Origin of the sequence: uncultured Streptococcus sp. (assembly GCF_963528215.1) — a bacterium.
Lineage (GTDB): Bacteria > Bacillota > Bacilli > Lactobacillales > Streptococcaceae > Streptococcus.
On sequence record NZ_CAURVL010000009.1, the window covers coordinates 1 to 57,671 of the forward strand.

The 57,671-nt window shown below is 40.7% G+C and carries 57 protein-coding genes, 1 tRNA gene and 4 pseudogenes (1 of these 62 running past the window's edge); 53 read left to right on the forward strand and 9 right to left on the reverse strand.

The window, feature by feature from the left end:
- Positions 1-310 (reverse strand): annotated as a pseudogene (locus RWS24_RS05255) (peptidase T); the annotation flags it as partial.
- A gap of 138 nt (positions 311-448) precedes the next feature.
- Between RWS24_RS05255 and RWS24_RS05260 the strand changes: the two are divergent.
- The 6 genes from RWS24_RS05260 to RWS24_RS05285 all read left to right on the forward strand — a co-directional run bounded on the left by RWS24_RS05260 (position 449) and on the right by RWS24_RS05285 (position 5,963).
- Entirely contained in the window at positions 449-1,219 is a 771-nt protein-coding gene (locus RWS24_RS05260; RefSeq protein WP_314366006.1) for an SDR family NAD(P)-dependent oxidoreductase, read from the forward strand.
- 2 nt (positions 1,220-1,221) lie between these two features.
- Positions 1,222-2,364 (forward strand): glycosyltransferase, encoded by a 1,143-nt coding sequence (locus tag RWS24_RS05265; RefSeq protein WP_314366007.1) that lies wholly within the window; start codon positions 1,222-1,224, stop codon positions 2,362-2,364.
- Entirely contained in the window at positions 2,357-3,004 is a 648-nt protein-coding gene (locus tag RWS24_RS05270; protein ID WP_314366008.1) for a hypothetical protein, read from the forward strand. Before RWS24_RS05265 ends, RWS24_RS05270 begins: the two co-directional genes overlap by 8 nt.
- Entirely contained in the window at positions 2,973-4,256 is a 1,284-nt protein-coding gene (locus tag RWS24_RS05275) for a glycosyltransferase (RefSeq protein WP_314366009.1), read from the forward strand. The genes RWS24_RS05270 and RWS24_RS05275 overlap by 32 nt, the downstream gene beginning before the upstream one ends.
- 195 nt (positions 4,257-4,451) lie before the next feature.
- The gene (gene hemH / locus RWS24_RS05280) at positions 4,452-5,546 is read left to right on the forward strand and encodes a ferrochelatase (RefSeq protein ID WP_314366069.1); all 1,095 of its coding nucleotides are present in this window, start codon (positions 4,452-4,454) and stop codon (positions 5,544-5,546) included.
- Positions 5,547-5,597: 51 nt separating this feature from the next.
- On the forward strand, positions 5,598-5,963 hold the full coding sequence (locus RWS24_RS05285) for a TIGR02328 family protein (RefSeq protein WP_314366010.1): 366 nt from the start codon (positions 5,598-5,600) through the stop codon (positions 5,961-5,963).
- A 77-nt stretch (positions 5,964-6,040) separates the two neighbouring features.
- On the opposite strand, the gene RWS24_RS05290 is transcribed toward RWS24_RS05285, so the two are convergent.
- The gene (locus RWS24_RS05290; RefSeq protein ID WP_314366011.1) at positions 6,041-6,856 is read right to left on the reverse strand and encodes a Cof-type HAD-IIB family hydrolase; all 816 of its coding nucleotides are present in this window, start codon (positions 6,854-6,856) and stop codon (positions 6,041-6,043) included.
- A 122-nt stretch (positions 6,857-6,978) separates the two neighbouring features.
- Between RWS24_RS05290 and lepA the strand changes: the two genes are divergently transcribed.
- From lepA to RWS24_RS05380, 18 genes and pseudogenes are all read left to right on the forward strand, one after another.
- Entirely contained in the window at positions 6,979-8,802 is a 1,824-nt protein-coding gene (gene lepA / locus RWS24_RS05295) for a translation elongation factor 4 (RefSeq protein ID WP_032912442.1), read from the forward strand.
- A gap of 42 nt (positions 8,803-8,844) precedes the next feature.
- Positions 8,845-9,477 (forward strand): hypothetical protein, encoded by a 633-nt coding sequence (locus RWS24_RS05300; protein ID WP_002903031.1) that lies wholly within the window; start codon positions 8,845-8,847, stop codon positions 9,475-9,477.
- Positions 9,478-9,807: 330 nt separating this feature from the next.
- The gene (pnuC, locus tag RWS24_RS05305) at positions 9,808-10,599 is read left to right on the forward strand and encodes a nicotinamide riboside transporter PnuC (RefSeq protein ID WP_002895303.1); all 792 of its coding nucleotides are present in this window, start codon (positions 9,808-9,810) and stop codon (positions 10,597-10,599) included.
- Positions 10,600-10,709: 110 nt separating this feature from the next.
- Positions 10,710-11,345: a hypothetical protein gene (locus tag RWS24_RS05310; RefSeq protein ID WP_314366012.1), complete on the forward strand. Its 636-nt coding sequence runs from the start codon at positions 10,710-10,712 to the stop codon at positions 11,343-11,345.
- A gap of 167 nt (positions 11,346-11,512) precedes the next feature.
- Positions 11,513-12,007, forward strand: coding sequence for a YkgJ family cysteine cluster protein (locus RWS24_RS05315; RefSeq protein ID WP_125337189.1), 495 nt, complete (start codon positions 11,513-11,515; stop codon positions 12,005-12,007).
- Between the two features lie 197 nt (positions 12,008-12,204).
- Complete coding sequence (locus tag RWS24_RS05320) at positions 12,205-13,038, forward strand: AraC family transcriptional regulator (protein WP_314366013.1); 834 nt, start codon at positions 12,205-12,207, stop codon at positions 13,036-13,038.
- 52 nt (positions 13,039-13,090) lie between these two features.
- Positions 13,091-14,005, forward strand: a complete 915-nt coding sequence (locus RWS24_RS05325; RefSeq protein WP_314366070.1) for a DNA repair protein RadC — start codon at positions 13,091-13,093, stop codon at positions 14,003-14,005.
- Between the two features lie 94 nt (positions 14,006-14,099).
- Positions 14,100-14,312 (forward strand): annotated as a pseudogene (locus tag RWS24_RS05330) (ClbS/DfsB family four-helix bundle protein); the annotation flags it as partial.
- Positions 14,313-14,616: 304 nt separating this feature from the next.
- Positions 14,617-14,969: pseudogene (locus tag RWS24_RS05335) on the forward strand (hypothetical protein); the annotation flags it as partial.
- A 62-nt stretch (positions 14,970-15,031) separates the two neighbouring features.
- Positions 15,032-15,646, forward strand: a complete 615-nt coding sequence (locus RWS24_RS05340; protein WP_314366014.1) for a hypothetical protein — start codon at positions 15,032-15,034, stop codon at positions 15,644-15,646.
- A 30-nt stretch (positions 15,647-15,676) separates the two neighbouring features.
- Positions 15,677-16,381 (forward strand): YjjG family noncanonical pyrimidine nucleotidase, encoded by a 705-nt coding sequence (locus RWS24_RS05345; protein WP_314366015.1) that lies wholly within the window; start codon positions 15,677-15,679, stop codon positions 16,379-16,381.
- Positions 16,378-17,205 carry a hypothetical protein gene (locus RWS24_RS05350; protein WP_314366016.1) on the forward strand — a complete coding sequence of 276 codons (828 nt, stop codon included), beginning with the start codon at positions 16,378-16,380 and terminating at the stop codon, positions 17,203-17,205. Before RWS24_RS05345 ends, RWS24_RS05350 begins: the two co-directional genes overlap by 4 nt.
- 128 nt (positions 17,206-17,333) lie before the next feature.
- Positions 17,334-17,606 (forward strand): 30S ribosomal protein S16, encoded by a 273-nt coding sequence (gene rpsP / locus RWS24_RS05355; protein WP_062199236.1) that lies wholly within the window; start codon positions 17,334-17,336, stop codon positions 17,604-17,606.
- A 19-nt stretch (positions 17,607-17,625) separates the two neighbouring features.
- The gene (gene kphA / locus RWS24_RS05360; RefSeq protein ID WP_002895313.1) at positions 17,626-17,865 is read left to right on the forward strand and encodes an RNA-binding protein KphA; all 240 of its coding nucleotides are present in this window, start codon (positions 17,626-17,628) and stop codon (positions 17,863-17,865) included.
- Positions 17,866-18,040: 175 nt separating this feature from the next.
- Positions 18,041-18,592, forward strand: coding sequence for a putative immunity protein (locus RWS24_RS05365; protein WP_314366017.1), 552 nt, complete (start codon positions 18,041-18,043; stop codon positions 18,590-18,592).
- Positions 18,589-19,938: a potassium transporter TrkG gene (locus tag RWS24_RS05370; protein WP_314366018.1), complete on the forward strand. Its 1,350-nt coding sequence runs from the start codon at positions 18,589-18,591 to the stop codon at positions 19,936-19,938. Before RWS24_RS05365 ends, RWS24_RS05370 begins: the two co-directional genes overlap by 4 nt.
- A 10-nt stretch (positions 19,939-19,948) precedes the next feature.
- Positions 19,949-20,614, forward strand: a complete 666-nt coding sequence (locus RWS24_RS05375; RefSeq protein ID WP_314366019.1) for a TrkA family potassium uptake protein — start codon at positions 19,949-19,951, stop codon at positions 20,612-20,614.
- A 160-nt stretch (positions 20,615-20,774) separates the two neighbouring features.
- Complete coding sequence (locus RWS24_RS05380; RefSeq protein ID WP_314366020.1) at positions 20,775-21,296, forward strand: GNAT family N-acetyltransferase; 522 nt, start codon at positions 20,775-20,777, stop codon at positions 21,294-21,296.
- On the opposite strand, the pseudogene RWS24_RS05385 reads toward RWS24_RS05380, so the two are convergent.
- A pseudogene (locus RWS24_RS05385) lies at positions 21,275-21,529 on the reverse strand (VOC family protein); the annotation flags it as partial. The gene RWS24_RS05380 and the pseudogene RWS24_RS05385 overlap by 22 nt on opposite strands.
- Positions 21,530-21,762: 233 nt before the next feature.
- Here RWS24_RS05385 and RWS24_RS05390 point away from each other — a divergent pair.
- On the forward strand, positions 21,763-22,572 hold the full coding sequence (locus RWS24_RS05390; protein ID WP_314366021.1) for an alpha/beta hydrolase: 810 nt from the start codon (positions 21,763-21,765) through the stop codon (positions 22,570-22,572).
- 87 nt (positions 22,573-22,659) lie between these two features.
- On the opposite strand, the gene RWS24_RS05395 is transcribed toward RWS24_RS05390, so the two are convergent.
- Positions 22,660-23,118 (reverse strand): hypothetical protein, encoded by a 459-nt coding sequence (locus RWS24_RS05395; protein ID WP_314366022.1) that lies wholly within the window; start codon positions 23,116-23,118, stop codon positions 22,660-22,662.
- A gap of 198 nt (positions 23,119-23,316) precedes the next feature.
- Here RWS24_RS05395 and rimM point away from each other — a divergent pair, with 198 nt between their 5' ends.
- The 3 genes from rimM to RWS24_RS05410 all read left to right on the forward strand — a co-directional run bounded on the left by rimM (position 23,317) and on the right by RWS24_RS05410 (position 27,299).
- Positions 23,317-23,835, forward strand: a complete 519-nt coding sequence (gene rimM / locus RWS24_RS05400) for a ribosome maturation factor RimM (RefSeq protein ID WP_002915023.1) — start codon at positions 23,317-23,319, stop codon at positions 23,833-23,835.
- Positions 23,825-24,547, forward strand: coding sequence for a tRNA (guanosine(37)-N1)-methyltransferase TrmD (gene trmD / locus RWS24_RS05405; RefSeq protein WP_223322597.1), 723 nt, complete (start codon positions 23,825-23,827; stop codon positions 24,545-24,547). Before rimM ends, trmD begins: the two co-directional genes overlap by 11 nt.
- Before the next feature lie 190 nt (positions 24,548-24,737).
- Positions 24,738-27,299 (forward strand): CAP domain-containing protein, encoded by a 2,562-nt coding sequence (locus RWS24_RS05410; RefSeq protein ID WP_314366023.1) that lies wholly within the window; start codon positions 24,738-24,740, stop codon positions 27,297-27,299.
- Positions 27,300-27,460: 161 nt separating this feature from the next.
- Here RWS24_RS05410 and RWS24_RS05415 read toward each other — a convergent pair whose 3' ends face one another.
- From RWS24_RS05415 to RWS24_RS05425, 3 genes are all read right to left on the reverse strand, one after another.
- Positions 27,461-28,297, reverse strand: coding sequence for a sugar ABC transporter permease (locus tag RWS24_RS05415; RefSeq protein ID WP_268683860.1), 837 nt, complete (start codon positions 28,295-28,297; stop codon positions 27,461-27,463).
- On the reverse strand, positions 28,297-29,655 hold the full coding sequence (locus RWS24_RS05420; RefSeq protein ID WP_314366024.1) for a sugar ABC transporter permease: 1,359 nt from the start codon (positions 29,653-29,655) through the stop codon (positions 28,297-28,299). Before RWS24_RS05420 ends, RWS24_RS05415 begins: the two co-directional genes overlap by 1 nt.
- A gap of 81 nt (positions 29,656-29,736) precedes the next feature.
- Positions 29,737-30,993: an extracellular solute-binding protein gene (locus tag RWS24_RS05425; protein WP_314366025.1), complete on the reverse strand. Its 1,257-nt coding sequence runs from the start codon at positions 30,991-30,993 to the stop codon at positions 29,737-29,739.
- Positions 30,994-31,357: 364 nt separating this feature from the next.
- Here RWS24_RS05425 and uvrC point away from each other — a divergent pair, with 364 nt between their 5' ends.
- From uvrC to RWS24_RS05490, 13 genes are all read left to right on the forward strand, one after another.
- The gene (uvrC, locus tag RWS24_RS05430) at positions 31,358-33,187 is read left to right on the forward strand and encodes an excinuclease ABC subunit UvrC (protein ID WP_314366026.1); all 1,830 of its coding nucleotides are present in this window, start codon (positions 31,358-31,360) and stop codon (positions 33,185-33,187) included.
- A 153-nt stretch (positions 33,188-33,340) separates the two neighbouring features.
- Complete coding sequence (locus RWS24_RS05435; protein WP_125444980.1) at positions 33,341-33,886, forward strand: hypothetical protein; 546 nt, start codon at positions 33,341-33,343, stop codon at positions 33,884-33,886.
- Positions 33,887-34,083: 197 nt separating this feature from the next.
- Complete coding sequence (locus RWS24_RS05440; RefSeq protein WP_268681447.1) at positions 34,084-34,689, forward strand: nitroreductase family protein; 606 nt, start codon at positions 34,084-34,086, stop codon at positions 34,687-34,689.
- 69 nt (positions 34,690-34,758) lie between these two features.
- Positions 34,759-36,165, forward strand: a complete 1,407-nt coding sequence (pepV, locus tag RWS24_RS05445) for a dipeptidase PepV (RefSeq protein ID WP_314366027.1) — start codon at positions 34,759-34,761, stop codon at positions 36,163-36,165.
- A 53-nt stretch (positions 36,166-36,218) separates the two neighbouring features.
- Positions 36,219-36,803 carry a uracil-DNA glycosylase family protein gene (locus RWS24_RS05450; RefSeq protein ID WP_002897466.1) on the forward strand — a complete coding sequence of 195 codons (585 nt, stop codon included), beginning with the start codon at positions 36,219-36,221 and terminating at the stop codon, positions 36,801-36,803.
- A gap of 12 nt (positions 36,804-36,815) precedes the next feature.
- On the forward strand, positions 36,816-37,304 hold the full coding sequence (locus tag RWS24_RS05455; RefSeq protein WP_314366028.1) for a prolyl-tRNA synthetase associated domain-containing protein: 489 nt from the start codon (positions 36,816-36,818) through the stop codon (positions 37,302-37,304).
- Between the two features lie 273 nt (positions 37,305-37,577).
- Positions 37,578-38,540, forward strand: coding sequence for a zinc-binding alcohol dehydrogenase family protein (locus RWS24_RS05460; RefSeq protein WP_314366029.1), 963 nt, complete (start codon positions 37,578-37,580; stop codon positions 38,538-38,540).
- On the forward strand, positions 38,533-38,847 hold the full coding sequence (locus RWS24_RS05465) for a rhodanese-like domain-containing protein (RefSeq protein WP_314366030.1): 315 nt from the start codon (positions 38,533-38,535) through the stop codon (positions 38,845-38,847). The genes RWS24_RS05460 and RWS24_RS05465 overlap by 8 nt, the downstream gene beginning before the upstream one ends.
- Before the next feature lie 98 nt (positions 38,848-38,945).
- Positions 38,946-39,983 (forward strand): DUF6574 domain-containing protein, encoded by a 1,038-nt coding sequence (locus RWS24_RS05470; protein WP_314366031.1) that lies wholly within the window; start codon positions 38,946-38,948, stop codon positions 39,981-39,983.
- A gap of 16 nt (positions 39,984-39,999) precedes the next feature.
- Positions 40,000-41,730, forward strand: coding sequence for a TcaA second domain-containing protein (locus RWS24_RS05475; RefSeq protein ID WP_314366032.1), 1,731 nt, complete (start codon positions 40,000-40,002; stop codon positions 41,728-41,730).
- Positions 41,731-41,734: 4 nt separating this feature from the next.
- Complete coding sequence (ldcB, locus tag RWS24_RS05480; RefSeq protein WP_399553767.1) at positions 41,735-42,529, forward strand: LD-carboxypeptidase LdcB/DacB; 795 nt, start codon at positions 41,735-41,737, stop codon at positions 42,527-42,529.
- A gap of 29 nt (positions 42,530-42,558) precedes the next feature.
- Complete coding sequence (locus RWS24_RS05485; protein WP_002895366.1) at positions 42,559-42,849, forward strand: cupin domain-containing protein; 291 nt, start codon at positions 42,559-42,561, stop codon at positions 42,847-42,849.
- A gap of 702 nt (positions 42,850-43,551) precedes the next feature.
- Positions 43,552-45,480: a CAP domain-containing protein gene (locus tag RWS24_RS05490; protein ID WP_314366033.1), complete on the forward strand. Its 1,929-nt coding sequence runs from the start codon at positions 43,552-43,554 to the stop codon at positions 45,478-45,480.
- Positions 45,481-45,689: 209 nt separating this feature from the next.
- On the opposite strand, the gene RWS24_RS05495 is transcribed toward RWS24_RS05490, so the two are convergent.
- Positions 45,690-45,932 (reverse strand): type B 50S ribosomal protein L31, encoded by a 243-nt coding sequence (locus tag RWS24_RS05495; RefSeq protein ID WP_002895374.1) that lies wholly within the window; start codon positions 45,930-45,932, stop codon positions 45,690-45,692.
- Positions 45,933-46,039: 107 nt separating this feature from the next.
- Positions 46,040-46,975 (reverse strand): bifunctional oligoribonuclease/PAP phosphatase NrnA, encoded by a 936-nt coding sequence (locus RWS24_RS05500; RefSeq protein WP_268687819.1) that lies wholly within the window; start codon positions 46,973-46,975, stop codon positions 46,040-46,042.
- Between the two features lie 105 nt (positions 46,976-47,080).
- Between RWS24_RS05500 and RWS24_RS05505 the strand changes: the two genes are divergently transcribed.
- From RWS24_RS05505 to cas4, 12 genes are all read left to right on the forward strand, one after another.
- Positions 47,081-47,521: a flavodoxin gene (locus RWS24_RS05505; RefSeq protein WP_060976016.1), complete on the forward strand. Its 441-nt coding sequence runs from the start codon at positions 47,081-47,083 to the stop codon at positions 47,519-47,521.
- A 124-nt stretch (positions 47,522-47,645) separates the two neighbouring features.
- Complete coding sequence (sufB, locus tag RWS24_RS05510) at positions 47,646-49,028, forward strand: Fe-S cluster assembly protein SufB (protein WP_314366034.1); 1,383 nt, start codon at positions 47,646-47,648, stop codon at positions 49,026-49,028.
- 397 nt (positions 49,029-49,425) lie between these two features.
- The gene (locus RWS24_RS05515) at positions 49,426-49,689 is read left to right on the forward strand and encodes a chorismate mutase (protein ID WP_002902979.1); all 264 of its coding nucleotides are present in this window, start codon (positions 49,426-49,428) and stop codon (positions 49,687-49,689) included.
- Entirely contained in the window at positions 49,689-50,063 is a 375-nt protein-coding gene (gene crcB, locus RWS24_RS05520) for a fluoride efflux transporter CrcB (RefSeq protein WP_314366035.1), read from the forward strand. Before RWS24_RS05515 ends, crcB (RWS24_RS05520) begins: the two co-directional genes overlap by 1 nt.
- On the forward strand, positions 50,060-50,386 hold the full coding sequence (crcB, locus tag RWS24_RS05525) for a fluoride efflux transporter CrcB (RefSeq protein WP_314366036.1): 327 nt from the start codon (positions 50,060-50,062) through the stop codon (positions 50,384-50,386). The genes crcB (RWS24_RS05520) and crcB (RWS24_RS05525) overlap by 4 nt, the downstream gene beginning before the upstream one ends.
- Positions 50,387-50,504: 118 nt before the next feature.
- On the forward strand, positions 50,505-50,852 hold the full coding sequence (rplS, locus tag RWS24_RS05530; RefSeq protein ID WP_314366037.1) for a 50S ribosomal protein L19: 348 nt from the start codon (positions 50,505-50,507) through the stop codon (positions 50,850-50,852).
- Between the two features lie 43 nt (positions 50,853-50,895).
- A tRNA-Arg gene (locus tag RWS24_RS05535) sits at positions 50,896-50,967 on the forward strand.
- A 347-nt stretch (positions 50,968-51,314) separates the two neighbouring features.
- The gene (gene cas3 / locus RWS24_RS05540) at positions 51,315-53,714 is read left to right on the forward strand and encodes a CRISPR-associated helicase Cas3' (RefSeq protein WP_314366038.1); all 2,400 of its coding nucleotides are present in this window, start codon (positions 51,315-51,317) and stop codon (positions 53,712-53,714) included.
- Between the two features lie 245 nt (positions 53,715-53,959).
- Positions 53,960-54,688 carry a type I-C CRISPR-associated protein Cas5c gene (gene cas5c / locus RWS24_RS05545; RefSeq protein WP_314366039.1) on the forward strand — a complete coding sequence of 243 codons (729 nt, stop codon included), beginning with the start codon at positions 53,960-53,962 and terminating at the stop codon, positions 54,686-54,688.
- Positions 54,688-56,574: a type I-C CRISPR-associated protein Cas8c/Csd1 gene (gene cas8c / locus RWS24_RS05550; protein ID WP_314366040.1), complete on the forward strand. Its 1,887-nt coding sequence runs from the start codon at positions 54,688-54,690 to the stop codon at positions 56,572-56,574. The genes cas5c and cas8c overlap by 1 nt, the downstream gene beginning before the upstream one ends.
- 3 nt (positions 56,575-56,577) lie before the next feature.
- Positions 56,578-57,426 (forward strand): type I-C CRISPR-associated protein Cas7/Csd2, encoded by an 849-nt coding sequence (gene cas7c, locus RWS24_RS05555; protein WP_314366041.1) that lies wholly within the window; start codon positions 56,578-56,580, stop codon positions 57,424-57,426.
- Position 57,427: 1 nt separating this feature from the next.
- On the forward strand, positions 57,428-57,671 hold the start of the coding sequence (gene cas4, locus RWS24_RS05560) for a CRISPR-associated protein Cas4 (RefSeq protein ID WP_314366042.1). Its footprint extends 428 nt past the window's final position; 244 of the gene's 672 nt are visible here — the first part of the coding sequence; its start codon is at positions 57,428-57,430; the stop codon falls past the right edge of the window.

A 57,671-nucleotide genomic window follows, 5' to 3' on the forward strand; every position in this document is an offset into this window, starting at 1 on the left:
CACCGCCGTCATAATTCTCAATGACCTGTGGCTGGATGTTTTCTGCGTTGAAGTCCGCCGTATCCATGTGGGAAATAAAGCCAATTTTGCGAGTAAAGCTAGGGTCGTTGGCTGGCAGAGTCCCAATCGCAAAGCCGTTGGGCAGGTAGTAGACATTTTCCAAGCCGACTCGCTTCATTTCAGGGATGAGAACCTTGTTGGCAAAGTCTACCTGACTCTGGGTGCTGGGTGTAGTAGTAGATGTCTCGTCTGAGCGCGTGTTAACCTTGACATAGGTCAGGAAACGCTCTAAAAGATTAGGATATTTCATAAATGCTCCTTTTTCATTTCATTTAAGTCTATTTTAGCATATTCAGGAGAGAGTGAGAAATGTTTTTCGTTTCTTGAGCGCAAAGGTAAAATCTAGCAATTAGTTTTATATCTTGTCAAAATCTGGTAAACTATATCTATGCAAATGGAAAAAACAATCAGCAAAGCTGTGATTTTGGGAGCTACGGGAGGTATAGGCCGTCAGTTGGCTAGAGAACTGGCTCAAAGGACAGAACAGCTAGTTTTGGTCGGCAGAGATGAAGCTAAGCTCACTCAGCTGCAAGAGGACTTGTCAGGAGCTAGGGCTCAGTTGTCCTGTAGGTTTTTGGATTTGCTGGATGCGGCTGCTGTGGACGATTTTGCTCAGCAGCTAGATGCGGATCTACTGATTAATTGCTGCGGTCTGGCTAATTTTGGTCCAGCTCTATCTCTTTCAGAAACAGATGAAAAGGCCCTCTGGCAGGTCAATTACCAAGCGCCGATTCGACTGATCAAGCAAGTTGCGGAGCGTAATTGCAAGGTAAGGCTTGTCCAGCTTTCATCACTAGCGGCACTTTTTCCCCATCCTTATCTGGCAGCTTACAGCGCCAGTAAGGCCGCTTTGCAGACTTACTGTCTAGCCTTGCAAGAAGAGCTGCGCCTCAAAGGCTCTGAAGTGAAAGTTTGTCTCTACATTTTAGGACCAGTTCTGACTGCTATCTTTCCTCCAGAGCTACAGGATGCTTTGGGTGGTGGTCAGTTACAGATGAGCCCGCAGATAGCAGCACGACACATTATCAGATTGCTTCATCAAGGCCGTTCCTATGCTATAGTGGGCAAGAGATATCGACTACTGGTTTGGCTCATGAAGCTACTTCCGCAAAGATGGATTATCCGTTTGATTGGCGCATATCTAAGAAAGGGGCTTTGATCATGAAACTTATTTTTTTCCTGCTGACTGTTGCTTACCTGCTTCTCTTTATCTTGCGTTGGCTCTTGTCTTTGACTTATTTGAAAAAAGGGCAGAGCTCTTCATCAGACTTTCAAGAGGAGCTTTATACAGTGGTCCAGCCCATCCTATCTGGTGATCCTCGTTTGGAAAATGATTTATTAGCCAATCTCCAGCAGACAGAAGCAGTTGAGTTTTACTGGCTGATTGATCAGTCTGATCCAGAGGCTCAGCGAGTTGCTGACAAAATTTGTCAAAATCCCTCTTATGCCCAGCGCATTCGCGTTTTTCTCATGGAGGATGTCCCTCAGGGGATTAATCCTAAGAGTTATAAGATTGAGCAGATTATAGATGAGCTGACCCGGCCTTATCTGATTGTTCTCGACGACGACAGCGTCATTGATTTTTCAAAAATGGGGGAGTTGACAGATTATCTAGGTGAGAATGTTATTTTGACCGGCATTCCCTATAATCAGGAGCGAAGCAATTTCTGGTCCAAGCTAGTAGCAGCTTTTGTCAATAGCAATTCTTTTATTACCTATTTTACCATGGCAGAAGTCAAAGCCAACCACTCGATTAATGGAATGTTCTACATCCTGCCACTTGAACTGGCTAGGGAGCAGAAGCTCTTCAGTGCTATTAAAGACTATCTATGTGATGATTTGGCTGTAGCGGATTTTCTGCGCAGCAAGGGAGTTGAGATTATCCAGACGCGGGTGACCTGTAATGTTCGGACTACTATCAAGGATGCCAAGCAATATTTGCTGCAGATGAAGCGTTGGCTGCTTTTTAGCTCTATCTATCTGAAAGAGCACTTGGACTGGAAGGTTATTATTTTAATTGCTCTGCCTAGTTTCCTGCCCCTTCCTGCCTTGCTCATTGCTTTCTTTCTTAGCTGGCCTTTTGTACTGCTGGCTTTGCTTTTGTTCTTGGTCAAGGCGGTTTGGATGCTGGCTTATCGTCGCCTTATCCTAACTACTCAACCGCATCCTGATGAGGTGTTTTACGAGGAGCTGAACGACCTAGTCTTGCCTTGGCTTTTCCTCTATGTCTTGCTCAGTCCGCGAGTGATTAACTGGCGGGGAAGGAAGATTCGAGTGACGGATGGGAAAATCCGTTATGAGTAAGATGAAGCAGTACTTGGCTAAGTTGGATGCTCTGTCGCCAGACCAAACCATGTTGAAATCTAGCAAGGTCTTGCTTTTTCTCAGTGGTAGCAGTCATTTGGAGAGTTCTAGTCTGACTGCAGGACAGCTTGAGTTTCTTGAGCAGATTTGTCCACCAGATTTCTCAGTAGTGCCCAGTAATTTTCCATTTAATCAGGGATTTGAGCACGGGAGACAAACCCAAGTTGCCTTGCTGAATGCTTCCATTTCCAATATCCGTTACTATTGGCATACTCTCTACAATTCTTGCTTTCAGGAGGCTTTGCAGCGGCATTTATCTCCTTTACTGGATGCTGAGGATGCTATCATTATCTGCAAGAGCTCGGGACTCAATATGCTGACCCAGTGGCTGGAGGGTTTGGGTGAGGAAAATCTACCGATTAGACTGAGAGTGATTGCGCTAGGGCCTGTTTCACGGAGACTCCTAAATCGCAAGGATATTGACTTGCTGGTCATCAAGGGCAGGAAGGATATTTACAGCAGATTTTTAGATGGCCATCCAGCCGATGTGATGGTGGATAGCAACCATTTTGATTATGAATACAGGGAAGATGTGAAAGGATTAGTTCATGACTGGATTAGAAAAAGTGATAAAGATTGATGTGATTAGTGTGCCATTTAGTGGGCATTTGCTGCCCACTTTGACCTTAGTCAAGCCCTTGCTGACGGATCCGCGTTTTCGCGTTCGTGTCATCACTGGCTGCCAAAAGAAAGAGTTAGTGGAGGAAATCGGTTTTGACTGTCTAGCACTCTTTCCAGAAAGACCGACGGTGATGGAGGATATCGCCAATACCCCACAGCAAAGTAACCCTTTGATTACCTATCAGCAGTTTCGGGCCAATTCTAGACTCATTCCAGAAGTTATAGACGAGTTAAATCGAATTTGGCAAGAGGGCGGTAAACCGGATTTGGTCATAGCGGATTTTGTTGCTTCGCCAGCAGGCCTGATTTCTGATAGCTTTGGCATTCCCTGGATAACCACGATTCCAAGTCCGGTTGCTATTGAGTGCCAGACGACAACTCCGACCTATTTGGGAGGCTGGAAACCTCATCAGGGCGTTTTGTACAAATTCAGAGATGCCTTAGGCAGGCGAGCTATTCGTTGTGGAAAGAAAATGGCCTTTGCTTTAGTCCGGAAGAGTTTGGGAGATTATCAAGATTTTAAACTCTATCGGGAAGACGGTACAGAAGCCATTTATTCGCCATACTCTATCTTAGCTTTGGGCATGAAAGAGCTAGAGTTTCGAGACGATTTTCCTAAGCAGCTTCGCTGGGTTGGTTACAAATGCCTGTCCTTTGATCGTCTGCCTGCAGCTCATGAGTCTTATTTTGAGACCGATAAGAAGCGGGTTTTAGTGACTTGCGGCACTCATTTGAAATGGGAGAAGGAGCGCATGGTGGAGCGAGCGAAAAAGCTGAGTCAGCTCTACCCAGATTACCTCTTTTACGTCACCTTGGGAGAAGCTAGTGGCTTGGGTAATGCTCCGCGCGAACTGGCGGAAAACTTGCTACTCTTTGATTATCTGCCCTATACCGACATTCTGGATAAGATAGATTTTGCTATTCACCACGCAGGAACGGGTATCATGATGGCCTGTATTGAGCATGAGATTCCCAGTCTCATTTTGCCACAGGATTATGACCAGTTTGACAATGCCGTTCGTGCTGAGCTGGCCCAGGTGGGGTTGGTTGCTCGCAGAAAGAATAATGCAGAAGTGCTGCGCCTTTTTAAGGAATTGACGGATCGCACGGACTGGTCTCAGTTGAAAAACCTTGCCCAGCAAAGCAAAGAATATCAGCCTACAGAAATTCTCTATCAAGAGCTGGGGCGCCTACTCAAGCTTGATTTATAACTGGAAAACTCAACAAACTATTAAAGCATACTTCCAATATTAAAGTGTCTGAATTATTAAATTTCCCTATTCTTTTCAAGGAATAGGTTTTTTGGTCTATTCAAGTCTTTTTTAAGATGTTAAAATGAAAGTGATTACAAGAAAGTCGTTGGAAAGTCAACTTGGCTTTTTCTGAGTGACTGAAGAGGAAAGATGATGAAGAAAGCAATTCTAATGATGACTTTTGGCTCGCCAGAGGAGATTAGCTTTGAGGGAGTGGCTGAATTTTTTACCAATATTCGCCGCGGTGTCAGGCCGCAAGACCATGAAATTCAGACCCTCTATGATAACTATGTCCTAATTGGTGGAACGCCTCTGCAGCGTATCAGTCTAGAAGAGGTGGAAAAGGTCCGTCAGCGTTTATCTGGTGAGTATGCGGTTTATTTTGCTAATAAATTCTCACGTCCTTTTATCCCTGATGTGATTAAGCAGATGGAAGAGGATGGTATTGAGGAATGTATCTGTTTGATCCTAGAGCCTCATTTTTCTTACTATTCTGTCATGGGTTATGAGAAGTTCATCCAGAGTGATTCCATCCGCTTTAATATCATTAAGGAATGGTATCAGGAAGAAGCTATCCTTGATTATTGGGCAGAGGAGCTGAGAAAGATTCTTACAGAAGAGGTTAGAGAAGAGACCTTCAAGATTTTCTTTTCAGCCCACAGTGTGCCTATTCTGGCCTTGGATTTCGGAGATCCTTACATTGATCAGATCTATGACAATGCCCGTTTGATTGCTGACAGGTTGGGTTTGACAGAAGAGGATTATCTCAATGTTTGGCAAAGTGAGAGTGACATCGGACTCCCTTGGATCAAACCTGACGTGCTGGACTACATGCGCCAGCAAGAAACACTTCCGCAGCATTATATTTTTGTGCCGATTAGCTTTATCAGTGAGCATATAGAGGTCCTTTTTGACAATGACGTGGAGTGTAAGGAACTTTGCGATGAACTGGGTGTTGCTTATCATAGACCGCCTATGCCCAATGCAGACGACCGTTTAATTGATGCCCTGATTCAAACTATCCGCCGCCATGAGCATGAACCCTTCAAAGAATGCTTTCCAGAAGAAGAAACCTTCGATGAATTGCAGCCGTCGGAGGAGAGCTGCCAGATTCTTGCAGAGGATGCAGAGCTGAAAATGCCAGATTTCGTCAAGAAGCTGATTGAGAAAAAGGGGTGCGAGAATGTTAAGATGCCGTATTTTGTCAAGAAAATGCTGGAGAAAGCAGGAAAACTGCCCAAGAGCTGATTGTTCATATTCGTTGATGATTTTATAAGATTATTCTAGAAGGAGAAAACCGTGAGACTTTGGCACCAAGATTTAATTGAAAAACTTCCGCGCCAGCAGCTTTTAGGCCAGCATCGAGAGTGCGCAGCTTTACGTGGACGAGGTTGGGGCAAGCCGCATGCGACGGTCAACTATGTTTTTGAGCACAGCCCTTATTGCCTCTATGCTTATCATCTCTTGATTATGGAGGAGATGCAGAAGCGGGGCTATCAGCCGAATCCCGTTTGGCTGGATAAAGACTACCGTGGCAAGACTTGCCCTCCTTACCAGCAGTTGCCAGCTGAGGAGCTAGAACATCCTATTTATCCGGAGCATGACGCAGCCTATCTGCAAGAATGCTTGGAAAATCTGAAAGAAAAGGGAATAGAAATTTTTTGATTTCCAAGTGTCAAGACGGCATAGTATTAAGGTTATAGAACAAAAAAGGAAGAGACATTGCTCTTCTTTTTTGACTTTTACGAATTCAAAATAAACTTCTCAATAGCAGTTGCGATCCCATTTTCCTCGCAGCTGTCTGTGACGGCATCGGCTAGGCTTTTGACATGGTCTGAAGCATTGCCCATAGCTACACCGAGACCTGCATATTCCAGCATCTCGATGTCGTTGTTGGCATCACCGATTGCCATGATTTCCTGAGGATTGACGTCCAATTGTTTAGCCAATCGCTTTAGGGCAAAGGCTTTAGTCACACCAGATGGCATGGCCTCGTAAATGACTGGCTGAGAGCGAACGCCACTGAAACGCTGGCAGATTTCTTGGCCAAAGTCGGCTTCAAAAGCATCTACCTGCTCTTGGCTACCTAAAAACATAGCTTGGAACATTCTGTGTTGACCACTGCAAGCCTCTTCCAGGCTAATCTCGGTTGGAGTGGTGAAGACTAAGCTAGCATCATTCACGACATAGGAACTGGCTTTTTCTCCAACGACGAAATAATGCTCTTCATCAAAGAGAGTCAGCTGGACAGGGCTATTTTCAGACAGACTATAGAGATAGCGAATATCCTGGCCGCTCAGCTCTTGCCAGTCCACCAGACTCCAGTCGCTGGTCTGATGTGTAGCGCAGCCATTGTCCACGATGACATATTCGTTTTCTTGTGCAAGGCCTAGCTTGCCATAATAAGGCTTGACGCCGACCAAGGGACGACCTGTGCAAAGAACCAATTTGACCCCTTTCTCAATAGCTCGGTGCAGAGCTTCAATGTTAGCTTGGGGGATTTCTTTTTTGCTGTTGAGTAAGGTGCCGTCCATATCAAGTGCAAGAATTTTAATCATAAAGTGTCTCCAAAATTATTCTCTGACTAGTATAGCATAATTTACAGAGAAAGTCCGAGTCTATAGGAAAAATCACTGGTCTTGTGTTATAATAAATAGAATACCCTAAAAGGATGAGAAAAATGAATTTAGAAGATTTGAAAAAACGTCAGGAGAAGATTCGCAATTTCTCCATCATTGCCCACATTGACCACGGGAAATCAACCTTGGCTGACCGGATTTTGGAGGCAACCGAAACGGTTTCCAGCCGGGAAATGCAGGCCCAACTCTTGGACAGCATGGACTTGGAGCGGGAGCGCGGTATCACCATTAAGCTCAATGCTATCGAGCTCAATTATACTGCCAAGGACGGCGAAACCTATATCTTCCACTTGATTGACACGCCGGGACACGTGGACTTTACCTATGAGGTATCGCGGTCGCTAGCGGCCTGTGAAGGGGCGATTCTGGTCGTGGATGCGGCTCAGGGAATTGAAGCTCAGACCTTGGCGAATGTCTATCTAGCGCTGGACAATGACTTGGAAATCCTGCCAGTTATCAATAAAATTGACCTGCCAGCTGCGGATCCAGAGCGGGTGCGGGCAGAGATTGAGGACGTGATTGGTCTGGATGCTAGCGAAGCCGTATTGGCTTCTGCCAAGGCCGGCATCGGAATTGAGGAAATTTTAGAGCAGATTGTGGAAAAAGTTCCAGCTCCGACTGGAAATGTAGAAGCACCGCTCAAGGCATTGATTTTTGACTCGGTCTATGACGCCTATCGTGGGGTAATTCTGCAAGTGCGGGTGATGGATGGTGTGGTCAAGCCGGGAGATACCATTCAGCTCATGAGCAATGGCAAGACCTTTGATGTAACAGAGGTTGGCATATTTACTCCGAAAGCCATCGGTCGTGATTTCTTGGCTACTGGGGATGTTGGCTATATCGCGGCTTCTATCAAGACGGTACAGGATACTCGGGTCGGGGATACAGTGACCTTGGCGGACAATCCAGCTGCAGAGCCACTAGCTGGCTATAAGCAGATGAATCCTATGGTCTTCGCTGGTCTCTATCCGATTGAGTCCAATAAATACAATGACCTGCGCGAGGCGCTTGAAAAGCTCCAGCTAAACGATGCCAGTCTGCAGTTTGAGCCAGAAACATCGCAGGCATTGGGATTTGGATTCCGCTGTGGTTTCTTGGGCTTGCTGCACATGGATGTTATTCAGGAGCGTTTGGAGCGTGAGTTTAATATTGATTTGATTATGACGGCGCCGTCCGTTATCTATAAGGTCAATATGACGGATGGTGCTTCCCTTGATGTGTCCAATCCGAGCGAGTTTCCAGACCCAACCAAGATTGATTCCATTGAAGAGCCTTATGTCAAGGCGCAGATTATGGTGCCCCAGGAATTTGTCGGAGCGGTGATGGAGTTGGCTCAGCGCAAGCGCGGTGACTTTGTGACCATGGACTATATCGATGATAATCGGGTCAATGTCATCTATCAAATCCCGCTTGCTGAAATCGTCTTTGACTTCTTTGACAAGCTCAAGTCCTCTACTCGTGGCTATGCTAGCTTTGACTACGAAATTTCTGAGTATCGCTCGTCCAAGCTGGTTAAGATGGATATTCTCCTCAATGGCGATAAGGTTGATGCTCTTAGCTTTATCGTTCACAAGGAATTTGCCTATGAGCGTGGTAAGCTGATTGTAGACAAGCTTAAGAAAATCATTCCTCGTCAGCAGTTTGAAGTACCCATCCAGGCAGCCATCGGACAGAAAATCGTGGCTCGGACAGACATCAAGGCCCTGCGTAAAAATGTCTTGGCCAAGTGTTATGGTGGTGATGTTTCTCGGAAGCGCAAACTCCTAGAAAAACAAAAAGCCGGTAAAAAACGGATGAAAGCTATCGGTTCTGTCGAAGTCCCACAAGAAGCCTTCCTCAGTGTCCTGAGTATGGATGAGGAATAAAGTCTTATATCTCTAGGTAATATATCCCAAAAGGAGAAAATCATGAAACGATCGTATCTGCTTGGAGCAGTTCTGGTATTAACTTCACTTACTCTTGCATCGTGTGCCAATTCTGGACAAAAGCCTGATCAATCTAGTTCTTCGACTAGTTTCAGTGCACAAGTGAAAAAGAATTCTTCAAATTCTTCTTCTAAAAGAAGCAAGAACAAAACCAATCAAGAAACAAAACGTGTTGGTTCTCCAGAGTTTGGTTATATCGATATCCCAAGTAAATGGATTAAATTTTTTGATGCAGAAGTTGAAGGACTTATCCAATATACCGACGGTTCTGCTTATAATATCGTTACCATGAATGCTGTTTCTAAGGCAGAAGCTGAAGTAGCAGATGGTGAGACTTTCAATGCAGAAACAATTGCTCAACATGTAGCCTATAATTGGAGTCAAAAAGATAATATTGAGAAGATGTGGGGCTCTAAAAGTACTGTCTCAGGAATAGAAGCCTTTCAAATAAACATCATTCTGAAATCGGGACAACTTGCTAATACATTAGTTTTCCAAAAAGATGACAAAGTCTATATACTATCCTTTGAAGGCGACGAAGAAACTCTTGATGATTTCATTACAAACATGAAAGATACTTGGAGCCTTGATGGCAAGGGAGCAGTCAGCGAATAATAGTTTAAAAAACAAGAGGCCTATTTATTAAGTCTCTTGTTTTTTTCAGTGTAGAAGCCAATTATGTTTCACAAAAAGATAGTGATAAATCAGAAAAAACGTTCGACTACTATCAAATCCAAGCAAAAAGGCTTACAAAAATTTGTAGGCCTTTTCTTGAAATCCGAACGTTAGGAAATCTTTTTTAGATTTTACTTGACATTTTCTGAAATAGGAATATGATAAAATGTGAACACTGTATAAGACAGACCTTATGCGTGTTCGAAAATAATAGAGCGTTGCATCCGTAAGTCAATTTGACACGGCTCTTAAAAAACAAAAGGAGAAAGAATGAATACTTATATCCAAAAGAAAATCGCAAACATGAAGCTGACGCTTTCTGAAATGTCTGGTGGCTATAAACGCATGGTGACTAGTATGAAGAAGCTCGGCTTTTCTGGTACCTTGAAGCTTATTTGGGACGATTTGTTTGCTCATCGCAGTCTAGGTCAATGGGTTTATCTCTTGATTCTAGGGAGTTTTCCGCTCTGGCTGGAGCTGATATATGAACATCGCATCGTGGATTGGACAGGGATGATTTGCAGTCTGACTGGGATTATCTGTGTGATCTTCGTTTCTGAAGGACGTGCTAGCAATTACCTCTTTGGTTTGATCAATTCTGTGATTTACTTGATTTTGGCTTTGCAGAAAGGCTTCTATGGCGAGGTCCTGACGACTCTTTACTTTACCATCATGCAGCCAATTGGACTCTTGGTGTGGATTTACCAAGGCCAGTTCAAAAAAGAAAAGCAAGAGTTTGTTGCTCGTAAGCTAGATGCCAAAGGATGGACAAAATATCTATCGCTCAGTGTGCTTTGGTGGTTGGTCTTTGGCTTGATTTACCAATCTGTGGGGGCTAATCGTCCTTATCGTGATTCAATCACAGATGCGACAAATGGTGTAGGGCAAATCCTGATGACGGCTGTTTATCGTGAACAGTGGATTTTCTGGGCAGCGACCAATATTTTTTCTATCTACCTCTGGTGGGGTGAAAGTCTTCAAATTCAAGGGAAATATTTGATCTATTTAATCAACAGTTTGGTCGGATGGTACCAGTGGAATAAGGCTGCTAAAAAAGCATAGTCCTATAAACGGAACATTAATCGGACGTGACAATGTATCTCTTTCCTTTCGTACTAAAAATATGGTAAACTAGTATTAGTAAAATTTATTAGATTTAGGAAGGAACGACCATGAAAAAGAAGTACTTTCTGCTCTCCCTGACTATCTTAGCCGGTCTCTCCCTGTCTTCTTGTAGCCTTATTAAGAACTATAGCAGTCGGAAACCATCTGATTCTTCCAGTCGGGTTTCCCTGAGAGATGACAGCGATACAAGCAGCAGTCGTAGAGACAAAGATTCGTCAAAGACAACTGGTACTATGCGCGTCGGATCTGATGATTATGGCTATATCAGTATTCCTGATAATTGGATTAAGTTTACAGACGTAGATGGTGGCGATAGCGTCCAGTATACGGATGGAAGTGGCTATAATATTGTCACGATGAACGCTTATACAAAAGAAAAAGCCAACATTGGAGAAGGTGAAGAATTTAATGCTGAAACCATTGCCCAACGGATTGCCTACCACTGGAAGGATAATAAGGAAGTTGATGACTTTTGGGGTGCAAAGAGTACAGTAGCTGGAAATGAAGCCTTTCAGATTAATGTTATTTTAAAATCCACGCAAAACCTAACGGTTTGGGTCTTCAAACAAGGTGATAAGGTCTATATGATGTCCTTTGAGGGCGATGAAGATACTTTATATGAGTTTATACCTTATATCGAAGAAACTTGGAGCACCAGTAAGGACGGTGGAAAAAGCATTTAACGACGGTATTTGATGATAACTCTCTAAGTTTATAAAAAGCAAATCTGGGACTGGTTCTCAGATTTTTTTGTGAGGTGGAATATGTCATATTTTTGGGATTTGATAAGATTTAAGAGCGCTCATTTTATGATATAATAAAAACAATTTGAATACAGAAAGAAAAATATATGACTCAAGAAATCGACCTTGAAAAGTACCATCAGTTAGCTCTGCAGAAGCAGAAAGAGCACCGAAAATTTTTAGCCAGTCTCAAGAAAAAGCCACCAAAAAACCTTGATAAACTAGCCCAGCAAATCCATGATGAGGTCTTTGAGGAGATTGACTGTACAGCCTGCGCCAATTGCTGTAAAACTCTGGGGCCAGACTTTAAGGAAGCTGACATTGTCCGCATTGCCAAGTATTTCAAGATGAAGCTGCCGGCTTTTGAAGAGGAATTTCTGCAGGTAGACGAAGACGGTGACAAGGTTTTCAAGGCTATGCCTTGTCCTTTTTTGGGTGGAGACAATCTCTGCTCGATCTACGATGTCCGGCCAAAGGCTTGCAGAGAATTTCCCCATACAGACCGTAAGAAGATTCATCAGATTAATCATCTGACAATCAAAAATACTCTGACCTGTCCTGCGGCTTATCTTTTTGTGGAGAAGCTGCGGGATAGGTTGTAAAATCCCCCTCTAAATCTTGTACAAAAATTCTAGGGCAGAAGTATCTTAGATCTGTTAGACTATAGTTAGAATTGAACTCGGCCTAAAAGCTATGTGAAAAAGATGAAATTTTCTCGGAGCAGGAGCCCTTCCGTCAATTTTCCTATTTTCACTTTGCTTTTAACGGCCTTAGTATCTTTTATGAGGTGAAAAAGAATATGATGCATCAATTCAATCGAACCATGGAATATCTAGAAAGTAAGTTGGACGAAGAAATGGATTTGCAGAAATTTCAGCAGCTATCGGGCTATTCTTATGCTCTTTTTAGCAGGCTCTTTTCAATCCTAGCAGATATGACCTTGGCAGAATATTTGCGCAATCGCAGGCTGTCAGAAGCTGTGACAGACTTGCGGGAAGGCTCTGAGAAAGTCATTGATATAGCACTGAAATACGGCTATGAGTCTGCGGATGCCTTCAGTGCAGCCTTCAAGAAATTCCATGGTGCGACCCCCTCAGAAGTTCGAAATGAAAAACCTTATCGGGTCTTTCCTAGACTTCAATTATCCTTAAAGATTACAGGAGGAAAGAACATGGATATCAAGATTCAAAAGAAACCTGCTTTTACCGTGGCAGGCGTCCTATTGGAAGCTATTGACAATAGCCAGTGCCCGTCTGCATGGGAGAAGCTCTATGCAAATCACAGCTTTGAAAGCCTAGAAAGTCTGGGCAGTGGCCATTCCTTTGGCGTCTGCTCGGATGTTAAAGAAGGCGAAATCATCAACTATATGGCTGCCTATGATGTGGCGGATAAAGCGAAAGCAGAAGAACTAGGTCTGTCAATCAAAGAAATCGCAGAAGCTGAATATGCTATCGTACCAGTCAAGGGGGCCATACCAGCCAGTATCCATCATGCTTGGAAATATGTCTTGGAAGTCTTTTTCCCAGAAACTGGCTATCGCCACTCAGGAGCACCAGATTTTGAAGTTTACTCCGAGGGAGATATGTCCTCTCCAGACTATCAAATGGAACTCTGGATACCAGTAGTGAAATAAAATGGTGATTGCAAGTCATTTTTTAGGGGTTGAATACAGAGGAGGAGATGCTATGCAGATGTATTTTGGGGACGTTTCTCTTTGTTATACATATTCACTTGCGATGGCCATGCATTCGTATGGTTATGATGTTCGCCCTGAGTTTTTGGAAGCCATAATGGCGATGGGAAATGGTGCTAGTATTATAAAGGAAGATGAAAAACACCCCTTAGTCTTCTTTGATAATGGGATGCCAGATAGTTCTATCAGCCATTCTTTAAACATTCTGGGTTTTACATATGATGAATACTATATAAAGGATTCAAATGCGGTGGATCTTCTCTCTATCAGAGAGATTTTCAGTAAGTTCTTGCTCAGCGGGCCAGTTGTTCTTGGCCCTTTGGACATGGGTTATCTCACTTATAATCCCAATCACATTCATTTGTATGGGGTGGACCATTTTGTTTCAGTTTATGATCTAGATGATGAGTTCATCTATTTCCATGATCCAGCAGGTTTTGCTTGTATGAGAATGACTTTCTCAGAATTTTCGAAAGCCTGGGAAGCTAAAAATATCGACTATAAAAGAGGTTCTTTCTCCATGTGGGGAAATTTTAGGAAGGTCAAAAGTCCTAGTCAGTGTGAAATCTATCAAGAAACAGCAAAGATTATGAGGGCCAGATATCTGGATGGACAAAGTAATGTTTTGGAATGTTATGCAAAAGCAGTTGCTGAAAACGGCTTAAATACGGAGCAAAAACAATTGCATCAGTATTTCAGCTTTAAACTTGCTGCTGTTCGAAATCTCTATCTCAGTAAATTCTTAAAAGACCATGAACCCAAAGGGGCAAGATTAAAAGAGGAATTGGCTACTCTATTTGGTCAAGCCCACCTTTCGTGTTTAAAAGAAGATTACCAAGAACTATCCCACTTGCTCTATCAGATAGCAGAAGTGGACCGACGCTTTAGAGATTTATATGTAAGTTAACAAGACTAACGATGCTCCTAAACTTTAAAAATTAACCAGTAAAAGCAGTTGTTCAAAAATGAATAACTGCTTTTTGATTATGGTATAATGAAGTAAGAAAACACCTCAAACGTCTTTAGAAGAAGCGACTAGACTACTTGAGCAAACGTATAAAGAGCTTGTAGGCTTAGCTGAAAGATTTACCAATGACGAATTGTTTACAAAAGGTGTTTATAAGTGGACGGGTGGGACAAGTTTAGGCTCCTGCTTTGTCAGTAGCACCTCCAGTCAATATGATTGGGCTAGCAAAAAACTCAAAGCTCATTAGAAAAACTGTGAGCGCCATTAGCTAAAGTGCGTATGAAGTTTAGAAAATGTTCTTCTAAGCTTCGCATAGTTTCATTCTCGTGATTTTTAAGCTATTCTAGTTTTAGAATCCTTCAAAAATTAAAATTTAAGGCTGTCATAGACTTAGAATAGCACTAAAACATTTATTTTGATGTGATTCTAAGTTTAGAGCACATTTATATTAAAGCTATTGATCTGTTCGATGCTTAGAATGTTTTGATTCTGAGAAGTGTTGACTATAAACTGGTTCGAATGGTTTTTTTCTGATTTAGGATGATAGATAGATGGGTGAGATGATGAAAATACAAAAAGAGCAAGTTAGAAAAGAGTTGGTGTCCCTCTGTTTGGGAGAGTTCACAGCCGGCCTATCCTTTTGAAAAATCTGCTTGCTGATTTGAATAGTCTAGTAACCATTCTCCATCCTTTGTCTTTACTGACATTTATTTTGCTTCAAGGTTCATTTTATTGGGCAATTTTGATTAGAAGACTGTCGAATCCCCAGTTTGGAAGTGGAAGTGTCCCCAAACTTTATGGTGGTTTCAGAATACTAGACCTTGTTTTACTTATTTCAGTTTTTCCTTTTATTGTCTGGAATACACATAGTTTCCAAGTGGCTATCTTAGCTACACTGATTCGTTTTGTAATATGCTATAATTAATCTATCGAATTTTATGAATAACTACTAGAAGTGAGATAGATATGCAAATAAACTACGATAGAAAACAGAAATCAGATATTGTTATTTCTAGACCGTCAGCTATTGAAGTTGAAAAATACTTGAAATCGTGGAATAATCTTAAAAATTATAAGTTGCAAGAAGATGCTTTAGATAAATTGTTTTTTGAGCTATTACCAAGGAACGAAGAAATTTCTGATATTTTATTAAAGGTTGCTACATTAAATGATTTTTATAGCACAAATATTTTTTCAGTTTATCCAGTTGCAGAGCATATACTGAGTCTTAAAATTGATGAGAGGTTGAGACAAGGTGATGCAACTTTAGTCAATGAAATTCAAAATGTTGCTATTAATGGAGTAACTAGAAAGTTCTATTCTTTTTCTACCAAATACTGTTCTCATCATAATCCTAAAGAATACCCTATTTATGATAGCTATGTAGAAAAGGTATTAAAATATTTTAGAAAAACAGATAAATTTACCAAATTTAAGAATGCAGATCTAAAAGATTATCAAAAATTTAAAAATATAATTATTGCTTTTAGAGAATACTACGATTTAGAAGAATTTAATCTAAAAGAGATTGATCAGTATTTATGGCAGTTGGGAAAAGAATATTTCCCAAATAAATATTAGCGACTTTTTCTCACTTAGAAAGGAAATTTAATGTCCTACAAATTTCTACTTTTCGACCTTGACCATACGTTGCTGGATTTTGATACGTCAGAAGACATCGCCTTGACTCAGTTTTTGGAGGAGCAGGGCGTGACGGAGATTCAGACCTACAAAGACTATTATATTCCCATGAACAAGGGGCTTTGGCGGGATCTGGAGCAGGGGAAAATCACCAAGCCAGAGCTGGTCAACACTCGCTTTTCTCGTCTTTTTGCCCATTTTGGCATTGAGAAGGATGGTGCCGAGTTAGCCTTCCTTTATCAGCAGCATATTGCTCAGCAAGGACAAACTTACGCTGGTGCTAGCGAGCTTTTGGACAACTTGACAGCTGCTGATTATGAGATTTACGGAGCGACCAATGGCATCACGGCTATTCAGACCGGACGCATGGCCCATTCCGACATTTCTCCTTATTTTAATCATATTTTTATCTCGGAGCAGTTGGGGACACAGAAGCCCGAAACTTTGTTTTATGAAAAAATAGCAGAGCAGATACCAGATTTTGACCTGTATCAGACTTTGATGATTGGAGATTCCTTGACAGCAGATATTGCTGGCGCTAATAATGCTGGACTGGACTCTATCTGGTACAATCCCAAGCAGCTAGAAAATGAAAGTCTTTTTCAACCGACCTATACCGCCTATTCTTACGACGACATTATCAGACTATTGGTTCCACAAGAAGACTGCAAATGAAAAAAATCCTTGCCTTGTTTTCTCTTCTTGCCAGTTTGTTGCTACTGACAGCCTGTTATGCTAAGAAAGAAGAAGTCGACGAAAGCATACGAACGACGAAGGCCCTTTTTAAAAAGCTCCCTTTTCAGCCCGTCAAGATTAGTTCTGATGGCAGTTATCATTATGAGGGTGGCGGGGCGACAATTGATTTGTATTTCACCGAGGAAGATATCCAAAAGTACCCTATTCTAAAATACCACCCAGATCGAAAGGGCAGTAAAATCGAATTTTATGAGATATTTTACGGAGAGAGAACAGCAGATCAGCTAATGGATTGTTTGGTAGACCAAGAAATAACTAGCTTAATTGATGAGATTGAGGGCGAAATGGAAGATGACATGACTGCTGAATACCAGCAAAAATCGGGATTTGACAGAGCTCTATTTCAAACTATAAGCGTTTCGTCCTCTAAAAAGGTTGATGATTCAGAAAGCCTAAATAAATATCTCATGCTATATAGTAAGTTTTTAGTCGAATTCAGGAAGAATCCAGAAAATCATGATAAGCTAAAAGAGATTGTCCAAAAAATGGATAAAGCTGGCCTTTTAAAATGGTCTTTCGAATTTCATTCAGACCAAGTACTGGATGAGAAAAATATATCAGAAGACGAGGTAAAAAGCAGGTCCTATAATAGTCGTAGTGGAGGCACAGAGTATTATGCACCTGAGACCATTAATAAGTATATGGATTTAGGCGCTTTTCCTAAAGACGCTTCAGTCAAATTTTATTTTAAAAAATATGAAAATTTGTCTGAACAGATTATTTTAAATAACAAGAAAGACTAATCTAAAAAATTTTTAACTCTGTCAAGAAAAAAACTTGACAGCTGTTTTTAATCTGCTATAATAGAACATGTGCTTAATAGCTCTGCTATTTCACCAAAAGAAAAAAATAAAGAAAAGAGACCTTAATAATGGCAGTAAAAATCCGTTTGACTCGTATGGGTTCTAAGAAAAAACCTTTCTACCGTATTAACGTAGCAGATTCACGTTCACCACGTGACGGACGTTTCATCGAAACAGTTGGAACTTACAACCCACTTGTTGCAGAAAACCAAGTAACTTTGAAAGAAGACCGCGTTCTTGCATGGTTGGCTGATGGAGCTCAACCTTCAGATACAGTACGTAACATCCTTTCAAAAGAAGGCGTATTGAAGAAATTCCACGATTCAAAATACTCTAAATAATAGAAGCGTAGGTTGACATATGGACACGATTGAAAATCTAATTATTGCGATAGTGAAACCTTTGATTTCACAGCCAGATGCCTTAACTATCAAGATTGAGGATACACCTGAATTTTTAGAATATCACCTGGATCTTGATCAGAGTGATGTTGGACGTGTAATCGGTCGTAAAGGTCGTACTATCTCCGCTATAAGGACGATTGTTTACTCTGTCCCAACCGAGTACAAAAAAGTTCGCATCGTCATTGATGAGAAATAAGAAGCAGCGGGGCATGTGTCCCGTTTTTTCTATGCCCCTTAATGAAACAAGCCGTTAGGCGCAGTTGAATTTAGGGGAATTGATGCAGTTCGAGCTCCGCGAGAACTATACACTTCATTTAAGAGAACAACGAAATGCAGGGGCGAGTTTAGAGAAATTCGAAACCGGAGGACATATGAAGTCAGAAGATTATGCTTGGAACGCTCATGAGCGCAAGTCTTATGAGAATGATCAAGTGATTTTACCGAGCCCTTATAAGCTAAAAATTCTGGATGATAGTGAGAAGAGATTGGAATTGGAGCTTGTTTTGGAGGAACTTCCTCAGGAGCAACTGGCTCGATGGACTATGAAAATGGCGTCAAGCTTTATAGCTCTGATTGATGCGGAAGATGAGTCTGAAAAGCAGAAGATTTTGACTCAGGTAAGAGAGGTTTTTCAGGCTCGACTTGATGGGAGGGCATCTGCCTATGAACTAAGGCAGGCTGGTTTCTTGGCTAACAAACTGTCGCAGCAAGCCCAATCACAAATCGGTAAATATGCTGCGCGTGTTTTTGCCCAAGGAGTCGCAACAGGCCACATGCGGGGCCATGCTATTGTCGCAGCGGATTATGCCATCAAAGTCAGAAATTTGCAGAGTCCAGATGATATGCAGCGGGCTGTCAAGGAAAGAGAAGGGCAGATAGAGTTAGCCTCTGCTTTTATTAGATCAGGAAAGGAAACTTTATGAAGCATTTATTTTCACGCTTGTCACCAGCGCAAAAGATTATCTTGTCTTTTCTTCTGGTGATATTCTGTGGCTCCTTGCTACTCAGTCTCCCTTGGGTGCAGACGGAAAGTTCCCAAGCGGGCTATCTGGATCATCTTTTTACAGCTGTCTCGATGGTCTGTGTGACAGGGCTTTTTACTCGATCGGTTGTGGATACATACAATGTCTGGGGACAGCTCCTTTGTATGCTGCTGATTCAGATTGGTGGCTTGGGAATCCTGACTTTTATCGGATTTTTCACCATGGAAAGTCGGAAAAAGCTCAGCCTCAAGGATCGCCGTATTCTGCGGGATAGTTTTAGTTATGGTCACAATCGTACCTTAGGTCAATTTGTCCGTTCGATTTTTATCACGACTTTTACTATCGAAGGACTGGGTGCGCTCCTTCTCATGATTCGCTTCATTCCCAAGTTTGGTCTGAGAAAAGGGATTTTTAATTCTATCTTTTTAGCCATTTCTGCATTTTGTAATGCGGGCTTTGATAATTTTGGCAATGATAGCCTACTAGGCTTGCAGACAGATGTTTTGGTCAATATCACCTTGGCTCTCCTCATCATTACCGGAGGACTGGGCTTTATGGTCTGGTTTGACTTGGCGACTAAATTGGGAGGAAAACAGAAGGGGCTGCACTTTCATACTAAGGTAGTCTTGCTGCTGACTGCTGGTCTCCTCGTTTTTGGGACGGTCACGAGTCTCTGGACGGAGTACAATAATCCTGGAACGATTGGCAATCTTTCCTTTGGCGATAAGCTACTGGTCAGCTTTTTTCAGACAGTCAGTATGAGGACAGCTGGCTTTGCTTCCATTGATTATACAGCTGCTCGTCCAGTAACCCTGTTTATCTATCTGCTCCAGATGTTTCTGGGAGGGGCTCCGGGTGGTACAGCGGGCGGTCTGAAAATTACGACCTTCCTAGTTCTTTTGCTTTTTGCTCGAAAGGAAATCCTGGGCTTGCCTCATACCAATATGGGACGGAGAACGCTGTCTCCTCAGCTAGTGCAGAAGGCTTTTGGTGTGACAGTGATTTTTCAGCTGACATTTCTGCTTGGTCTTTTGGCTCTTGGGCTAGTGACCGATAGCAGTCATCGTTTTATTTACCTGATATTTGAGACTGTGTCGGCATTGGCTACAGTTGGTGTCACGGCCAATATCACTACCAGCCTCAATACAGCTGGTATGATTGTGATTATGTTGCTAATGTTTATTGGACGGGTGGGGCCGCTGACTCTTATGGTCAGTCTCAACCATTATCAACCGAAGAAGGCTGCAACCTTGCATTACAGCAAGGCGGACATTATGATTGGATAGGAGAAAAGAAATGGCAAATCAAACAGTTGGAATCCTCGGCTTGGGGATTTTTGGACAGAGTATCATTGAGGCCTTGATTTCTCAAGATGTAGAAATCATTGCGATTGATAATCACGAAGAGACAATCAATCAGTATGAAGACATGATTGCCGTTGGTGTGATCGGGGACATTACTGATATGGAGCTTTTAGAGGCGGCAGACGTTGGGTCCTGTGATACGGTCATCGTAGCGACGGGAGAAAGTCTGGAATCCAGCGTCCTAGCGGTCATGCACTGCAAGGCATTGGGCGTTAAAAATGTCATTGCCAAGGTCAAAGATGAAGTAACTCAGCAGGTGCTGGAAAAGGTGGGAGCTGATCTGGTTATTCTGCCTGAAGTGGAGGCTGGTATTTCATTGGCTAAGACTATTCTCTTGAACCATTCGATTGAGGTCTTCCAGCTGGATGACGATGTAGTAGTGGCTGAGTTTGAACTGCCTGCTAGCTGGGTCGGGAAAACGGTCCGTGAAGTAGATGCTCGCAGGCTTTATCATCTTAATATTATCGGATACCGTCTGACAAAAAATCAGCCTTTGGAAAGCAAGTTTACTCCAGACTTTGTTTGGCCAGAAGGCGTCAGCATTATGGCTGTGACTGATAATCAGCATTTGGATAATTTACGTGAAATAGTGAAGTAGCAGCTAGGAGTCCAATCGGGACCAACTATCGGTAGTTCTTAGGAACTCGGCACCTTTCTATTATATGAAGAAAAAATCGATACATAGGAGCTCTTTCAGGGCTCTTTTTTGAAACCAGTTGTAAAATTTGTTATACTACCACTAGAAAAGGAGTGATTTTATGAGCTTAACCAGCCAGATCATTACAGCAGATTTTCCGGATTTGGATAAGGTAGAAGCCTTGAATAATGAAGCTTTCCCAGAAGAGGAAAGGATACCGCTCAGTGAATTTTTACGATATGAGGAACAGGAGGATGCTAATTTTTTCGCCTTTTATCATGAAAAGGAATTTGTTGGTTTTGCCTTTGCCATCTCCAACGCGCAAGCCTTTTATGTTAGTTTCTTTGCTATTATGCCCCACTTGCGCAGCCATGGCTATTGCGGTGAAATCATCGAAAAGCTGGTCAATTTCTATCAGCGAACCATGCTTTTAGAAATCGAGCGCCTAGATGAGCCGTGTGATAATCTTGAACAGCGTCAGGCTCGCTGGGAATTTTATAAAAGCAAGGGTTTCCGCTCGTCGAATGCATTTCTGGAATATGAGGATCTTAGCTTTGAAATTCTTGATCGAGGGGATTCTTTTGACGAAGAATCTTTTTCGATACAAAGTCCTTGCCAGCCTTCCTCGCACTCATCCCAGTAGAAAAAGCGCTCCAGATTTTTAGGTCTGCCAAATAGTTTAGCTATGATTTTGGCTATTACAGGAATGCCCGTATTTTCCAGTAGCTCAATATAGGGGCCTTGACTAAAGTATATTAAGGCATTGTTGTTTTTTTTCCTTCTGCCGTATTCGACGACAAAACCCTTTTCTTCCCATTCCTTGACCGCCTGCCGTAAGCCTTTTACCTTGTAAATCAGATGGCCGCTTCTTATCATAGTAGCCCCTCCTTTTCGTATTCTGCCTTTACCTTAGCATAGATTTTTAGGAAAAACAAGCCTTGAGATTAGCCTTCATTCACAGTGCAAGCAACTGCCTCTTGTGATACGATCCTTGGTTGAATATGAAAAAATTCTGGTATAGGGGTGTCCTTATTCTGCTAGTAAAATAGCTATCTCTCAGATAGTAGTGTGTGCCCAAATAATATTTTTAAGAATTGATTGGAAACATTATGAAAGAAAAAATCATCAAAACGAAAGTAGGACAGTTATTTGTATCTTATCAACCTGCGGAAAAGATTGCTGTATTTTTAAGCGGTGCAGGGAGTCTGCCGACCTATGAAAATTTTTTGCCAGTCATTCGGAAGTTACCTAAAAATTGGGGCTATTTAACAATAGATTACCCTAATGCTGGCCGAAGCCCACTCGAAAATCAAGAAAATTTTGTTTTGGACGATTTGGTTCAATCTATTATAGAGGTTTTATCACATTTTAAAGTCCTCCAGTATGTTATTTGCGCGCACAGTATTAGTGGTCTTGTAGCAGTTAAAGTTGCTGAGTCAGAGCCGTTTTGTCAGGGATTAATCTTGATTGAGCCGACCACTTATTCTGTTCTATATGGAGAATTAGCTCAGAATCCTTATCCCGAATTTTTATCCTTACAGGAGAAAGTTCAGACGCTCGGTGGGGGATATGAATATCTGAAAAAATTAGGACAAGAGAGTTTTTCAGTAGCTGATTTTAAAATCTTATGGGCTAAGGCAGAAAAGAGTTCTGATAGATTAAAATCTGTACAAGAAGGATTTCAACATTACTGCGGTATCGCAAAAAGCGATTTTCAAAACTTAGATATTTCTTTTCAATTCCCGATTTTTATCCTGAGTCAGGCCTATCGAGAACAAGAATATAAAGATTCCGAATTTGCTTCACAAAATACTCAGATTATTTTAGGAGGCAACCATCATTATTTACATTGGAGTCATTCAGAAAAGATAGTTGAGCTTCTTTTGAAGTGTGATGGGCAAGATGTATACAAACTTTAATAGTATATTGAAAGCGGGAATAAAAAAAACATACTAAAATAGCTGAGATTTTAATCTCAGCTATTTTAGTACATATTTATGAGGGTTTTATCCCAGAATCTCAGCAATAGCATCTCGAATCTCCTGAACGGTTGCGGATTTGCTATGGTTACTGGTATCAAACTCGATATATTGGCCATCATCATCAACAGTTCCCCCGACAGGCCCTTCGGATCCATCGACTGATGTTCCAATGGCAGGGGGGATGCTTGTGTCTGCATAGTCTATATCAATAACGATGATGCGCGTATTGGCCTCTAAATCATCTATCATTGGAAGAGACGATGCGGAGGTCATGTTCTGACTAGCATAGTATTCTAGGAAAGCCTTGATGGTTAGGTTATCAATTTGAGCAATTTTTTCGTCAAGGGCTGAGATATTTCTAGTTTCCCTTGTTTCATTTTCCATTGCTTGGCCTTTTTTGACCTGTGTCAAAGCAGTCAGACTGGCAGCTGTTGTGGCTATAAGAGCAGTAGAGAGCAGGAGTTTGCTTAACTTTTTTCCCATAGGTATCACCAACTTCTTTCTAGTTTTGCGTAAATACACTTGGGTATTTATAGTGTTGAGGTTCTATATGTATAATTATACGTTAAACAGCAACTTTAATCAAATAAATATAGGCAAGGGAATTCCCCCTTATCTCCCTTGTACATTCCCCTATATCATGATAAAATACTAGGCAGAGTATAATATGTTGGAGTCGAGATGAATTATTTTAATGTTGGAACAATTGTCAATACGCAAGGTCTGCAAGGTGAGATGCGGGTTTTGTCAGTGACGGATTTTGCAGAAGAGCGTTTTAAAAAAGGCAATACCCTTGCCCTGTTTGACAAGAAAGATCAGTTTGTCATGGATGTGGAGATTGCTAGCCATCGCAAGGTCAAGAACTTTGATATTATCAAGTTTAAGGGGATGTACCACATCAATGACATTGAGAAATTCCGTGATTTCACTCTGAAAGTCCGAGAGGAAGATTTGACGGACTTGGAAGACGGAGAATTTTACTACCATGAAATCATCGGCCTTGAAGTCTATGAAAATGACATTCTTCTTGGTACGATTAAGGAAATTCTGCAGCCAGGAGCCAATGATGTCTGGGTGGTCAAGCGTAAAGGCAAGCGCGACTTGCTTCTGCCTTATATTCCGCCAGTGGTGCTGGGGATTGATATTGAGCAAGGTCGGGTTGATGTAGAGATACCGGAAGGACTGGATGATGAAAATTGATATTTTGACTCTCTTTCCGGAGATGTTTGCTCCCTTGGAGCACTCTATCGTCGGTAAAGCTCGGGAAAAAGGTCTCTTAGAAATCAACTACCACAATTTCCGAGAAAAGGCTGAAAAATCCCGGCATGTAGATGACGAGCCATACGGCGGAGGCCAGGGTATGCTGCTACGGGCCCAACCTATTTTTGATGCCTATGATGCCATTGAAAAAAAGCAACCGCGTGTGATTTTGCTGGATCCTGCTGGTCGGACTTTTGACCAAGCCTATGCTGAGGAACTGTCTAAGGAAGAGGAGCTCATTTTCATTTGTGGCCATTACGAAGGCTATGATGAGCGGATCAAGACCTTAGTGACAGACGAAATCTCGCTTGGGGACTATGTTCTTACTGGGGGAGAATTGGCAGCTATGACTATGATTGATGCTACAGTTCGCCTGATTCCAGAGGTTATTGGAAAGGAAGCCAGTCATACAGATGACAGTTTTTCGTCTGGACTATTGGAATATCCTCAGTACACTCGGCCTTATGACTATCGGGGTATGGTTGTTCCTGAAGTCCTTATGAGCGGCCATCATGAAAATATCCGCAAGTGGCGTCTCTATGAAAGTCTGAAAAAGACCTATCTAAGACGTCCAGACTTGCTGGAACGCTATCAAATGACGGCCGAAGAAGAAGCAATGTTAGAAGAAATTCGACAAGCTCAATCGGACTGACAAGCAAAGTTAACTCTTAGAAAGAATCTAGGAGTTTTTGCTTTATTCGATACAGAAATGCTCATTTTTGTTGGAAAAACCATCTTATTTTTCTAATACAACATTTTTGTAACTAAAATGTAATAAAAAAACTATTAAAAGGATACGTTTGCTACTAGTTAATACTAGCGTTTTGTGATAGTATATTACTATGCGGGCTGCTATACCCAGGTTAATTATAGTATGTGAGATTATAAAAAGGAGATTGATTATGGAAAAGAAAATAGGCAAGTCTGTTGTAGCGACTGGTATCGCGGCTACAACTATTATTTCTGGTGGACTGACCCATCAAGTGCACGCGGATGAGTTGGTTGAATCAACTGTAACAGCTCCACAAGCGACTGAAGTAACTGGGAAACCAGTGACAGCAGCAGATGTAGCTGTTGCCCAAGAAAATGCTGAAGCTGCCAAAGCTAAACTCGATGAGCAAAGATCGATAGTAGATACTGCTAAAACAGAAGCTGAAGATGCAAAAACTAGCGTGAAAGTTGCTGAAGCCGCTGTTGAGACTGCTAAAGAAATGCAGGCAGAAGCAACAGAAGAAAATGTTGCTAAAGCGGAGACAGAAGCAAAAACAGCAGAGCAAGAGGTTAGCGCGAAAGATGCTGCTGTTCGAGAAGCAGCGGCTAAAGCTGCCAAGGCAGACCAAGCAGTTAAAGATCAAGCAAATACTATTAAAGCGAGTCAATCTCTTGTAGATGTTGCAGAGACTGAATTGAAACAAGCTAAAACACCACTTAACTCAGAAGAGCAAGCTGTAGCAACTGCTAAGAGTCAGCAAAGTCAAGCACAGAATGCTTTAGACAATGCAAAGTCTGAACTGACAAAGGCAGAACAAGCAGCGTCTTCTGCTCCACAAGTGCAGGCTGAAATCCAGAATAAAATCAATCAGGCAAAGGAATCTTTGGGTCAAACCAATCAAGCTATTAGCTCTCTTGAAGGACAGATTCCGGCTGCCGAGAAAGCAGCAGCAACAGCTCCTGTTGACCTTCGCAATACGACTTATTCTCAATTTTTAGAAAATGTTCGTAACAATGCGGCTAATCAGGATATTCGTGATGCTGCTAACAATGCTCTTGCAGTTTACCAACGCGGACAAAATGAATTTGGTATTTCAGTTAATTCTGACCCAACAAGTCCAGCTAGTCTAGAAAATAACCTTCAAGCTTTGGAGTTGGTTAAGGCCATTAATGCTTACCGTCGTAATGCCGGCTTACAAGAGTTATTGGTTGATCCGTATGCGAATGTGGCCAGCCAGATTCAGACTATCTACTTTGAGCGCAATAACTGGCACATGGGTAAGCTGATTGGTAACGAGAATGTGGCGATTAGTTTTGACCCGCAAGGGGCTGTCAATTTCTGGCATAGTGAAAAAGCTCTCTACCAAGAGATTGCAGCACAATATGGACTGCCTACAGATGAAACTCAGATTGATGCTAATGCCATCTATATGAGAGTTGGAGCAGGTGTATTTGCTCAGATTGGTCACTATGTTCAGATGATGGACAATAAAGCCAATGCTATCTCAGCGGCTTATGATAAACATCCAAACCAATGGGGTACTCCTCATGGTACATCCGAAGTTGGTTTCCATCATATTAGCAACTTTGACCAACGTGTTAATAATGGTACTTTGCTAACTGTTGCTGCTATGGAGCAGTTGTTGCGTGCTGGTGGAGGTCGTTCTGCGGGTTCTAACGCAAATGTTACAGCACTTAAGAATCAATTGGCTGAACTCAAGGCTCAAAAAGTTGGTCAGGAATCAGCTATCAATATCCTCAATGCTCAATTAGCTGATGCTCAAAAGGCAGCGGCAGATCAAATTGCAGCAGTTGAAGCAGCTCGTCAGAAGGTAGCAACTGCTGAAAATAATCTAGCTTTGACCAAGCAAAATGTTGCCCTTAAGCAGGAAGCTCTCGACAGAGCAACAGCTAAGATTGCAGCAAACCTAGCACCTTATCAGACTAACTTGAGCAATGCTCAGGCAGTTTTAGCAGCAGCTAAGGATAAGTTGGCAGAACTTCAGTCAGCTCAAGAAGCTGCAAAAGCTAATTTGGGAACTGCTCAAGAGGACTTCATGGCTGCTCAAAAGACATTAGCAGCAGCTAAAAAGAAAGTTATTGATCTAAAAAATGCTCCTCAATTACTAGCAGAAGCTGAGCGGGAGTTGGCAGAAGCGCAGCTTGATTTTGAAGCTAAACAAGCAATCTTAAATCAAGAAACTGCAACTTTAGCTGTTCTTGAAGAGGCTTACAACAGTCTTCAAGCCAATTATGAAACTCTCTTGAATATCTTGAACCAAGCATCTCTCCTTTATGGAAATGCTCTGAACAGCAACTATCGCTCAGGTGAAGATAAACAGCCTCTAACTGCTGTAAAAGGCGGAGCTGCTGGTCCAGGTACAGAGGATGAATCTAAGAAAGATTCAGATGCTAAGACTGCAGAAGTTCATGCCAATACTCGTGAAGTTAAAGGAGCAACTACAGGCGCTGTTCAAGCGGCAGGTGGTGGTGCATTTACTGATTTTGTTGTAAATCCTGCAGCTCAGCTAGCTAGTGTGGCTACAACAGCTGATAAGGCTCCAACAGTTCCTGCTATTCTGCCAAATACTGGTTCAGAAGCAGAACGCCTAGCAATTTTTGGTATGGCACTTGGTGCAGCTGCCTTTTTGGGAACCAACAAGCGCCGTCGCAGAGACGAAGATTATAATTAAAGAAATACAAAATGAGGCTGGAATAATTTCCAGACTCATTTTTTTGTCTATAGCTAATAAGCAATCGCATATAAAAAGGAAAGAGAAGCTAAGTTCTGCATTTTCTAAGATAAAAACTTCCGATATTAACTGTCGGAAGTTTTCAATATACATAATAGATTTTATTTGACTGCTCCGCCTGTTACACCTTCTACGTAGTATTTCTGCATGAAGATGAAGAGAAGAGTGATTGGGATAGCGATGATAATCGCTCCAGATGTAAAAGGTAGGAACCATTTATTGATGGCGTCCTTATTAAGCATTTGGAAAAGTCCCAAAGCAACCGTGTATTTTTCCTTGACATCGCCTAGGATGACAGAGGCAAAGATGAAGTCAACCCATGGTCCCATGAAAGCCATAAGCGCTGTATAAACGATAATCGGCTTTGACAGCGGCAGTGTGATAGTCCGGAAGATTTGGAAGCGAGTCGCTCCGTCGATCATAGCGGATTCGTCCAAAGAATATGGGATGGTATCAAAGAAACCTTTAGCTATATAGAAGCCTAGAGCTGCTCCAGCTGAATAAACCAGAATCAGTGAGGTCAGGGTTTGTGTCAAATTGAGTGCTTTCAAGATGTAGTAAACCGCAATCATAGACATGAAGCCTGGGAACATGTTAAGAACCAAAGCCAGCTTGAGGAAACGGTTTTTATGCTTGAATTTGATACGACTGAGTGAGTAAGCCATACCCACAGTAATCAAAGTAGACAGGATACAAGTGGCTGTCGCAACAATTAGGGTATTCATAAACCACTGAACAAAAGGATATGTGTTGTTATTAAACAGTCTGATATAGTTATCAAGTGTATAGGTTTTAGGGAAGAAGTAAGGGACCGCATTAGAACCTTCACCACGGAAGCTGGTCAGAAAAATCCAGATAATCGGCGTTAGCCAGATGAGTGCTAAAACAGTCAGTAAGACATAAATCCCTAATAAACTGAGTTTTTTTCTATTTTTCATTATTTAGCAGTTCCTTCCTTGAATGATGCGGATCTAGTATAGGCTAAGAGACTGAAGGCTGCAGAGATTGCAAAGATCAGGATACCGATAACAGATGCCAGATTGTAGTCCTTGGCAGAAACGGTCAGTTTATAGAGCCAGGTAACCAAAAGGTCAGTTGAACCTGCCTGATAGTAGGAAGAGTTAGTAGGTCCACCGCCTGTCAGGAAGTAGATCACGTTGAAGTTGTTGATGTTCCCGATAAACTGTTGGATGAGTGATGGCGCCATAATCAAGAGAATTTGAGGGAAAGTAATACTCTTGAAGATTTGAAGCTTGCTAGCTCCATCAATCTCAGCAGCTTCGATTTGCTCGCTAGGTAGGTTCATGATAATCCCAGTCGCTACCAGCATGGTAAATGGAATACCAATCCACATATTGACAAGGATGATTGAGAACTTAGCCCACACAGGGTCACTCAAGAATGGAATTGGATGCTGAATGAGATGGAGGCTTTGCAATAATCCGTTCAAAGGTCCATTGTCATTCAGGAAATTACGCATCAAGAGCAGGGATACGAATTGTGGAACTGCGATAGTAATAACGAAGAGTGTCCGCCAAACTTTCTTGTACTTGAGACCTTTTGTATTGAGCAAGAGAGCTAAAACGATTCCGAAGAAGAAAGTAGTAGCTGTCGCAGCAACCGCCCAAATCAAGGTCCAGCCTAAAAGTGGGAAGAAGGTGCTAGCCATACGACCTGAGAAAACATCACCAAAGCTAGAGAAGCCAACCCAGTCAAAGAGTGACTTAGGAGCTGGATGCTTATGGTCAAAGTTAGTAAAGGCCAAGCAGATCATGTAGATCAGAGGTAGGATGGTAAAAAGCAGTACTCCGATAAGAGGAATGCTCATTAAGCCCATGTGGAAACGGCCGTCTGCAAGCGTCTTGAAGTCCTCAACGAAGTTAGGAATCTTCTGACCAGACTGTTTAAGAGCCATTAAGTGGCGAGCACTTTTCAGGTTGCACCAGTAGATGTAGGCGAAGACTGCACAGAAGATAAGAGAAGCAAGTCCAAAAATCAGCATCAGCATAGAGTTGTCACCCGCTACTTGAACGGTGATTTCCAAGCCGTTAACTTTTTTGATAGCCTCTCCTTGCTCTTGAGTTCCCAATGTAATCATGCCGCCAATAGCTGGTATGATTTGAACTGCAAAAGCAATCAGGAAAGCAATTTCTGAGAAGAGGAAGAGCAGCCCCTTGATGAATTGTTTATGTACGAGGTTGCTCAGCCCCATTATCAGAAAAGAGAGTTTGACATCCCAGGTTCCCTCTTTAAAGACCTGAAACATGGATGCATTGTCATAAGATGACTGAGTCATAGTATTCTCCTTATATTTACAAAGAAAGAAGTGAGAAGGCTGCCCCCCTCACTTCAATGCTTATTTAAATTTGCTTGAGTATTATTTAGCTGCTGCTAAATCTTTATCAAACTGTTGTAATTTTGCGAGGTATTGATCTTCACCAAATTTACCGTTGTAAGCATCGCTGAGGATTGCAGCACTTTCAGTCCAGAAGACAGACATTTGGCTAAGTTTAGGCATAACTGTTGTGTAGGTATCAGAAGATCCCATTGTGATAACAGCTTGTGCCAATGCATCTTTCTTCACATCTTCAGACTCTTGTACTTCTTTGTTAGCTGGGATGATGTGACGTCCTTCAAACTTGAATTGGTTTTCTTGGCTTTCTTTGCTAGTAAGAGCTTGAGCCAGTTTGTAGCTTGCTGCGATACGTTCAGTGTCGCCATTTGAAGGTGTTTGGTTAACTGCGTAAAGTTTTACACCTAGGAATGCTTTTTGTTGAACGTCTTGTCCACCGATATTAACAGTTGGATAAACAGAGATACCAAGGTTGTCTTTACCGACAGCTTTTTCAGCAGCTGCATAGTCCCATGGACCAGATTGGAAAGCGTCAACTGAACCATCTTCAAATTTAGCAAGAAGGTTAGCAGCATCTACGTTTACAAAACCACTGTTATTCTTTTGAGCTGCAATGAACTTCAGAACGTTCACACCAGCTTCGTTACCCCAGTTTGTTCCGTCTACTTGTTCACCATCTTTACCAAAGAGAGTGTCGCCAACAGAAAGGAAGAGTGGAGCAGTAGCGTAAGCATTAACTTCTTTCAAGTTTCCGCCGAATTTAGCTTTAGATGTAATTGTTTCGTATGATTTAACATCGTCAGCAGAAAGTTTTGACTTGTTGTAGTAGGTTACTTGTGACTCGATACCAAATGGGAAAGCATAAGTTTTTCCTTTATACTGAGCACCAATCGCTGCTTGTTCTGTATCGTTTTTCTTGATTTCTTCTGCCATATTAGAAGGAACTTCTTGAATAGCTCCAGCTTCAACTAATTTACCAAGTTGGTCGTGTGGCAGAGAGAAAACATCGGCAGCAGTACTAGCATCTTTTGTCAAATTTTCCTGAGCGTTTGGATCTTCCATTTCGACTACGTCAACCTTGTAGCCTGATTCTTTCTCGAACTTGCTAACTGTATCAGAGTAAGAATCTTTAGCACCAGTTGGTACCCAAAGTTTCAAGGTCTTGCTATCAGCTTTAGAAGAAGAGCTCTCCTTGCTGCTATTTGAGCTACAAGCTGCTAAGAGCGTTCCTGCAGCCAGCAAGCTGACACTGCCCAATACTACTTTTTTCCATGTTTTCATTCCTATTTCCTCCCGGAATTTTTATTTACAATTCTATTATGCAACCGTTTGCAATTTTTGTCAAGTCTTTTTTTGAAATTTTTTTAAAAATATATTAATTTTTCTAAAATTTTTCTATTTTATTTCTGTTTATTTAATCAAAGCCTATTAAAATAGCTGTGCAATCGCTTGCTTGATTTTTACTTAGAAAACGCTTTATTATGAAGAAAATCATGTTTCTTTTGAAATAGATTTTTAGCACTTGTAAGAAGATATGAAAAGAAGTTATAGTTCAGCATTACCTATGAAAGGAATCAAACTTATGATTTTCTAATAATCTAGTGTCTACCTGTTGAATGCTTCCCTTTTCTGCTATAATAGACCTATGAACAAGCTAATCCAATCAAAGCTGGAACTGTTGCCGACCAGTCCTGGCTGTTACATTCACAAAGACAAAAACGGTACCATTATCTATGTCGGTAAAGCAAAGAACCTTCGCAATCGAGTTCGTTCTTATTTCCGTGGCAGTCATGATACCAAGACGGAGGCTCTGGTTTCTGAGATTGAGGATTTTGAGTTTATTGTCACCGAGTCCAATATTGAGGCTTTGCTTCTTGAGATTAATCTAATCAAGGAAAACAAGCCCAAGTACAATATCATGCTCAAGGACGATAAGTCCTATCCATTTATCAAGATTACCAATGAGACCTATCCGCGCCTCATCATCACGCGCCAAGTCAAAAAGGACGGTGGGCTTTATTTTGGTCCTTATCCGGATGTTGGAGCGGCCAATGAAATCAAGCGGCTTTTAGATCGGCTCTTTCCTTTTCGTAAGTGTACCAATCCACCTGAAAAGGTCTGCTTTTACTACCATCTGGGGCAGTGCAAGGCCCACACTATTTGCCAGGTAGACAGCCAGTATTTCAAGGAGCTAGCCCAGGAGGTGGCAGCCTTTCTCAAGGGTCAGGATGACCAGATTATTGAGGATTTACGGGGAAAAATGGCTGGCGCAGCTCAAGCAATGGAGTTTGAAAAGGCAGCAGAGTACCGCGACTTGATTCAGTCCATTGGCACCCTGCGAACCAAACAGAGGGTCATGGCCAAGGATTTGCAGAATCGGGATGTCTTTGGCTACTATGTGGATAAGGGCTGGATGTGCGTACAGGTTTTCTTTGTCCGTCAGGGGAAGTTAATCGAGCGTGACGTCAACCTTTTTCCTTATTACAATGATCCGGACGAAGATTTTCTGACTTATATCGGCCAGTTCTATCAGGAAAAATCCCACCTCAAGCCCAATGAAATTTTGATCCCAGCTGATATTGACGAAGAATCTGTCCGAGCCATGGTGGATACCAAGGTGCTTAAGCCCCAGCGAGGCGAGAAGAAGCAGTTGGTCAATCTGGCTATCAAAAACGCCCGAGTCAGTCTCCAGCAGAAATTTGACCTCTTGGAGAAATCTATTGAAAAGACTCAAGGGGCTATTGAGAATCTAGGGCAGCTCCTTAACATTCCTACACCTGTTCGTATTGAGTCTTTTGATAACTCCAACATCATGGGGACCAGTCCTGTATCAGCTATGGTGGTCTTTGTCAATGGTAAACCAAGTAAGAAGGACTATCGCAAGTATAAGATCAAGACTGTGGTAGGACCTGATGACTACGCTAGTATGCGAGAGGTCATTAAGCGCCGCTATAGTCGGGTAATTCGTGACGGACTAACTCCACCAGACTTGATTGTCATTGACGGTGGACAGGGCCAAGTCAATGTCGCTAAAGAAGTTATTCAGGAGCAGCTGGGATTGGATATTCCCATCGCTGGACTGCAAAAAAATGACAAGCACCAAACTCATGAATTGCTCTTTGGTGACCCTCTGCAGGTTGTAGAATTATCCCGGAATTCGCAGGAATTTTTCCTACTCCAGCGTATCCAAGATGAAGTCCACCGCTTTGCTATTACCTTCCACCGCCAACTCCGGTCTAAAAATTCTTTTTCATCCCAGCTAGATGGCATTGAAGGCTTGGGACCAAAACGCAAGCAAAATCTTATGAAACACTTCAAATCTCTAACCAAGATTAAAGAAGCCAGTGTTGACCAAATCGTCGAAGTCGGCGTACCACGAGCTGTAGCAGAAGCAGTGCGGGAGAAGTTGAATCCAGTAGACCAGCAGAAAACATCCTTGTCAGAAGTAGCAGAGCCACAGGTGGATTTAGAATAGACAAATCTCATATGAGGACTGTGTATGCAGAATTTCTTTAATAATTAGGAAAAAATTAACAGAAATGGATGGACTATTATAATGCCTATAATGTTTGACAATAAAATAATTTTGTATTATAATATGTCTATTCTTTATTAATAGGAGACAGTAATGAGAAAAATTATTACAGCTAGTGTAGCGCTTTTATCAGTTATAACTTTAGCAGCATGTTCTGGAAAAACAACATCAGATTCTTCTGAAAAAGCTTCAAGTTCTGTAGAAAAAACATCTACTTCAAAGAGTAAATCAAGTAGCTCTGAAACTTCATCAAAAACAGCTAGTTCAGATGCAGAAATCCCAGAAATTGTTCTTTTGACAGATGAAGAAATCGACAATGCTAAAACAATTGGTGACATGAAAGCCCTCTTTAGTAAGTTGATTGATAATTATAAAAAGTACATAAATGAAATCGGGGCTAAAGTACCTGAGGCTGGGAAAGAAGCATACAATCAACAAGTAGAACCAGCGATTCAGTCTATGGAAACTTCAAGAGAGACATTTAATGAAACCCTTTCAAGTGTTGGTTCAGATGATACAGAAGTTCCAGAACAAAATCGTGCTTTATTTGCTCAGCAATTGAAAACAGGACGTGATGCCATGAAGAAGGCGATTGAGGGTGCTTATAAAGCTCTTGCTCCACTTACGTCAGCTCAGTAATATCTACAAAGTAGGTGACTATCACCTGCTTTTTTTATTCCTAAAATTTAAAATCAATCGAAGAAAGAGTATTTGAGAGAAAGCCTAAAATATTCATAACAGTTACGGTGTAAAGTTTCTCCCAGTGAAAAAACTCCTGCAAACTCTTACAAAATATGATAAAATGAAGCTAATATATTTAGAAAAGGATGCGACTTATGAAATTTCTAGAACTCAATAAAAAGCGTCATGCGACCAAGCATTTCAATGACAAACCTGTGGATCCAAAGGATGTTCGCACAGCCATTGAAATTGCAACGTTGGCACCCAGTGCCCACAATAGTCAGCCATGGAAGTTCGTTGTGGTGCGGGAGCATAATCAAGCTTTGGCTGAAACAGCTTTCGGTGGAAATGTGGACCAGATTAAGGAAGCACCAGTGACCATTGCTCTCTTTACGGATACAGATTTGCCCAAACGGGCTCGCAAGATTGCGCGTGTGGCTGGAGTTAAGAATTTCTCTGATGAGCAACTCCAGTTTTACATGCAGAATCTGCCAGCTGAGTTTGCTCGCTATAGTGAACAGCAAAAGAGCGATTATTTAGCTCTCAACGCTGGTCTGGTGGCCATGAATCTTGTTCTGGCTCTGACTGACCAAGGTATCGGATCTAACATTATCTTAGGTTTCGATAAATCAAAGGTTAATGAGGTTTTGGAAATTGATGAGCGTTTCCGTCCAGAACTCTTGATTACGGTTGGTTATACAGATGAAAAACTAGAACCAAGTTATCGTTTGCCGGTTGATGAAATCATTGAGAAACGTTGATATAATTGCGTTTGTGATTTAATTCGTAATAATATCGATTTAAATCGAATTATAGATTGAGGTAATATAATGACAATTGATTTTAAAGCGGAAGTTGAAGAACGCAGAGAAGCTCTCTTAGCTGACCTGTTCAGTCTTTTGGAAATCAACTCAGAGCGGGACGATTCCAAGGCGGATAAGGAACATCCTTTTGGACCTGGACCTGTTCAAGCTCTGCATAAGTTTTTAGAAATTGCTGAACGCGATGGTTATGAAACGAAGAATGTGGACAATTATGCTGGTCACTTTACTTTTGGTGAGGGTCCGGAAGAACTTGGGATTTTTGCTCACATGGATGTAGTCCCTGCCGGGAGTGGCTGGAATACAGATCCTTACAAACCTGAAATTATTGATGGTAAGCTTTATGCGCGTGGTTCATCTGATGATAAAGGGCCAACTATGGCTTGTTACTATGGTTTGAAAATCATCAAAGACTTGGGCTTGCCAGTATCGAAGCGTGTGCGCTTTGTGGTGGGGACAGACGAGGAATCCGGTTGGCAAGACATGGACTATTATTTCAAGCATGTCGGTTTGCCTGAGCCAGACTTTGGTTTCTCACCAGATGCGGAATTTCCAATCATTAATGGTGAAAAAGGGAATATCACAGAATATCTCCACTTTGGTAACAGTAATGATGGCAGCTTTAAACTCAAGAGCTTCACAGGTGGACTTCGCGAGAATATGGTGCCAGAATCAGCGACAGCTATTTTTACAGCAGCAGTTGATGCAGCGGAATTGGATGTCAAATTACAAGACTTTGCTGCTGCCCACAAGGTTTCAGCTAGTCTAAAAGAAAATGGCGACGCTCTTGAAGTGACAGTTATTGGGAAATCAGCTCATGGTTCTACACCAGAGGATGGTATCAATGGAGCAACCTATTTAGCTCTCTTCCTTAACCAATTTGACTTTGGTGGTGACGCTAAGGCTTATCTGGAAGTGGCAACTCAAGTTCTGCATGAGGACTTTGCTGGTGAGAAATTAGGAATTGCTTATACTGATGCTAAAATGGGCGCTCTTAGCATGAATGCTGGTGTTTTCCATTTTGACAGTGCTAAAGCTGATAATACTATTGCTTTGAACATCCGTTACCCGCAAGGAACTGATCCGAAAACAATTCAAACCGATCTTGAAAAAGTTGCTGGTGTTGTGTCAGTAAGCCTATCTGAGCACGGACACACTCCACACTATGTCCCAGCAGATGATGAATTGGTAGCAACTCTTTTGAGTGTTTATGAAAAACAAACGAGTCTCAAAGGACATGAGCAAGTCATTGGAGGTGGAACCTTTGGCCGTCTTTTGAAGCGCGGTGTGGCTTTTGGCGCCATGTTCCCAGACTATGTCAACACCATGCACCAAGCCAACGAATTTACTGATGTAGAAGACCTTTTCCGTGCTGCGGCCATTTATGCGGAGGCTATCTACGAATTAATCAAATAAAAAAGAAGAACTCGTTTGGTCTTGCCAAATGAGTTTCTTTGCAAGGAGCTGCCATGCATACATTAGAAGATATTACTAAGGCCATCATGGCCGACCCAGAAAATCAAGAATTTACAAAGCAGGGAATCAAGCCGCTCTTTGCGGCACCAAAGAATGCTCGGATTAACATTGTTGGTCAAGCGCCGGGGCTGAAAACTCAAGAGGCAGGGCTTTACTGGAAAGATAAGAGCGGTGACCGGCTGAGAACATGGCTTGGTGTTGATGAAGATACCTTTTATAATTCTGGCTACTTTGCGGTTTTACCCATGGATTTTTATTTTCCGGGACATGGGAAGTCTGGAGATTTACCACCTCGTAAGGACTTTGCGGACAAATGGCATCAGCCGATTTTAGAGCTTTTGCCAGATATTGAGCTGACCATTTTGATTGGTCAGTATGCACAGAAATACTATCTGCATCAAAAAGGAAATATCAAGCTGACCGAGACAGTTCAGCATTATCAAGACTATCTGCCTGATTTTTTCCCTTTGGTACACCCATCGCCCCGCAACCAAATCTGGATGGCTAAAAATCCTTGGTTTGCAGAGCAGGTTGTGCCAGACCTGCAAGCATTGGTACAAAAGATTATTCATCAATAAAGGAGAAAAACTATGGATGCTTATCAACAAGTAGCAAATAAGTTGCACGAGTTGGGAATCACCTTTGATGTGGTGGAGCACCCACCTGCATTTACGACAGAGCAAGCAGATAGCTATATTGAAGGCATGGAAGGAGTTCGAACTAAGTCCATGTTTTTGACCAACAAAAAGAAAACTCAGTATTATCTTCTAATTATGGATGACAAGAAGAGTCTGGACATGGATTTGTTTAAAGAGCTGGTTTCAGCCAACCGTATTCGTATGGCTTCATTGGACTCCTTGGCTGAGAAAATGAGCCTATCAGCAGGAACGGTTTCACCTTTTGGTCTGCTTAACAATGAGGAAAGAGATATTCAAGTTTATTTTGATAAAGAGATTTTTGACGAAGAACGCATGACTTTCCATCCTAATACTAATGAAAAAACTATTTTTGTCTCTACAAGAGATTTATTTAAATTCTTGCAAGATTTAGGTTATTCTTACCAAGTTCTTGAGCTTTAACTAACCGTTTTGCTGAGTTAGAGGAACGCTATCCAGCTTCTCTTTCGAGTGATTAAACCTAGCAGATTGGTATCACTCGTTTGCTAGCACCTCTGTACCTCTATCTTGATCTTGGATGAAGGACGTGTCCAGCCACTTGGTTTCCCTCAGGAGATTCTCCAACAGCTAGCTAATGGTTTTGTCAAAGAATTATTAGATCTTGCAGGAATCTAACTGATTTTTTGAAAAGTCTAAGCTTAGAATGCTAAACTTTGTAGAAAGCGAGGTGATTCTATGGAAACGATGAAAGCTATAGTTATTTACGAAGCGGGTGGCCCAGAAAAGCTTCTGCTGGAAGAAAGACCGATTCCACAACTTCAAGAAGGCTGGACCTTGGTCAAGGTTAGAGGATTTGGAATTAACCACTCAGAGATTTTTACTCGTGAGGGTTTATCGCCTAGTGTCGCCTTCCCTCGGATTTTAGGTATTGAGTGTGTTGGCCAAGTGGCCAAGACGACTCGAGCAGATTTAGAGATTGGCCAGAAAGTGGTTTCTATCATGGGAGAAATGGGGCGAGCTTTTGACGGTTCTTATGCTGAGTATGTCCTTCTGCCGAATGATCAAATTTATACAGTTGAGACCAATCTGACCTGGACTGAGCTGGCAGCAGTGCCAGAAACCTATTATACTGCTCTAGGCTCCATGAAAAATCTGCGCATTGAGCCCAATGACAAGATTTTGGTTCGGGCTGCCACTAGCGGTGTCGGTTTGGCCTTCGCTCGTCTGGTCAAGGCACAGTTTCCAGACACACATATCGTGGGCTCGGTTAATAGCGGTTCTAAACAATTTCTGCTCAAACACCAAGCCTACGACGATATCATCATAGACCAGGATGGCCGACTGGAAACAGAGGATAAGTTTGATAAAATCCTTGAGTTGGTTGGTCCAGCAACTGTCAAGGATTCTTTTGATCATATCGCTGAGGGGGGGATTATCTGTGTGACCGGACTCTTGGGAGGTCAGTGGGAGCTGGATGATTTCAACCCAATTGAAGAAATTAAAAACAACAGTTTTCTGACAAGTTTTCACTCAGCTCATGTGAGTCAAGACTTGATGGATGAATTATTTGACTATATTGACCGCTATCAGGTCAATGTTATACCAAGGCGTGTCTTTTCCCTAGAGCAAGTGCCCAAAGCTCATGCTTTTATAGAGGGGACGGCAGGTTTTGGAAAAATTGTGATTATGAATGAATAGGAGAAAAATGATGCAAAAAATTAGTGCGAAAGATTTATATGACAAATTGCAGGCAGAAGAACTGCAGTTGATTGATGTCCGCGAGGTGGACGAATTTACAGCTGGACATGTCTCTGGAGCTCAGAATCTGCCTCTCAGCAGCCTACCGGAGAATTATGGGCAATTGGATAAGCAAATCCCCTACCATATCATCTGCCAAAAAGGAGGTCGTTCAGCGCGTGCCTGCGAATTTTTGGAAACCAAGGGTTACCAAGTAATCAATGTCGAAGGAGGAGTGGAAGCTTTTCCTGCTAAATTGACGTTATGACAAGCGATTAAGAAGAGCAAATGCCGGAATAGATTGAATTTCCGGACCTTTTTTTGTATACTATAGTAGTATAATAATTTATAGATAGGAGATATTTTATGTCAAAACAGGATTGGCTTGAATATTTTGAGGCCGTTAATGGACGCTCGGCTACAGAGGAAGAAATTGCCCAAGCATTGGCTGCCGGGGAATTTGTTGAAGCGGAACAGGTAAGTGCGGAGCAAGCCTCTAGTGAAGCTAGTCCGGCTTCATCAAGCTTTGAACAGCCGCAAAACTTCCAACAGCCTTTTGCTCAGCAGGCTTCTCAACAATATCAAGAAGTTCCTCAGCAACAAGCAAATCCAAATCAATTTGCAAATCAGGGACAAGCTTATCAGCAACAAGGATTTCAGCAAGCAAGTCCCTTTGCTGGACAGCCTCAGTCTTCTGGTCCGCAAGCTTATCAGAACAACCAGCAGCAAGGACAGTTCAATTCACAAATACCTCAACAAGGACCACAGGCTTATTACAGTCAGCAACCTCCTCAACCCAGCGAGTTTTCTAAAACAATGAAAGGTTTCTGGGCTTGGCTCGTTTCAGCTTGGAAATCACCGACATCTGAAGTTGAGAGCAGTAAGGTGAATGGTTACCTTTCTCTAGGTTTGACAGCGTTCTTTTTTGCTATTGTTGCAAACTACAATATTTTCAGTACCATTGGTATCATGAGTTTTGGTATGTATAATGGACCGACTTTTAATTTCAAAGTCTTCTTTGTTTCTCTGATAGCAGCGGCTCTCTTCCTTTTTTCTATTATTTTAGGTGGTTTTGTTGTGAAGCGTTTGGTCTACCAAGATAGAAGTTTTACCTTTAATAAGGCTTTTGATTGGTACGGCCGACTGTATGCTATTGTTCTTCCATTTATTGCTGCTTCAGCTCTGTTTGCTCTGTTGGGTGTTATTCATTTATCTCTGTTCTTCACATGGATTGGACTTTTGTTGATCGGAGTTGGAGCGACCTTTGCTTTGATTTATTCCAAGACAAACAATTCTATGGATCCTTTTTATAAATATCTATTGGCCATTATTATCAATGGTGTGATTACAATTATCTTCTCTTTCATCGCTTTTTCTCTACTGGCTAGTATCATAATGATGTAATAATTGGAGGAGATTTATGGCAACAAAAGAAAAATGGGTTGATCTCTTTGAAAAAGTAATTGGTCGAAAACCAACTGCAAGTGAGTTCCAAGCCGGCAAACAATCTAACTTTGATCCAAAAAAGATTAAGGAGATTGCAGGTGAAGCAGAGGAAGAAACCACAGATACTTCGTCAGTAGAAAATACTACTGATGAAGCTTCTGATAATCAAAATATTGTTCAGGAGACACCTTCTGAAGATTCTGTCACAGAAGAATCGGTTCAACCATCTTCCCAAGATGAGAAGCAAGGCGCATTTGAATCTAGCCAATATGAAGAACTTCGCAAGAATTGGCTGCAAGCTTTTGAAAATAATATTGGTCGAAAACCTACCAAAGAAGAATTTGCAGAAGCTAAGAGTCAAGGGTTCTCTAACTTGCCTATTCGGTCTGAACTGCTCGATTCGCAATTACCACAGAAGCCAGTAAAAAAGGCTAAAAAGAGAATATCCAAAAAGCAAGCAATCATGATTGGGGGTCCAACCCTTCTAGTTGCTGCTTTGATTGGAGCTTTCTTCTATCTAAACTCTATAACTGGGGTTAAAGTTGTTACAGACCATTTTGCAAAAGCAGTCTCTAGTAAAGACTTTGATGAAGTTGCAAGTCTTCTTTCTACTCAATCCGATAAGTGGACACGTGCTGAAGCAAGAGCTTTAGTTGAGCACCTAGAGAGCCAGGAGATTAATCTCGAAACTGAGCTAGATAACATTGTTGAGTCAAATGGCAAATCTGCTTATATCGATGACAACAATAATAAGATTTTAGGTGTTACTGAAAAGAGTAAGAAATTTGGTATTTTCCAGGAATATCAGATGGTTTCCTACCCAGTCAAAGTTAAAGTCAATACCAATTTGGATAATGCTACCATTAAACCTGGTGAGAAAAAAACTATTACTCTTAAGAAAAACACTGACACTGAATTGGGTGAATATCACTTTATCAAACAAGACTTTACTCTCAAAGGTAAGACGGATGTTGGAGATGTAGAGAGTAAGGTTCAGCTTGATTTAGCTAATGCTAAAGACAATGAAATCAAACTCGATCTCAAGTCTGAAAAGAAACAGCTAAAAATTACTATGCCTTCTGAAACTTCAAAAGCAACAGATATTAAAATCGTTGTTAATGGTAAAGAAAGTGGTAGCAGTTTGACCCCTGAGTTGCAGCTTGTTCCTTATCAAGAACTTGAAATTTATGCTAAGTTTACTATCTCTGATACTACCTTTACTACCAATAAAGAGACAGTAATTGTGGAAGATGATACTACTAATGTGAAATTATCGCTTCCTAAGGAAGTAGTTTCTAAGATTAGAGAAAAGAACGAAGAAGCGAAAAAGGTTGAGGCTCAAAAAGCAAAAGTCTCTACTTTCCTTAATGACTACCGCAGTGCTGTTTTCAGCTCAGTTTCTAACAGGAGCAACAACTATTCTCAATACTACGATACCTCTAGTGCAGTATATCGAGAAATGGTTGAGTGGACCACTGGTGGTGGTGTTAAGAAAGCGAAAATTAACTATTATGAGCCAGGAGCTTTGGATATCCGCGAAATCAAGGAAGAAAATGGTTCCTATATCGTGACAACATATGAGGACTATACGGTCCACTATACCGATAACACTCAAAATAGTGTAAATCGTAAAAATAAGACTTATTACTTGAAACCTAGCGGTGATTCTTTTGTAATCTATAATCTTGAAGTTTCAGAAGGTTGATATTATGACAATGAAATACAGTAAACTAATTTTTCTTGCAGCATCTGTTCTTGTTCTAGGCGCGTGTTCGTCAGGTAAAGACACTACTGGAGATAGCTCTGATAAACAAGCGGCTAGCTCAACCAGTACGGTTAAGAAACAAGATGCTGAAAAAGACAAAAATTCTAGCCAAGATACGGCAACATCTTCAGATAGGACTGATACTAAAAAGGAACAAAATCACGAGGCCAAAACTCTTGATCAAAATGTTTCTTATAACGGTAGCTACTACAGTGTCAAAGGGAAATATGATGAGATTCTTCTTGTCAACAAACACTATCCTTTGTCAGCTTCCTATAACCCAGGTGAGAATGCGACTGCTAAAGCAGAATTGCTCAAACTGATTGCAGACATGCAGGCACAAGGCTATGCCATTAGCGACCAATACAGTGGTTTCCGCAGCTATGATACTCAGACCGAGCTCTATCAAAACTATGTCAATCAGGACGGTAAGGCGGCTGCAGACCGCTATTCAGCTCGGCCAGGCTACAGCGAGCACCAGACCGGTTTGGCATTTGACTTGATTGATAAGAGTGGTAATCTCGTACAAGAAGCTGGAGCAAGTCAGTGGCTTCTAAATAATGCCTATAAATACGGTTTTATCGTTCGCTATCTAGAGGGTAAGGAAGGTTCAACTGGCTATATGCCTGAAAGCTGGCATCTGCGCTATATTGGCCAAGAAGCCAAGGAAATTGCTCAATCAGGCAAATCTTTAGAAGAATATTTTGGCATTACTGGTGGAGGCTATGAAGATCAGTAGTCACATCATCCATTAGAAGGAGGAAGAAAATGAAATTTTTTGTTACCAATCCCAATAATGATTTTGCAGAAACACCTGTGCAAGAAGAAGGCAGAATCATCCATCATCTGCATCTTGCCAAAGGAAAAGAAGTACCAGAGCACAGTGCTGATGCACTGGTAACAGTTGTTTGTTTGTCGGGAGATGTAAGCTTTTCTGCAGGAGAACAAACCGTTCGGTTAGTGGCAGGTTCCTTTTTAACGATGGAGCCCAATGAGCCACACAGCTTGGTCGGGGAGGAAGATAGCCACCTCTTAGTTATCAAACAACTAAAATATTAATAAATTCAAAATACTAGAAGCCGGAATAAATGCTTCTAGTATTTTTTACTACTTTTTAAGGCCTATTCATTTATATAGATAAAAACCCATAAGCAAGAAAAATTCAAACAGATTCTTTGATTCTTAAAACAAACTTAAGTTTAGCTTAAAAAAGGCTTAATATAAGCTTAAAATAAACTTAAACAAAAAACGGAATGATAGGGTGAGGAGTTTTTATAAATAAGTAATAAAAATAATTTACACAGTGTAAACCAAACTATAAACATTTTTCTATTATTTTGGTTCGTTAAAAAGAAGGTTTTATAGATTTTTAAAGATAAAAAACAGAAAAATAAACAAAAAGACGAACTATAAAAAATTACCCATAAAAATAATTTACACCTTGTTAACTAAAATGCTTGCATTCAAAAATTTCTTGTGCTATAATTCGTCTTGAGGGTGAGATATGCATAAAAAAGTATTTTCAAGCATATTGACTTCTTTGTTTCTAAATCAAATGTTATAAAAACATTTATGTGCAACCTTTAATCAGGTGGATTCACTAACTAGTGATTCGTTTTTTTGCGTTTGATAATGATGGAGCAGTCAACTGTCAGCTGGCAGTATTTTCGTGAAATTCTTTTTTATGAAGTTGTGCACAAAAAATAAATTCCCCCCACAAAAAAATAAAGTGATGTTGGTCACTTTGGAGGTTTAATTAATATGAACAATCGTTTCAGACTCTTATCAAGATCTGTTGTAGCGGCTGCGGCTATTATTCCAGCATTTGCTCTTGCGAATAATGCTCAGGCTCAAGATTATGGTTATAACTACTATCAACCAGGTTATAATTACTGGAATGGTGGTTACAACAATTATAACTATGGTTATAACAACTATAATTACCGTAACAACCGCAACTACCGTTACAACAATTACAACTATGGTTACAATAACTATAATTATGGCTATAACAACTATAACTACGGATATAACTACGGTTACAATGGCTATAATTATGACTATGGTTATAATAACTATTATCCAGGCTATAACAACTGGAATTATAACTATAGCAACAACTACGGATATAATGGTTGGAATAACTACAACAATCTGGCAAATGATGAGAACTATATTTACTGGAATGGTAACCATTACTACCGTATGACGGATGGTTCTTACCGCATCTATCGTGATGGTGAGTGGAAACCATTGACAAATACTAACAATAACAGCACATCCAATAACAACTTGGAAAACGATCCGAATTATCGTTATGAAAATGGTTATCATTACTATGTATTAGATAATGGTGATTATTACTATTATAAAAATGGTAAGTGGGTGTTTGTTAAGGATTCTGCTGATAACTCAACTAATCCAACAACTCCAAGCCAGCCGGAAGAACCAAAACCAGAAGTCCCAACTCCGACACCAGCGGAACCAGAGCAACCAACTCCAGCTCCAAATGATAGACCGGAACAACCAACAACTCCAGCAGAACCAAAACCTGAGGTACCAAGTGTTGATTTGCCAGAAAATCCTCCAATTAACGGTGCAGAAGGTGAGCTTGATCCATTTGCTCCGAAACCAGAGCAACCAGCAGAACCAAAACCAGAAACTCCGACAACACCTGCTGTGCCAGAGACTCCTGGTTTGGTAACTACTGATAAACCAAGTGAAGATCAAATTCCTCCATATGTTGAAAAACCAGCAGAAGGTCTTGAACACTTGACATGGGCACCGAATGGAAGAGCTCCAAAAATTATCTACCCAACTGGAAAACCAGGTGACAAGGCTCTTGAGTCAGATCCTAACTATTACTTTGATGGTTCTACCCATTATTACCGTATACCATCTGACTCAGAAGCTAATGGATACTCTCCATATTGGAAATGGTTTGGTGACAAATGGAAACTTCAAGGTATGACTGATCCAAATGATCCAGCTCTTGATCCAAAACTTCACGAAAACACTGCTGATGATGAATACATGTACAGTGATAAAGATTCTAGCGTGAAATTGTACTCAACTAACCTAGTGACAACTGCTAAAGCAGGTCAACCGCTGCCATTCAAGAACGTTGAAGAGTTCAAGAACTACGTTATCGAAAAGATGAATCCTAAGTTCCTTGATAACGCAGGATGGGATGCCAAAGTTGAATGGGAAATCGAAGATCCAGAAATCTTTGAAAAAACCAAAGAAAACCCATATGCTAAGGATTATGTCTTGATTGCAAATCTTAAGAGTGGTGTTGAGGATAAGAAATACAGTGATGTAGAATTTGGTTATGTTAAGTTTGTTTACCGTGTTGAAGCAACAAACGATACAAACTATGACTATGTTTCAAAAGCTAAAGAAGCTTTCGCTAAAATCAATGAAGAGCGTAAAGCTCAAGGCTTGAAAGAGTTGACATGGTCAGAAGACATTTATCAAAATCAAGCACTTCCAAAAGTAAATGAAATCTCACGTCAATACGATAGCTCAGGCTTTGTTGGACGTCGTGATGAAGATGCATCTGTTGTCGTTAAGAAATGGGCTAACAGCGGTCTGAGAGAATTGCTTCTTGATCCTAACGTAACTGAAGGTGCAGTAGCGACAGTTGTAGACGGAAACGGTGTTTACTACTGGGCTTACAGCTATAAATAATAAGGAATTGCATTCTTAAATATCTGTGCTCTTAATCTTTGGTTACATATAAACCACACTCCAAAAGTTGGATTTTAACCGTCTGACTTTTGGAGTTTTTTTGTTGAATTAACTAGGAAGCAAAAATAGCGTTTGTGAATAAATTTTAGAGTTTTAAAAAGCAGAAAGAAACTTTTGGGTACAAAAAAAGCACCGATTGGTGCTTATAATTATTTGAGACCGTATTTTTTGTTGAAACGATCCACACGTCCATCTGCTTGAGTGAACTTTTGACGTCCAGTGTAGAATGGGTGTGAGTCTGATGAAATTTCTACACGGATCAATGGGTAAGTTTCCCCTTCGAATTCAACTGTTTCGTTTGAACGCTTAGTTGAACCACTAAGGAACTGGTAGCCGGTAGAAGTGTCCATGAAGACAACTGGGCGGTATTCTGGATGAATATCTTTTCTCATTTTACAAAAATTTCCTTTCTGCCATGGTCTCTTTGCGAGCCATAGATTAGTTACTTTGATAGTTTATCAAATTCTGATTGATTTGACAAGACTTTTAGACTAATTTCTTACTTTTTTGCCAATTCTTTCATCTCGGTGTAGATTTGCTCAATTTCTTCTTTAGAAAATGCATTGGCTCCGCTAGCTAGGGGGTGCCCTCCGCCGTGATGATTTTTAGCAATACCGTTGATAGGAATAACCTTGCTGCGCATGCGGACACGGTAGTGACCTTCAGGCTGCTCAACAAAGATAGCCCACAGACCGACTTCTTCAATTCGTCCAGGTGCCCCGACGATGGCTGCTGTGTCAGCATCGGTCAGTTGATAGGCTTGTAAAACTTCCTGAGGCAGAATGACACGCGCAGTTCCATTTTCATCTATTTCCAATTGCTCATATACATAGCCCTGCAGTTTAGCTACTTGGCGGCTGATAGAGTCCATTTTGCGAGACAAGGCTGATAAGTCGAAATCGTACTGGCGTAGCTTGGCAGCTACTTCGAATGTGCGGGCGCTAGTAGAAGGATAAAGGAAGCGGCCAGTGTCTCCGATGATACCAGCATAGAGGAGTTCTGCAGCTTCCTTGCTCAAGTCTAAGTCATTTTCAAAGGCAAAGAGAGCAATCATCTCACTGGCACTGCTAGAGCTTGTATCAACTAGAGAAATATCTCCGTAAACCTCATCGTCAGGATGATGATCGATTTTGATTAGGAAGTCGCCTGTCGTGTAGCGTTGGTCGTCAATACGGGCTGTATTAGCGGTATCACAGATGATGACTAGGGCCTCTTGGTATTCTTCGTCTGCGACTTGGTCCATTTGTGCTAGCCACATGAGATTGGGCTCATCGTAACCTGTCACTTTGATTGTCTTTTCTGGGAAGTGGTACTGAAGCAGCTTTTGCAGTCCGACCTGACTGCCAAGCGCATCGGGATCAGGCCTCATATGGCGATGGATGATAATAGTATCATATTCTTTGATCTTACTTAAAATATCATGATAAAGAGTCATAAATAACCTCGTCAACTTTCTTTACCCATTGTAGCATAAGAGTTTTTATTTTTAAAATAAAAAAGATATGATATAATGAGAGCAGATTAGAATTTGGAGGAAACTATGACCTTAGCGAAAATTGTATTTGCCAGCATGACTGGAAACACCGAGGAAATTGCTGATATTGTGGCGGATAAGCTAAGAGAACTGGATGTAGAAGTTGAAGTGGACGAGTGCACCACTGTCGATGCAGAAGATTTCTTGGAAGCAGATATTGCAATTGTGGCGACCTATACCTATGGTGATGGTGAGCTGCCGGATGAAATGATGGACTTTTACGAAGATTTGTCTGGTTTGGATTTATCTGGCAAGGTCTACGGAGTGGTCGGTTCGGGCGATACTTTCTATGACGAATTCTGCAAGGCTGTCGATGACTTTGATGCTGCCTTTGCTGCTACAGGAGCAGTGAAGGGCGCGGAAAGTGTTAAAGTTGACCTATCTGCGGAAGATGATGATATTGCACGCTTGGAAGCTTTTGCAGAAGGCTTGGTTAATAAAGTTTAAAGTGATAAATAGAGGAAACGGCTGCGGCCGTTTTTATTTTGCGAAAGTGTTATTTTCTGACAATTCTCATGATTAGGAGTATAATGTAAGTAAGCGCTATCCGTCAGATAAAGGAGGAGTCCCTATGAAAGAACGCGAATATGCCTTTGGCTTTCATGATGATGTCAAGCCGCTCTTTTCGACTGGTAAAGGACTGACAGAAGAAGTAGTTCGAGAAATCTCAGAAATCAAGAATGAGCCCCAGTGGATGCTGGACTATCGTCTGCGCTCCTTGGAACTCTTTCATAAGCTGCCGATGCCCGACTTTGGCCCTGATTTGTCAGGGATTCGCTTTGATGATGTTATCTACTACCAGAAGCTAAGCGGAGATCGGGCTCGCAGTTGGGATGAGGTCCCAGAAGAGATTAAGAAGACCTTTGACCGCTTGGGAATTCCAGAAGCCGAGAAGCGTTTTCTATCTGGAGCTGTGGCTCAGTATGAATCTGAAGTGGTTTACCACAATATGAAGGAAGAGTTTGCCAAGCTGGGGATTATCTTCACTGATACGGATACGGCTGTTCAGGAATATCCGGACTTGGTTAAGCAGTATTTTGGTACTGTGATTTCAAATGCTGAGCATAAATTCTCTGCTCTTAATAGTGCAGTTTGGTCCGGCGGAACCTTTATCTATGTGCCTAAGAACGTCCAGTGCCAAGTTCCTGTTCAGACCTATTTTCGTATTAATGGGGAGAATGCCGGCCAGTTTGAGCGTTCATTGATGATTATTGAGGAGGGCGGTTCCATCCAGTATATCGAGGGCTGTACAGCACCGACTTACACAAGCAATAGCCTCCATGCTGCAAATGTCGAAATCATTGTCAAAAAGGATGGCTTTTTCCGCTATACGACCATTCAAAACTGGTCGGACAATGTCTATAATCTTGTAACGGAGCGGGGGATTGTTGATGAAGGCGGCACCTTAGAGTGGATTGATGGGAACTTAGGCAGTAAGGTCAATATGAAATATCCCTGTAGCATTCTTAACGGTCGCAATGCAAGGACTTCTGTCCTCTCTATGTCATTTGCAAATTATGGCCAGCACTTGGATGCGGGTTGTAAGGTATTTCATAATGCACCCAAGACTTCCAGTACCTTAATTTCTAAATCAGTGGCTAAGGATGGTGGAAAGACAGACTATCGTGGTCAGGTCCGCTTTGGCAAGAATAGTGCAGGCTCCAAATCTCATATCGAGTGTGATACCATTCTGATGGATGGTGAGTCCAGTTCTGACACCATTCCTTTTAATGAAATCCATAATTCCAATGTCGCGTTAGAGCATGAAGCCAAGGTTTCCAAAGTATCTGAGGACCAGCTCTACTATCTGATGAGCCGAGGCATCAGCGAAGAAGAAGGCACAGCTATGATTATCAATGGATTTATGGAACCTATTACCAAAGAACTTCCAATGGAATACGCCGTCGAACTCAACCAACTCATCAACATGAGTATGGAAGGATCGGTTGGTTAAAAAGGTCCAGTGGACCTTTTTAATCTGCTGATGAGAACTCGCAAAAGCGAGTTCCCTTTAATAAGGTTCGGGGGACTGTTTTAGGTTGCGAATAAGCACTCGGTTGAGCGAGTGCTCTTTAATAAGGTTCGGGGCTCCTTTTTAATCTGTAGATAGGGACTCGGCCCTGCGAATTCCCTTTAATCTAAGGTCCGGGGGACTGTTTTAGGTTACAGATAAGCACTCGGTTAAGCGAGTGCTCTTTAATAAGGTCCAGTGGACCTTTTTAATCTGTAGATAGGAACTCGGTCCTGCAAGTTCGCCTTAATCCGAGGTCCTTGAGACCTTTTTATTTAGAATTGAACTAGAAAATTTTACTATTTTTTGTTATGATAGATAGAATACAAGGAGGAAGTAGATGACATTAGAAGAAATCAGACAGGAAATTGATCAAGTTGATGATGCAATCGTTGCCCTGCTGGAGCAACGCATGAATCTGGTTGGCCAAGTCGTGGCTTTAAAGAAATTAACAGGCACAGCTGTCTTGGATAGCAAGAGAGAAGATGTGATTTTTGCCAGAGTTGCGGATAAGGTTGAAAATAAGAACTACAAGGAAACTGTTGTTGCGACCTTTTCTGACATTTTAAAACGTTCGCGTGAATTTCAGAATAAAAATATCTAATGAAAGAAGTACAGAACTCGATAGCTGTGGCTTTATCTGCGATGGCAGGCGGTTGGCTACGTTACCAAGTAGCGCTCTTATCAGTTTTTGCTGATTCATTTCCGCTGGCTACCTTACTGGTCAATTATTTGGGAACTTTTTTGCTAGTCTATATTATCAAGGGCTATCTTAGCAGTAAAGTTAAGTCCCAGCGTCTGCTTTTAGCGCTTTCGACTGGTTTTTGCGGAGGTTTGACGACTTTTTCTGGTCTTCTGCTAGACAGTATCAAACTAGCAGATTCAGGGCGCTATATAGAGCTTCTTATCTATCTAGTCTTAAGTGTAGGTGGTGGACTTGCAATCGCCCTATGGGCTGGAAAGAAGGTGAAGTCATGATGTGGGCGATGTTAATCTGCTGCGGCGCTGGTGCTCTCGTTCGTTATGTTTTCTCCAAGGTAAATAGTAGATACTCTCTGCCGATTGGGACTTTGTTGGCAAACATTCTAGGTGCTTTTCTAATTGGTTATTTTTATAATCATATAGAAGACAAGCAGCTTTATGTGATTTTAGCAACAGGCCTCTGTGGTGGACTGACGACCTTTTCCACCTTAAATGCTGAGCTGGCAGATCTCTTTTCGGAGCGAAAGAAATTTGTTCTCTATTTGGCTTTGACTTATATCCTCGGATTTTTAGCGATTCTTTTGGGAATTTTCATTTAAACATCTTTACATTTTTAGAAATTTTGATATAATATAGTTTGTGCCTAATGGAAGCACAAAAAACGACTAATCCGCTGCGGTCGTGAACCTTAAGATTAGTAAGATAGGAGTAGAAAAAATGAATCCATTAATCCAAAGCTTGACTGAAGGTCAACTTCGTACTGACATCCCTGCATTCCGTTCTGGTGACACTGTCCGCGTTCACGCGAAAGTTGTCGAAGGAACTCGTGAACGTATCCAGATCTTTGAAGGTGTGGTTATCGCTCGTAAAGGTGCTGGTATCTCAGAAACTTACACCGTTCGTAAAATCTCTAACGGTATCGGTGTTGAACGTACTTTCCCAATCCACACTCCACGTGTTGACAAGATTGAAGTCGTTCGTTACGGTAAAGTCCGTCGTGCTAAATTGTACTACCTTCGTGCATTGCAAGGTAAAGCAGCTCGTATTAAAGAAATCCGTCGTTAAGACGAACAAGGAGGCGGGAGTGATCTCGCTTCTTTTTTTATAGGTCCCCTTAGTTCAATGGATATAACAACTCCCTCCTAAGGAGTAGTTGCTGGTTCGATTCCGGCAGGGGACATTCTAAAAGCAAGCCTGTCTAAGGCTTTTTTCAATACTCTCAGGAGGAAAAGAGATGGGTTGTCATTTTCTCTTGATCCTGACTGAGTCGTTAACGTCAGTTTTGGACGGAGTATTTAGAATATTAAATAAAGAAAGAATAGTCCCTATCGAAAGTCTCACGATAGGGATTATTTAGTGTAGTATTTTAAATCTTAAGATAGAAATAACTATTCCTACTCTTCTACTGCCTAATACTCCCTAGTAAATAATTAAAAAAGCGTTGCATTTTTAGTTGAGTTTTTTTGTATTTAGTTATAAAATAGATTTAATATAATAATCTCTTCTTTGGGGTAGATAAGGTAAATTATGATATTAGCACATAAAGATAACAGAGGGAATAAACAATCTCTAGAAAAACATTCTTTTAACGTTGCTGTTCAAGCAAGGGAAAGTGCACAAGTTATTGAGCAAGGAGACATTTTGTTTTTATTAGGATTGTTTCATGATTTAGGCAAGGCGAGTATAGCTTTTCAAGATAAGTTAGAAAAGCATCCTAACAAACATGTTGATCATTCATCTGCTGGAGCTAGCTATCTCTTTCAGAAAATACAAACTTGTTTAAAACAATCAAGTATTCCTTTAGCAGACAGGGTGCTTTTTCAAGAAATCAGTGCCTATGTTATTTCAGCTCACCACGGTATGTATGACATTCTTCTAGAAGATGAAGGAGTTCAAGCTGAGCAATTTGCATTCAATAAATTAAGGCATAGAATGATAGAATGCATGAAGAATGATTCTTATCAAGAAGATATTCTAGTCTTTGCTCAGGAATTAGAAGATGAACTAAGTACTTTCGGTTACAAAGATTTAAACGATTTAATTGAGAAATCTTTTGCAAATTACCAGCAAGCTTGGTGTAAACTTAATTGGTCTGATGAAAGCGAGAAAGAATATTATAGTAGTTGTTTTATTCGGATGTATTTAGCTTTTTTGAAGAATGCAGATATTTTAGATACTATCAATGCTTATGGCTTACTCATTGAACCTTTAAAAGATGAAGAAAAACAAAAACTAAACGAGTCTTATCTTGAAGCTATTGAGCGAAAATATCGTAGCTTTAGTCATCCGACTACAAGTCTTAATGAAATTCGCTCACAAATTGGTGAGCGAGTTAAGAGTAGGGGTGAAAAAGATTCAACGGGAATATATCGTTTGGATCTGCCAACTGGCGCTGGAAAAACGAATCTTAGTATGAGATATGCCTTTCATCAGTTACTTGATCAAAATAAATCAAGATGTTTCTATATCACACCATTTTTATCTGTCCTGGAACAGAATGCTTCTGAAATTAGAAAAGTAATTGGCGAGGTAGGTGTCCTAGAGCACCATTCTAATGTTGTTAAACAGACTGCCGATAATGATGAAAAAGAAGCTGCAATGTCTGACTATCTAATTGAAAGTTGGGATAGTCAGACTGTTCTTACATCAATGGTTCAATTTTTTCAAACTTTATTTAAAACTAAATCAGCAAATATCCGTCGTTTTTCCAGTTTAGCTAATAGTGTTTTGATTTTAGATGAAGTACAATCGTTGCCTATTGAGGTGACAACTTTATTTAATTTAACCATGAATTTCTTAAATAAAGTTATGAACACGACTATCATCTTATGTACAGCTACACAACCTGCTTATGATTCTACTGCAATTAAACATAAACTTTCTTATGGTGGAAAAAATGGTGAAGCTACTGATATAGTCGAGTTAACTCATGACGAAAAAGAAGTCTTTTCTAGAACAGAACTTAGAAAATTTGATGAAAATAATCAACATTCGAACCTGTCAGATTTAGTAGATTTTGTACTGGAAAATGACGAGTCTATTCTTGCGATTTTTAACACCAAGAAGACAGTTGATAAATTCTATATGATGCTTGAAGGATTGACTGATAGACCTATTTATCAACTTTCGACTAATATGTGTGCTCAGCACAGATTAGATATTATATCAGAAATTAAACAGCATCTAAAAAAGAGAATACCTATTATTTGTATTAGTACGCAACTAATTGAAGCTGGAGTTGACATTGATTTTAATCGCGTCATCAGATCTTATGCAGGAGTTGATTCAATTGTGCAAGCTAGTGGACGATGCAATCGTGAAGGTAAACGTGATAAAGGTCAAGTTACCTTAGTCAATCTTACCGCTGAAGAGGAAAATCTATCACGCTTGAAAGAAATAAAAGCTAAGAAAGACGCCACAGAGCATATTATCCATAAGATCTCATCGCCTATTGAAATGTCACTTTTAAATCGGGATTTTTTTGAATATTATTATGCTAATAATCAAGGTTCAATGGATTATCCTTTATCGCATGGTGAATCAGTTTACGATTATTTAAGTATAAATTCATATCAAGACAGAAATAATTTTAAAGGAAAGTTAAAACAAGCCTTTAAAACTGCTGGTTTGAAGATGAATTTAATAAACAATGACACAATAGGGGTGTTGGTTCCGTATGGAGACGCTATTGAGAAGTTGTTGGTTTTAGAAGAATTGTGTGAATATGATTACCCATCTGTTGAAGACTATCAAACAATAAAAGCCCTTTTAAAGGAATTGCAGCCCTTTACGGTAAACGTTCGTAAGCACGATCAAGTGCTTGAAGCGACAAAACCGTATTTGAATGGGCAAATTCAGATATTGTCAGATGGTTATTATGATGATAAAAAGGGGATCACCTTAGAGTCAGGAAGTTTCCTGATGTAAAAATTAAAAGAAAACAGGCCAACGAGAGTCAGTAGAGGACTTCGTTGACCTGTAATTCAGTATAAATAAGCACTAAATATAATTTCAATCCACATAGATAGCACTATGATGGCTAGATTATATCAAAATTGACTCATATAATCAACAGCTATATTATAAACACTAAATATAGAAAGAAAATAATTGACTTTTGAAGTTTCAAGTGCTAAGATAGGTTTATAGAATCACAGAAGGAGGTTTTAACCTTGTACAGATCAAGAAATTTCTATGCGAGAGTGCGTGGAGATCGAGCACTTTTTACGAATCCTGCAACTAAAGGTGGAAGCGAGAGATCATCGTACTCAGTTCCTACTAGACAAGCTCTGCAAGGCATAGTTGATAGTATTTATCACAAGCCGACTATCACAAATGTTGTTACTGAAGTTAAAGTCATCAATCAAATTCAGACAGAGCTACACGGCGTTCGTGCTTTGCTACATGATTATAGTGCAGATTTAAGCTACGTGTCCTATTTGAGTGATGTAGAGTACTTAGTAAAATTCCATTTCATTTGGAATGAGAATCGTGAAGATTTGATGCAAGATAGGCTGCCTAAAAAGCATGAGGCTATTATGGAACGTTCTATTCGGAAAGGTGGTCGGCGACATATTTTCCTTGGTACGACGGAATGCTTTGGCTTAGTCGAAGAGATTAGTCAAGAAGAGTATGAGAACATCCCTTCTTACTACGATGGCGTTATTATTGATTTAGGCATCATGTTCCATTCTTTTGCTTATCCCAAAGACGAAATGACACCATTAAAATCTTATTTCACAAAAACAGTTATGGATAATGGGGTGATTAAGTTTAAGCCTCAGCCTGAGTGTGAAATTGTAAATACTTTGTCTAGTTATACCTTTAAGACACCTGGCCAAGTTAAGTCCGTTGATGATGAACTTAAGGAATACGATGCTATGGAGAAAGGAGAAGGCTAATGGATTTTTTTACTTCTCTCTTAAAAGCTTATGAAAAAGCAGAAGAAATTGGCTTAGTTGATCAACAAAATGGGGACAATCCTGTTTTGCTTCCACTTTATCATACTAGCTTGAAGTCAAATGGTAAAAATATTATTTCAGTTAAATTAGAACAGGATGGGAGTCTTTATAAAGCAGAAATCATGGATGCTGAGAATCAAACAATCATATTTCCTGTGACCTCAAATTCTGTAGCAAGATCTGGAAGCAATCCAGCTCCACATCCGCTTGTAGATAAGTTTTCTTATTATGTACCAGAGTTGAGTCAATCACAATATGATGATTTTCATAAACAATTAGCTAGTTGGATTACTTATTGTGAGGAAGGTGAAGTCAAGGATTTTTTGATGAAAATTCAGCAGTTTATTCTCCAAACAGATTTTCTAAGTAATATTCTTTACTCTTTATATGGCGAGCATTACCAAAGGGAGGGATTGAAAATCACCTATTCTGACTCTGATGGAAAAAACAAGACTGTTGATTTATCAGCTTATTTCTTAGAGTTTTCAATTGTACAATTTCACGGCTTTAAAGATGAATCAGTGACCAGTTTCAAGGAATTACATCAATCATATATTTCGTTTGTAACAGCTAATCAGGATAATCTGGGAACATGTAATATTAGCGGACGAACGGAGCAAATTACCAATAAACATCGGGGATTGATGGGAACTGCGAAAATCATTTCAGTTAGTAATAAAGGAGAGGCTTATAAAGGGCGCTTTAAAGAGCGGGAAGATGTTTTTAGTGTTGGCTATGAAACTTCAGAAAAAATTCATTTAATGATTAAGTATTTGCTAGAAAATAAAAACAGTAGTACTTGGCTAGGATCGTCACAATATCTCATCAATTGGTTCAGTGATGATTTAGCGAATGAGAGTCAATTGGATATTGTTAAGCCGGTTTTTAATGAATTATTTGAAGATGATGAAGACGAAGAAGATAGTCATGTTTTTATCAAACCGAACGAAGAAAACAAGAATATAGGATCTTCGTTTATTAAGGGGCGAAAATTGTTTGGCAATGATGCAACCTACTATGTTGCAATACTAAATAAAACAAGCAATGGTCGTATCGCTTTAAAATATTTCCGTCAGGTTCAAGTTTCCCAGTTATTGAAAAATCTGGAAACTTGGCAGGAAAATTACTCTTGGGAAGCAAAAACTAAATCTGGAAATTATAAATTAAGAACACCTACTTTTAATGACATAATCAACGCTGCCTACGGTATTGACAGAGAACGTTATTTGGAATTGGACAATGACAGTTTTAAGAGCGATCAATATCAGCAATTAGTAACAGCTTTGATTGATGGAAGATCAATACCAAATACTATTGTTAAAAAATTAGAAGATAACATTAAACAAAGACAGAAGTATTCTAAGCACTGGTATCAAGTACAACAAGTTAGTTTAGCGGTTTTACAAAAACAATATGGAAGGGAGTTCACACCAATGTTAGACCATCAAGAAACAGATCGTTCTTACCTATTTGGACGCTTACTTGCAACTTATGAGTTGTTCGAAGCGCAGCGCTATGCTCTAGATGGCAGTAGCCAAGAACGCATCACGAATGCTGAGCGTTACTGGAATGCTTATACGGGTCAACCAGCCAAGATGATGAATCATTTAGAAAATAAAATTAAGCCTTATGAGGAAGTTTTGAAATTGAATAGACCTGGCATTTGGCATAAATTGGAGAAAGAAAGAAAAGAAATTATTCAACTTTTGACCCCATTGTATGCTAATAAAGAGTTTACGCAACCATTAGATTATAAATTTATCTTTGGCTACTATGCTGAAAAACAATTTTACTACACTAAACAAACTAAAGAAAACGAGGGATAAGATATGTTGGAACACAAAATTGATTTTATGGTGACGATTGAGGTACGTGAGGCAAATGCAAATGGCGATCCTTTATCTGGTAATATGCCAAGAACAGATGCTAAGGGTCATGGCTTGATTTCAGATGTGGCCATTAAACGTAAAATTAGAAATCGTATGCAAGATTTTGGTTGTCCTACTTTTGTACAGGCAGGTGATCGCATTGAGGACGAGTTTCGTTCGCTTGAAAAACGTTTTTCTAATCAATTCACTTCAAAAGATTCAGATACAGAAATTGAAGAAAAAGCTAATCAATTATGGCTGGATGTGCGTTCTTTCGGTCAAGTATTTACCTATTTAAAAAAGTCAATCGGTGTTCGTGGTCCAGTTTCTCTGAATATGGCTAAATCCTTGGAACCAATTGTGATTTCCAGTCTACAGATTACTAGAAGTACCAACGGTATGGAAGCAAAAAATGAAAGTGGTCGTTCGTCAGACACCATGGGAACTAAGCATTTTGTTGATTATGGTATCTATGTCATCAAAGGTTCGATTAATCCAAATTTTGCTGAAAAAACAGGATTTTCTGATGAAGATGCTGAGGTAATTAAGAAAGCACTTATCAGTCTGTTTGAAAATGATGCGTCATCCGCTCGTCCTGAAGGTTCTATGCGAGTAAGAGAAGTCTTCTGGTTTACACATTCTAATAAGTTGGGAAATGTTTCCAGTGCGCGTGTTTTTGATTTGTTTGAATTTGACAAAGAAAAACAGGATAAGGATAGTTATGAAGACTATGCTATCCATCTTAATCAAGAGAAATTGGCAGAATATGAAACTAAAGGAGTGAAAGTTGATATCTTAGAAGGACTGTAATATGGTTTATGCTGAAAGTGAGTATTTGATGTTGTCTGGAATTCAGCATTTCCAATTCTGCAAGCGCCAATGGAGTTTGATTCATATTGAGCAGCAGTGGGCTGAAAACGAAGCGACAGCTCATGGGCAGATTTTACATCAAAAGGCAGACAATCCATATATCAAGGAAAAACGAAAGGATGTCATTACCTCGCGAGCTATGCATGTCTCGTCAAGAGAGCTTGGTCTCTATGGGATATTGGATG

Coding starts and splice junctions, on each gene's coding strand:
- RWS24_RS05260 (WP_314366006.1), top strand. CDS start 449: ATGCAAATGGAAAAAACAATCAGCAAAGCTGTGATTTTGGGAGCTACG.
- RWS24_RS05265 (WP_314366007.1), top strand. CDS start 1,222: ATGAAACTTATTTTTTTCCTGCTGACTGTTGCTTACCTGCTTCTCTTT.
- RWS24_RS05270 (WP_314366008.1), top strand. CDS start 2,357: ATGAGTAAGATGAAGCAGTACTTGGCTAAGTTGGATGCTCTGTCGCCA.
- RWS24_RS05275 (WP_314366009.1), top strand. CDS start 2,973: ATGACTGGATTAGAAAAAGTGATAAAGATTGATGTGATTAGTGTGCCA.
- hemH (WP_314366069.1), top strand. CDS start 4,452: ATGAAGAAAGCAATTCTAATGATGACTTTTGGCTCGCCAGAGGAGATT.
- RWS24_RS05290 (WP_314366011.1), bottom strand. CDS start 6,856: ATGATTAAAATTCTTGCACTTGATATGGACGGCACCTTACTCAACAGC.
- lepA (WP_032912442.1), top strand. CDS start 6,979: ATGAATTTAGAAGATTTGAAAAAACGTCAGGAGAAGATTCGCAATTTC.
- RWS24_RS05300 (WP_002903031.1), top strand. CDS start 8,845: ATGAAACGATCGTATCTGCTTGGAGCAGTTCTGGTATTAACTTCACTT.
- pnuC (WP_002895303.1), top strand. CDS start 9,808: ATGAATACTTATATCCAAAAGAAAATCGCAAACATGAAGCTGACGCTT.
- RWS24_RS05310 (WP_314366012.1), top strand. CDS start 10,710: ATGAAAAAGAAGTACTTTCTGCTCTCCCTGACTATCTTAGCCGGTCTC.
- RWS24_RS05315 (WP_125337189.1), top strand. CDS start 11,513: ATGACTCAAGAAATCGACCTTGAAAAGTACCATCAGTTAGCTCTGCAG.
- RWS24_RS05320 (WP_314366013.1), top strand. CDS start 12,205: ATGATGCATCAATTCAATCGAACCATGGAATATCTAGAAAGTAAGTTG.
- RWS24_RS05325 (WP_314366070.1), top strand. CDS start 13,091: ATGCAGATGTATTTTGGGGACGTTTCTCTTTGTTATACATATTCACTT.
- RWS24_RS05340 (WP_314366014.1), top strand. CDS start 15,032: ATGCAAATAAACTACGATAGAAAACAGAAATCAGATATTGTTATTTCT.
- RWS24_RS05345 (WP_314366015.1), top strand. CDS start 15,677: ATGTCCTACAAATTTCTACTTTTCGACCTTGACCATACGTTGCTGGAT.
- RWS24_RS05350 (WP_314366016.1), top strand. CDS start 16,378: ATGAAAAAAATCCTTGCCTTGTTTTCTCTTCTTGCCAGTTTGTTGCTA.
- rpsP (WP_062199236.1), top strand. CDS start 17,334: ATGGCAGTAAAAATCCGTTTGACTCGTATGGGTTCTAAGAAAAAACCT.
- kphA (WP_002895313.1), top strand. CDS start 17,626: ATGGACACGATTGAAAATCTAATTATTGCGATAGTGAAACCTTTGATT.
- RWS24_RS05365 (WP_314366017.1), top strand. CDS start 18,041: ATGAAGTCAGAAGATTATGCTTGGAACGCTCATGAGCGCAAGTCTTAT.
- RWS24_RS05370 (WP_314366018.1), top strand. CDS start 18,589: ATGAAGCATTTATTTTCACGCTTGTCACCAGCGCAAAAGATTATCTTG.
- RWS24_RS05375 (WP_314366019.1), top strand. CDS start 19,949: ATGGCAAATCAAACAGTTGGAATCCTCGGCTTGGGGATTTTTGGACAG.
- RWS24_RS05380 (WP_314366020.1), top strand. CDS start 20,775: ATGAGCTTAACCAGCCAGATCATTACAGCAGATTTTCCGGATTTGGAT.
- RWS24_RS05390 (WP_314366021.1), top strand. CDS start 21,763: ATGAAAGAAAAAATCATCAAAACGAAAGTAGGACAGTTATTTGTATCT.
- RWS24_RS05395 (WP_314366022.1), bottom strand. CDS start 23,118: ATGGGAAAAAAGTTAAGCAAACTCCTGCTCTCTACTGCTCTTATAGCC.
- rimM (WP_002915023.1), top strand. CDS start 23,317: ATGAATTATTTTAATGTTGGAACAATTGTCAATACGCAAGGTCTGCAA.
- trmD (WP_223322597.1), top strand. CDS start 23,825: ATGAAAATTGATATTTTGACTCTCTTTCCGGAGATGTTTGCTCCCTTG.
- RWS24_RS05410 (WP_314366023.1), top strand. CDS start 24,738: ATGCGGGCTGCTATACCCAGGTTAATTATAGTATGTGAGATTATAAAA.
- RWS24_RS05415 (WP_268683860.1), bottom strand. CDS start 28,297: ATGAAAAATAGAAAAAAACTCAGTTTATTAGGGATTTATGTCTTACTG.
- RWS24_RS05420 (WP_314366024.1), bottom strand. CDS start 29,655: ATGACTCAGTCATCTTATGACAATGCATCCATGTTTCAGGTCTTTAAA.
- RWS24_RS05425 (WP_314366025.1), bottom strand. CDS start 30,993: ATGAAAACATGGAAAAAAGTAGTATTGGGCAGTGTCAGCTTGCTGGCT.
- uvrC (WP_314366026.1), top strand. CDS start 31,358: ATGAACAAGCTAATCCAATCAAAGCTGGAACTGTTGCCGACCAGTCCT.
- RWS24_RS05435 (WP_125444980.1), top strand. CDS start 33,341: ATGAGAAAAATTATTACAGCTAGTGTAGCGCTTTTATCAGTTATAACT.
- RWS24_RS05440 (WP_268681447.1), top strand. CDS start 34,084: ATGAAATTTCTAGAACTCAATAAAAAGCGTCATGCGACCAAGCATTTC.
- pepV (WP_314366027.1), top strand. CDS start 34,759: ATGACAATTGATTTTAAAGCGGAAGTTGAAGAACGCAGAGAAGCTCTC.
- RWS24_RS05450 (WP_002897466.1), top strand. CDS start 36,219: ATGCATACATTAGAAGATATTACTAAGGCCATCATGGCCGACCCAGAA.
- RWS24_RS05455 (WP_314366028.1), top strand. CDS start 36,816: ATGGATGCTTATCAACAAGTAGCAAATAAGTTGCACGAGTTGGGAATC.
- RWS24_RS05460 (WP_314366029.1), top strand. CDS start 37,578: ATGGAAACGATGAAAGCTATAGTTATTTACGAAGCGGGTGGCCCAGAA.
- RWS24_RS05465 (WP_314366030.1), top strand. CDS start 38,533: ATGAATAGGAGAAAAATGATGCAAAAAATTAGTGCGAAAGATTTATAT.
- RWS24_RS05470 (WP_314366031.1), top strand. CDS start 38,946: ATGTCAAAACAGGATTGGCTTGAATATTTTGAGGCCGTTAATGGACGC.
- RWS24_RS05475 (WP_314366032.1), top strand. CDS start 40,000: ATGGCAACAAAAGAAAAATGGGTTGATCTCTTTGAAAAAGTAATTGGT.
- ldcB (WP_399553767.1), top strand. CDS start 41,735: ATGACAATGAAATACAGTAAACTAATTTTTCTTGCAGCATCTGTTCTT.
- RWS24_RS05485 (WP_002895366.1), top strand. CDS start 42,559: ATGAAATTTTTTGTTACCAATCCCAATAATGATTTTGCAGAAACACCT.
- RWS24_RS05490 (WP_314366033.1), top strand. CDS start 43,552: ATGAACAATCGTTTCAGACTCTTATCAAGATCTGTTGTAGCGGCTGCG.
- RWS24_RS05495 (WP_002895374.1), bottom strand. CDS start 45,932: ATGAGAAAAGATATTCATCCAGAATACCGCCCAGTTGTCTTCATGGAC.
- RWS24_RS05500 (WP_268687819.1), bottom strand. CDS start 46,975: ATGACTCTTTATCATGATATTTTAAGTAAGATCAAAGAATATGATACT.
- RWS24_RS05505 (WP_060976016.1), top strand. CDS start 47,081: ATGACCTTAGCGAAAATTGTATTTGCCAGCATGACTGGAAACACCGAG.
- sufB (WP_314366034.1), top strand. CDS start 47,646: ATGAAAGAACGCGAATATGCCTTTGGCTTTCATGATGATGTCAAGCCG.
- RWS24_RS05515 (WP_002902979.1), top strand. CDS start 49,426: ATGACATTAGAAGAAATCAGACAGGAAATTGATCAAGTTGATGATGCA.
- crcB (WP_314366035.1), top strand. CDS start 49,689: ATGAAAGAAGTACAGAACTCGATAGCTGTGGCTTTATCTGCGATGGCA.
- crcB (WP_314366036.1), top strand. CDS start 50,060: ATGATGTGGGCGATGTTAATCTGCTGCGGCGCTGGTGCTCTCGTTCGT.
- rplS (WP_314366037.1), top strand. CDS start 50,505: ATGAATCCATTAATCCAAAGCTTGACTGAAGGTCAACTTCGTACTGAC.
- cas3 (WP_314366038.1), top strand. CDS start 51,315: ATGATATTAGCACATAAAGATAACAGAGGGAATAAACAATCTCTAGAA.
- cas8c (WP_314366040.1), top strand. CDS start 54,688: ATGGATTTTTTTACTTCTCTCTTAAAAGCTTATGAAAAAGCAGAAGAA.
- cas7c (WP_314366041.1), top strand. CDS start 56,578: ATGTTGGAACACAAAATTGATTTTATGGTGACGATTGAGGTACGTGAG.